Origin of the sequence: Paracoccus sp. SCSIO 75233, assembly GCF_027912675.1 — a bacterium.
In the GTDB taxonomy this organism is placed as follows: domain Bacteria; phylum Pseudomonadota; class Alphaproteobacteria; order Rhodobacterales; family Rhodobacteraceae; genus Paracoccus.
The window spans coordinates 1,697,574-1,753,119 of record NZ_CP115757.1 but is presented as its reverse complement, the minus strand read 5'-3'; the positions used below and the strand labels follow the sequence as shown (position 1 = coordinate 1,753,119).

Sequence of the window (55,546 nt, the reverse complement as noted above, 5' to 3'; positions counted from 1 at the left end):
GGTCAGTTGACCCGTGGAGAAGCTGCGATCCTCGCCAAGATGATCCGGCAGAACCTATGCGCCTGTGTTCGGAAAGAGCGCCACTATCGCCCGACCCGCGCCATGCTGGCGAAGCAGACAGGCTATAGCCAGCGAACCGTGTCCAAGGCGATCACCCGCCTCAAGGAGGTCGGCATCGTCGCTGTGGCGCGCTATGCCAAGGGCGGCAGGCTTGGCGACAAAGGCAAGGGGCTGGCCACGGAGTTCAGAGCGGGCTGCCTGCAATTCATCGTCGAGCAGATGGAAGCGCTGGGCTATCACCTGCCGAAATCCCTGCGCGACGATCTGGCCAGTCTCGGCCGCTGGGCCGCTGCACAGGTTGGCGAGTCCACTGTCATCAAGAGCGACACGCCGAAGCCGAAAAAGCCTACCGGGAAGAAAGTTCCCGGCACTTTAGTGTTAAAGGATATGTGGTCTCAGAAAGATGAGAGCACCGCGCCTGTTGCAACGGCAGATCAGCTTGAGTCCGAGGTGGATGCCGAACCTCCACCCGCTCCGCCCGGCACTACCGCCATTCTCTGCGCAGAGACCGGCAGCGGCCAGATGCGCAACGGTGCACCCAGCCGCCCGCCGGTCGGGACTCTGGCGCTCTTGGCCTATCGGGCCGCGCTGAACGGTGGAGGTGCGCTCGGACCGCCCTGTGCCCCGCCAACTGATACCGGTTCCGCAGGGCGGCGCTGCCGCGACCCCGAGGCATACGACCCGGAGGCATGGCGATGACCGGCGATCCGAAACCTGCTGTCTTCTGCAGCAGCGAGGCTGACGGCGTCGACGATCTGCCGCGTCCGGTCTGGGCTCCAGCGGAGCGGTTCGAGGATCTGCTCGACCGGGCAGACGGGCCGGAGCCAGAACAGCTTGCCGGGTTGGATCTGGCCCGAGGGCTTCTCGGCCTCGCTGACTGGGGAAGGTACGCTCCAGAGCCGGAGGTGCGGGCGGTGGCCGCGATGCTGCGAGCGTGGCTCGATGACGGGGCTGGCGCCGATTTGGGCAACTGGCTCGGCGTCGTGGAGTCCGGCAGCGGCTCGGTTCGGCAGGATCTGGCCATTGCTCAACGCGGCATCCGGCTTCGCTCGCTTCTTCGCCTCGAAGCCTATCGGGGCCTGAGCGCCAACGCCGCCGCCGCGATGATCGCCACCCGCTGGAACCGCTGGCAGGCCGCGAACGGTGGGCGGCTGCACGAGGAGCCCGCAAATCCCGAGGCGGCAGCTTTCTGGGCGCTGGCGCGGGCCGGGATTGCGCCGGCATCGGCCTCGACCATCCGCCGCGATCTGATGCGCGACGAAATTTCAAAAGGGTGGGGTCCTAATGAAATCCGATCCGCCCCATCATCAAAAGCAGACGAATGAGGAAATCGCGATGATCGACGAGAAATCGAAATACGACCCCGGCCGCCTGCTGGAACTGAACGCTTTGGCCGAAGCGGAGCGCGCCCGTATCCGGTCGCTCTCCGACCGACGCGACGAACTGCGCGAGCGTGGCCACCACTGGCAGCGCCAGTTGCTAAATCTGAGGATGGACTATGCGCCAAGCCATGACGTCGGAAAGGCGATCGAAGCGGCTGAAGCAAAGATCGCCGAGCTGGCGGCTGCAAGGCAGGCGATTGATCGCGAATCCGCCGAAGTCAGCGAAATCCGGACGGCCCGCGCGAGCAATTTCCAGGCGGCTCTGGAACGGGCGAAGGAATTGGGTCTCGAAATTCCGCTCGAACTTGACCGCGGCGGCTCCGGTCTGACCTCCGTGCCGTATCTCTACGAGGAGGCCAGCCAATGAACGTGAAATCACCATTTTCCAAACTGCTGAACGCGACGCGCGTCGCCAGTGCCCAGATGAAGCAGGGCGTCGGCGATCTTCGCGACAAGCGCCTCGCCATCCTCGACGAGATCGACCGCATCGAATCCCTGCCTGCACTGCGCAGCGATGTGATTGCCGCCATTGACCGCGGACTCGACCGGATGATCGCCGAGGGACAGGACGCGGTTTACACGCCTGGGCTCGTGCGCAATTCTGGTGGCGCTGTCTTCGAGCCTCCACGCACCGAGGCTGTGATGGGCTTGCTTGTCGGCGCCAATCGCGCGGCGTTCCGCGAGCAGCTGATCGCGCTGATCGACCAAAGCTACACCCAGCCTGAAATGCCGCTGGAAGACCGCGCGCGGGAGTTGAAGCGCCTTCGCACCGATCTGCACGATGTTGAAATGGCCGAAGAGGCGCTGATTCGTGAGGCAGAGCGCGTCGGCAACCCGATCCTGCGCCGGCGCGATACCGATGGCGACATCCTGCTGCGCGCAGACAGCGAATTCGCCTGATGACAGAGATACGCGCCCTCCTCTCTCTGCGGGGTGGTCGGGGCGCGTCGGCGGCCGGCGTGGTGGTAGTGCCGGCCGCCACAATTTCCAGCAAGAGAACCTGAAGCGATGAAAACGATTGAGAAGCCAGACCAGAGCAAGACTGCCCGGCCCGTATCGGGCGCGCCGTCGCTGCCCTACATCGCCAGCCGAGTGCTGAACCGGCCGCTGCTGCTGCATCCGGATAAGGCCCAGATCGTGCTGGAAGTCATTCAGGGCCGCATCGGACTCTACCAGATTGTCACCACCCCTTCGGCCTCGGCATCGCCCGAGGCCAATGGCTTTGTCGGCAGCTATCGCCGCAAGGGCGGCAAGCGCGGCCTAACCCGGGTGAAGGACGGCACGGCCATCCTGCCCATCGTAGGTGCGCTGGTAAACCGCGGGGCGTGGATCGGGGCAAGTTCCGGTCTTGTCTCCTATGAAGGGCTGGCCGCGCAGATGCGCGAAGCTGCGTCCGATCCGGAAGTTTCGGCAATCCTGCTGGATATCGACAGCCCCGGCGGCGAAGCGACCGGCATGTTCGGGCTGGCACGACTGGTCCGCGAAGTGAACCAGTCGAAACCGGTGCTGGCCATGGTCAACGACGTGGCTGCCTCCGCCGCCTATGGCATCGCCTCCGGTGCGCGGGAAATCATCGTCTCGCCCACATCCATGGTCGGCTCGGTCGGCGTGGTGCTGACCCATCTCGACCGCTCGGGTGAGTTGGAGAAGAAGGGCGTCAAGGCGACCTTGATCCATGCAGGCGCGCACAAGGTCGACGGCAACTCGCTCGGCCCTCTGTCCGAGGGCGTGCGCGCTGACCTGCAGGCAGAGGTGATGAAGTTCTACGACCAGTTCGTCGGGCTCGTTGCCGAAGGCCGCACCAGCCGAATGACGGAGGCTCAGGTCCGCGCGACCGAAGCGCGGGTCTATTTCGGCGCAGATGCCATCGATATCGGCCTCGCTGACCGCGTCGCCTCGCTGGACGAGGTGCTGGCCGAATTTTCCACCACCAAGGCCCTCGGGGCCACAAACCGGAAGGGAATTGCAATGAGCAATCCGACGACGACTGCCCCGCAGGCTGAAAGCACGGGGTTCACTCAGGCCGATCTGGACGCTGCGAGGGCCGAAGGCCACAAGGCCGGCTTTGCGGAGGAAACGGCGCGGATCAGCGGAATCCTCAAACTGCCTGAGGCGCAGGGCCGCTGGAATCAAGCAAAGACCCTGGCTTTTGACACTTCGATCAGTCCGGATCAGGCGAAAGCCATTCTGGCGGCATCGCCGGTCCAGCATGAGCCTTCCGCCTTGTCGCTTTCGATCGAGGAGCGCGCGGAACTGGAGAATGAATTCGGTTCCGATCTGGATGACCGGACCCCGATGTGCAAAGGCGAGAGGATCGCCAATGGCTGGAAAAAGGCTGTGGCAGAGGCGAACGCGAAAGTGATCGGCGGCAGCGCGCTCAGGCCGGATCGAGATCACCGCCATGAAGAATCTGTCGCGTCCGAGTTGCTCCCGCTGGTCCGAAAGCCCTCAGCCTTCGCGCAATTTGATTAGATTAGATCTTTTTGGGCGTCGTTTGCCTTGGCAAAGGCTGTGGGAATGCAGCCCGCACATGGATGGCCGGGCTTGCGCCGGAGGGTTGCACCCCTGCAGCCAGCGCCGTTTCCTCCGCGCAACATTCACGCAACACTGGAAAAGCCGGGCTCTTGCGGGACGCTCGCTTTATCCTCGTCACCTGCTCGGCCACAATACCTTGAATGTGTCCTTAAAAGGATAGGCAATCCCGAAGCCGTTCATGGTTGCGAGCCTTTTATCCTGATCATTGGGCTCGGACTCGATCACGATTAGGAGGGACGGATTGCCTGCTGCACGCTGCCTATAGTCAAGCAACTGCCCCATCGCGGTCCGGATCGCAAATCGCTCCGCTCCAACTTCACAAGGTTTTACTTCCACAAGAACGCTTCCCCGGGCTGCGTCGATGTATCGAAGGTCTACGCTTTCGAGGTTGGCACCGATCTCCTTACCGGCGATGGTTGCCAGAAAGGCTTCGAATTTCTTTTGTAACTCGTTGTGTCGTGGGCTGATCTGGACTTCATTCTCCGTCACATATCGGATGTACGGATCGCTTGCTGTGTCTGGGCTGTTTTTCATATGCGAACCAAGACCGTTGCTCTTTCCACGCTGATCATGTTGCGCGTTATGATTCAAAAGCTGCTGAACTTGTTGAATGAACTTCGGCACTTCTCCCGCGGCATCTTCGGGAGGCGACCACCATGGTGTCTGCCCCAACCAACCCGGACCACGCGGCATGGTCAATGTTCTGTCTTCAATAGTGAGTAGATGAGCATCCTTCGCCTGCGCGCGAACCCGGTAGCTTCCAATCTCATCAATGCGATGCTGCTTTGATGGTGGGCGGTGAAAAAATTGCCGCTCGCGAAAGATTGTCGCGTTGCGGTACCACCCGACAACGCGACGGCCACCCTCAGTTGGGTGAGTTGCCGTCCAGATGAGGTCAATCGCGCTCAGGGAATCGCCAACGCCTCCCCAGTTCTCAAGGCGGATCTTCCGATCCACCTCCCCACGGATTGACTCGACGTGGCCATAAACCTGACCGTCGTCGCAGCCCAAGAAATTGCAGACTTCTCCCCCCATACCATTATCGCGCGGATATCTGCCGCCCCCTACAATCTTGTCGGGTTGATGAGAAATTCCTTGATATCGGCTCATCCAGCCGATGTTGCAGAAAATCATACGCGCCATAGTCTTCTCCTCGACAAAACTCGGTGGATTGCCAATTGCTGCCATCACCGACATCAATTCGCTATTCCAGACAGAAAGGCAATTACAGAAGCTGCTTATGCCAATCTGTCGAGAAGCATGGTGAGAACTGGCTCAGGCGTTTGTCTTGCGCACCACGGCGCCCACGCAATTCAGCCGCACCGCGATGCTGGTTGTGCCGTTCCTGGCGGCTTCTTCTTTTCGAACACCACAGCCGCAGATGCGGCAGTGATCGAAGCGCGAATGCGGGAAGCAATGCGACGTGAAGCCAGAGAACTGTTCCACTGCGTGTTTGCTGATACGAGCATCCGGATGGCGTAATCGTGTGATCCGGACCTGCTGACGCAATCCGTGAATGGTCACAGCTTGAGGAAGTGCTCGAGCGAGGTTGCACGTCTATATTCGACGTCACTGTAAAGCCGCGCGTTTGTCGAGATGCGCCGCGACAGCCTTGAATTTGCCTCGGTCAGATCCTTGGCCAGAAATGCCTGATATGCACAGCTCGCCAAGGCGCGCCTTATGGTCTCTGCGTCACGGACAAAGTTCCCATGCACGCACCCGACGACTGCTGTGCTAGTCGAGATCGGAACAACGACCGCATCAATTCGATCATCGCGTCGCCACGTTGGTCTGCATCCTTTTCTGGAGAAAAACGCGAGCGTTGTGTCCGGGAGAATAAGCGGCCCATCATCATATTGACGAACAGTGTACTTGAGCAGAGCATGGCTGTCTGCTCGCTCCGAAAATGCGAAGTCGCGCTCCAAAGCCTGATTATGGGTTTGTTTCATTTTTTTGGGGAGTATCTCCTGAAGGAAGCTGAGAAAGGGTAACGCGTTGTCCGCGAGGTCATTTGCCCCACCCGCAATCAACGCTGGAAGAGCACCCGGAGCATCGAGGAAAAGTGAGATTTGTTCTGCAGGCAAGCCTATCTCTGATGCAAGCGTCTCCACATTCTCTGGGTTCCTGAGATATGCGGTCATAATCTGCTCTCGGATTTCCGGGGACTGAAGGTAGCCGGCGATCGCTTTGGCAAAACGCTCCGGAATTTGTGACATTATTTCGCGCATGAATAAGCTGCGCATTTCCAGATGTGAAACGATTGCGGCCCAAATATCGCTATCAACCTTGGTCCCATCCTCGGCCGCCCTTGCGTCCTGAATGTGGCTCTGAACTCGGTTTTCGAAATCTGTGATGTTGAGATCTGCTGCGGATCCCTCGGGGCCATAGAAATAGGAATCCTGTCCGAACTTCCGCGTCACCGTCCGCTTCGCAGCGCAGTCCTTTCGGTAGACCCAAACGTGATGTTCGCCATGCTCCCTCGAAGCAAATCCTCTTTGAAGCATTTGCCAGATATGGTGGTGTCGTCTTCCGGCCATGAAAGGTGCGCTCCCAGCTTCTTTCGCATCGATGGTTGAACGCTGACATTTGGCATTTGCAGAAGCAATGCCCTTCGGGCTCTGCGACCCAAAGGCCATTGATTGAGAAATAATGGTAGTCGACGCTCACGATTGCGCCGAGCACGAGCTTGTACAGATATTCGCGGGCAGAGCGTCCTACATGCGAAGAAAGTGACCCGCGCTGTCGATTGCATAATCGTTAGGCTGTCGAAATACATTCGGGTCGATCAGCACTGAAATGGCCTATTCTGCCCCGTCTCCAAAGGGCACTTCAACAAGTCGCGAGATGGTGGGGAAGCCCACAGAGCCGCACAGCGCCGCTCTGAGAGATGGATTGTCGCTCTCGTAGCGGTGATGGCGCTCTGTCGCGAGGCTGCTGACACTCAACAAGATCATCTTGCGAATTCATCGAAGAGCAGCAGGAGAATTCAAGTTGGGCATCGCCTCGAATGTCTGCTCTGAGCCCAATCCACCGGATGCTGCATGCTGCATGAATGGTTGCGAACCGTGCATTGCTGCCATTGGCCAAGGTGAGCCCGGCCCAAAGCTGCCGTTAGAAGATCCCACTTGAAGGTCCGCTGTGTACGCGAAGACCTGTTTCCTCAAATATGAGCGTTGATACGCTCGATCGCCGCTTGGAATGTGTCGAGTGTCTTCTGAACGGACTTGTTCCCTTCGTCCAGCAGCTCGGGGTGCGTCAGCAGATGGTAGGCCGGGTCGTAGTGACTGAATGTCGGGATTGTGTCAGGCAGCACTCGGAAATAAGCCTCCGCTTTTTTGACGGCGCGTACCGTGTTCTCGTCCGCTTCCGCCAACTTCTTCGCTGACAACTTGTCCTTGCCCTTCAAATCATAAGTCGCATTGACCAGATCGACAAAGAACGCGGTGTCGAAGAAGTCTTCGGTATCCGCTTCTTCCTGATCGGCTATTTCCGTGGCGAGGATAATCCGCTCCTGTTCTAGCAACTCGGCCTTATAGAGGTCGTCAAGCTTGCGGCGTTGCCCGCGGTCAAAGTCCGTCATTACTGCGATGTTTAAATTGTTGCCATAGAAAAGCTTGACGAAAGGCAGCACCTTGTCGATGCCCCCGGAAGGGCAGATCGCCCATTTCGGGTCCAGATAAGGACGCCCAAGCGATTGCAGCTTCTTCGACATGGCTTGCAAATAGAGGATGTCGCTCGGTCCCTCGACAAGAAGGGTGTCAGGCGAGATTATTAGGCCTTGGGTAACTTCGAAACCCATCGCACCGAATACAGGGAAGTTTGTCTGCGGATCAGTGGTCAGCACGTCGGGTCGGATCTTCGTTCCTTCCGAATAGGGGCGGTCCCGCTGGTCGCGCTTGACAACATCCTCCACCGTCCGAACGCTCTCCAGATTGTCGGCAGGCACCATGAATGGCGAGTGCGTCGAGAAGATGATTTGATGCTTCGGCTCCAGTTGCTCGCGGAAGTATCGCAAGAGGTCTTTTTGTGCGGTGCCGTGGAGGGTCAGCCCCGGTTCGTCCAAAAGAATGATCACATTGCCTTGGTGCTTTTTGATCTGCGCGAATTTCACCAAGAACGAAAAGAACCAAATGAAGCCTGCTGATCTCTCCGAGAAGGGAACCGTGACGCGATGTAGATTGTTTTTGACACGCGCCCGAGCAACAGGACCACTATTGAACGGTGCAAGGTCTTCTTTCTTGCCCTCGTCCAAACGAACGTCGATTTCGAGTTGATCGTTCTGGGTCCAATATTCGAAAATCTGATCCGTGATCCGATTTGCAGCGGCCTCACATTTGGCGTTCATCTCCTCAAACTTGGTCGCACCCGTCAGCTCGTCCAAGTTCGTCCCGGCATATTCGAGGAAATCGAGAAAGACCTGATCCCCGTCTTTGATGCCGCCATGCTGTTTGTCGTGGGCCAACTGGTTGATCGAAATCTCTCCGACCATGCGGTCGTAGTGTGAAAAATATAGGAACTTTGGCAGGTTGCCTTTTATCAGATCAATCGCTTTTTCTGCGGCACTTTCTCCCCGGTACTTCTTTATTGCATCAAGCAATTCCTGTTGCGCCTCGGAGCGTTCTTCAAGTTTTCCTAGTTTAGACGCCGCCAGCCACGTGCTGCGATCTTTTGCTATGGGCTCTGCATCTTCATTCGATAGCCCGTAGCGAGTGATCAGCTTTGCAAGCAGGACTGCCTCATCGACCGGAACTGACCAAGTCTTTCCATTTTCTTCATATGACTTGCTGATAGTTACTCGGGTGCCCGTAACGACATCTTCTCCAAATTCTTCGACCAGCAATGCAACGTCTGCGTCTTCAAGCTCCCAATCCGTTTCAACAACTCGGGCCTCTTCGCCTTCGTGTTTTTCCTTGTAGTCGGCCAGGAAGCGGCGAGGGTAGTTCTCGGTCTTATTGTATGAGGTGTAGTTTTCATCTGTAGAGTTGATGCCTTCAAGCGCCTTTAAGAATGCAGTTTTACCCGCCTCGTTCTTCCCCACTAGGCAGGTGGATTGGCCTATCGTTACGGGACTGGAATCAAGGATGCTGCGATAATTGGTGACGTGGGCAGAAATAAGTTTCATGGAGCGACTCAACTATTGCGTAACCTTCACGGTATGATGTCTTACCGAGCGTGTCCAACTCAAGGTATTGTGGCAGCAATGCCCACTAGCCGACATTTGTGCGGACCAAAGCGAACGTCCGCTTCCCGCCCGACCTTCGGGGCGTCGCCATCGCGATGCGCCGACTGCGGCCATTGGAGCGCATGCAGCGAAAGCCGGCTTCGTCCGCATAGCTGCCGTTTGCGGCGATGACCTTTGTGAAAGATGGCGCTGCCGCTGACTGATTAGAAGTGATGATTTTGTTGAGTATCAGCAGCGAGGCTGCAGCCCTGCGGCCCTCTCCGCGCCTCTGGGTAGCTACAGGCACCCTTACCCCTTGGGTCCCTTCCGGGGGATGGGTCGCATGCGGGGCCGCCGCCGCGCAAAATATCGGTCTTTTTTAGGCTTTCAAAACTTCACTGCACTGCACTCCCACGGCCCACCCGCCGGATCGCCCTTGCGAGGATAAATGACTGATATCGTTACGAAATGGCCTGCGGCGCAGGTGGAGATGCGGGCCGTGGATGCGCTGATTCCGTATGCGCGGCATTTGTGATATTGGCAGACGCATCGCGGTAAGGCGTGGGCGGCCGCGATCCGGTCGGCATTGGCAACGGAGTGAGAATATGGCGGCAAAGCAAATGAGCAAAGAAACGGCGCGAAACGTCGAATTCTGGCTGTTGTCTGGACTGCCGCCGAGCATGGTAGCTGCGCGTTGCGGCGCGACGCCTGGGCAAGTGCGGCGAGTCAAGCAGCGCATGGAGAAGGAGCGCGAACAAGCGCGCGAGGCTTACTTTGCTTCTTTGGAGCAGAAGCGTAAGGCGTACTTGGCAAAACTCGAGCGGCAGCAAGCCGAGGACAGTCAGGACCGCTAACGCGATAAAGGGCTGGCTGGCCTATGGCGCGGCCCTGAACGAGGGGCGTAACGAATTCCCCAGCGACGAACAGTTTGGGCAGTGGGCTGCCGAGGCGGGTCTGTCCCAAGTTGGGACACACGAAATAAAGCGCGACGAACCCGCCGCCGCGATGTGGGCAGCGGCCCACCCCGAACAGTTCGCCGAAGCCCGAGTCAGCTGGCGATCCTCAAGGGTGCTGCTGCTTAGGGCGACAGATGCGCAGCCTCACGAAGCGCCGCGTTCACGCGGGATTGCCAGCCGGGGCCGTCCTTCTTGAAGGCCTCCACAACATCCTGATCCAGCCGGATCGAAACCGCGACCTTCGGGTTGTCGAGCGGAGGCCTGCCGCGCCGGATTTTCTCGGCCATTTCCGGGAAGACCTCAGAGAACGGTTTCGCTTTCTTGAAATCCTCTTTCGTCCATTCCGGGTTGTCCGCATCATCCCAATCGGCGCGGGAATAGCCATTCTTGGCGGCGTGCTTGGGGTCAAACTTGGTCATAGAAGGCCCTTTCCTGCTTGCTCGCCGGGCGCATCGAAATCACCGAAATCGCTTCGGTGCCGAGCGTGGCGAAAATCACTGCAATCGTGCCATCTGCGAAGCGGCCCATCGCCTTGAAGCGCCCCTGCTTGGCCGGGACAACCAGAGCGTCAAGCAGGATCTCGACATCGAGGTCAGCGAAGTCCATGCCGTGCTTGGCAAGGTTGGCTTGGCGCTTCGGTTCGTCCCACACGATCAGCATAAGATGTATATACGGTAATCAGTGGGGGCGGCACAATAACGTATATACGATAATTTTGCCGAATGGCGTCGATTCCCGTCGACAGGGAAAGCCGACTAATCGTCGGAGAAGGGGGCGGGCTGTGAGCGTTCAAATTCGTCGACCTTAGCTTTCAAGCCATCGATAATTCCTTTGGTCAACCTGCCTGCCGTGTCTTCGCGCAATTCCGCAGGCAAGTTGTCGAGTCTCGCTAGGAGTTCTTCCTTGTCGTCCGTCGTCTTGTCAGTGAGGCCCTCAACAATCAGGAAGTCGAGCGTCATAGATAACAGGTTGCGATAGCTTGGTTCTTCCGCCGGATACTTCTCGTTAAGTGTGGCCACGATTTCGGCATTCATTGATCGGCCACTTCCCTCAGCAGCAGCCTTGATCCGATCCCGCATCCCATCGGGAAGGCGGAGCATAAATTTATCGCTTTCGCGGCCGGTTGACATGATTTCCTCTTTTTCTGGCACGGTGACACCAATTCGCACTTGACTGCAATCGCGTCACGGTGACATATGGTGTCACGGTGACTGGAGATTGTTATGACTGACCGAAAACCAATGCAGATTCGTCTTCCTGCCGACCTGAAAGAGTGGATTGCGGGGCAGGCCTCGGAAAACGGTTCGTCGCAGAACTCGGAAGTGATCCGAGCCGTGCGCGAACGTATGTACGCAATGGAAAGGGCCGATGCCTGAAATGAGCGAAGCCGCCGGGAGGGCAATCCCAGCGGCTCCAATGAAAAATCCGACGAAGGAAATTCGAGATGAATATGACGCAAAATCAACCCGCGATCAAGGATGCTGTTTCTGCCAAAGCGCCGGCGGATGGCGCCGAGACGAAGGTGTCGATTGAAGACTACATCCTCGACCGAGGGGGAGAGGTGCAAATGATCATCGCGCTCCTGAACAGCATGGATGCCTGCTTGGGCACGGGCCGCGATCACATCGTACATGAGCAGATACAGCACGCGAATGAGGTGGCCGAATCCCTGCGAAAGGCGCTCGACATCTCGCAGTTTCCAGATGGTCCGTTCGGGGTCCCGAATCTTGAGACTCCGGTCGAAGCCCTGTTTCGCGAATGGGAGGCGGCACGCGAGGTTGAGGAACACTCGATCACGGGCGATCTGAACGACGAGCAGATCGAGGCTCTTGCGCAACCGCGACAAGCGATTGAGGACCGGATCGCCAATACCCCAAGCCAGAACCCGCGGGACATCATCCTGAAGATCTTGGCCAGCACCTTCTGCGGCGAGGCTGATCTGGAAGCCCGCACCCCGAGCCTCGCGATGCTCTGGGATGAAGCCCGGGCGCAGATCGGCTGATCAGACACAGAGTGGCGGTGTGGGTGATGCCAGGGCCGCCACTCAAGACAAGGATCGATAGAGGACTGAACCAATGACCAGCTCTCCACCAAATATTGCCAGAGAGACCGCCGACAGCTTTGCGTTATTGACGCTGCAGGAAGCGGCCGAGGCGATGCACAGCACGGTGAAAATTTCGACGCTCTACCGCGCACGCGCCGAAGGCAAGCTATGGGCTAAGAAGATCGGAAGCCGGTACTTCACCACCATGCAAGCCATCAAGGAGTTTCTACAGTGCCCAGACCCCGAAAGCCCGCCCGCCTCTACTACCGCAAAGACGAACAGCAATGGGTCATCCGGGACGGCGGCGCGCAACACCGGACAGGATATGGCCTTGGCGAGCGCGAAGAGGCTGAAACAGCGCTGCAAGAATACCTCGCCAACCGAAAACCGGCCGAGCGCAGAGGTCCGGCCCTTCCCGGGGAGCTAATGGTTGGTGAGGTACTGGCGCGATATGCAGACGACAAGGGCCCTTTGATGGCTTCAGGTGCAACGCTCGCCTATTCCATTCAGGCCCTTGCGCCCTTCTGGGGCGGCCTGACCTGCGATGCAGTCAAGGGCACCACCTGCCGCGCATATGAGCGTGAACGCGCCAAGCCGCGCACAATCACCACAGTCAGCAAGAACGGCAAAGAGACCACGCGCGAGGTCAGCGCGGGACCGCCCACCGTGCGGCGTGAACTGGGTGTTTTGCAAGCGGCGCTGAACTACGCCCATGCTGAGGGCCTGCTGATCCATCCGATCAAGGTCACGTTGCCCAAATCCGGCGAAGTCCGCGACAGGTGGCTGACCCGCGATGAGGTGGCCCAATTGCTCCGCCACGCAGAACCGCACATTCGCCGCTTCATCATTCTTGCGATTTATACCGGCCGCCGGGCTGCAACGATTCTCGATCTGATCTGGACCCGCGTTGATCTGGATGCGAACCTGATCCGGTTCCGCGCTGATGGTCAGGCTGAAACGAACAAGCGCCGCGGTCGCGTCCGGATACCCCGCCAGTTAAAAGCTCATCTGCGCCGCTGGTCAGCGACGCCCGGCACGCATGTGGTTATGTATCGAGGTGAGACGGTAGCCAGCGTCAGGAAGGGCGTTGCACGCGCCGCTGAAAGGGCAGGTATCGAGGGCGTGAACCGGCACGTTCTGAAACACACGGCAATCACATGGGGCGTCAAGGACGGCATGGAACTGGAAGACGCCGCCGAATACTTCGACACGTCCGAAGAAATTATCCGCAAACACTACTGGCACCACAGCCCGCATCATCAGGAACGTGCCGTGAAAATCATCGAAAGGAGATAATAACTGTGCAGATAACTGTGCGAGAAGATACCGCAAAACCCGCTAAGTCATGGTGCTGCCGGAGAGATTTGAACTCTCGACCTCTCCCTTACCAAGGGAGTGCTCTACCCCTGAGCTACGGCAGCGCCTATTGGTCCGTCGGACCGTGTGGCGCGATTTAGACGAGGGCGGGCGAGGGCGCAAGGGGAAAGCGGCAAGTTTTTCGCAAAAGCGCGGTCGCCCATACAGGTGTCGCCGGGGGGGCGGGGAGCGGCGTCCCCGCCTGACGGATCAGTCGCGGAGTTCGGCTGCGTCGACGCCCCAGATCGCGGTTTTCGGCACCCAGCCATTCGAGCCCTGGCCCGAGACGCGGCACCAGTTGGCGTTGCATTCGCCCAGCTTCACGATCGAGCCGCCCTCGGCCATCGCCATGACGCCGGAGTTCAGATCCGGGCGGGCGCGAAGCTCTGTCATGTCCTGCTGAATGATCGCGGTGCGCACGCCTGACAGCAGCCGGTAGTGGACCCAACCGCCAGCGCCGTCCTGATCCTCGATCCGGCGCCACTGGCCGAATTCGCCGACCACGCGCAGGGGCATTCCGGCGTGATTGAACACCCAGTCGATGCGGTGCGACAGCGAGGGGCCGCGCCGGACATTGCCGCGATCTCCCTTCAGCGAGACATAGCGCGGGATCGGAAGCCGGGTGACGGGTCCGCGCTGCACCTCCGCTGCGGGGGGCTGGGCAGCGGCGGAGGTCGGATCGGCGGCGGCCAGCCGGGCAGGGCGGGCTGCGGGTCGGGCCGTCCCTGCCGCATCGGGTGCGGTTGCCGCGGGTGCGGGCGTCGCGGCGGCGACGGCTGCGGCGGTCGCGTCGGGTTCCGTTTCGGCGTTGCTCAGCGCGTGGGCGGGGTCAAACACCAGAAAGGCGAGACCCGCCGCCGCGACGCAAAGTGCTGCCTTCGCCGGCCAGCCGATGGCGCGCCAGCCCGCAGCGATGCCGCCTTGTTTCGATCCGTTGGAATATTGTGATGTCGCCAAACCATAACGCTGCGCGACGCGTGCCGCACGGCGAAAAGACGGAGAGATATGTGCCATCTATCCTTGCCTGCCCTCGTTATATGACGGCTTGCGCCGTCCGCCTGTTCCGCGACTTGCGTCGCCCGCCTGTGTTGCGGCTTGTGCCGCGCTGCCTCTTGTGTCGCGTCGTTTGATGCGCGACGTTTCAGGGTCTTGTGATTGCGCCCCGATGGGGTGAAGTTTGCCTGAATCCGCATGATCTGAAAAGGGATGAATGCATGGCTGCCCGGAAAACCCGTCCATATGTGGCCGTTACGCGACGCCTTCCCGCGCCGGTTGAGGCGAGGATGGGCGAGCTTTTCGATGTCCGGCTGAACCCGGACGATCACCGGATGGATCGCGATGAGTTGATCCGGCTGATGCAGCAGAGCGACGTGATCGTGCCGAGCCTGTCGGAAAAGATCGATGCGGAGATGCTCGATCAGGCGGGAGGGCGGCTGAAGCTGATCGCCAATTACGGCGCAGGCGTCGATCACATCGCGGTTGCCGCCGCCCGCAAGCGCGGGATCATGGTGTCGAACACGCCGGGCGTGCTGACGGAGGATACGGCGGATATGGCGCTCGCGCTGATTATCGCCGTGACCCGCAGGCTGGCCGAAGGGGTGGCGGTCATGCAGGCGGGCGACTGGGAGGGCTGGTCGCCGACGGCGTTTCTGGGCGGCAGGCTGGGCGGCCGGAAGCTGGGCATCGTCGGCATGGGCCGGATCGGGCGCGCCATCGCGCGCCGCGCGCGGGCTTTCGGCATGGAGGTGCATTACCACAACCGCACCCGTCTGCGCCGGGAGACGGAGGTGGAGCTGGGTGCGAAATACTGGGACAGCCTGAACCAGATGCTCGCGCGGATGGATATTGTCAGCGTCAATGTCGCCCATACGCCGGCGACGTTTCATCTGCTCTCGGCCCAGCGGCTGAAGCTGATGAAACCCTCTGCCGTAGTCATCAACACCTCACGCGGCGAGGTGATCGACGAAAACGCACTGACCCGGATGCTGCGCGCAGGTGAGATCGCGGGGGCGGGGCTGGATGTCTATGAGCAGGGGCACGAAGCCAATCCGCGGCTGCGGAACCTGCCAAACGTCATGCTGCTGCCGCATATGGGCAGCGCCACGGTCGAGGGCCGGATCGAGATGGGCGAAAAGGTGATCCTGAACGTCCAGACCTTCGCCGACGGCCACAGGCCGCCGGATCTGGTGCTGCCGGGAATGATGTAAGGCGCTGCTGCTGAGGACGACGCGGCGGCGCGCGCCGGATCAGACCAGTTCGACCGAGTATTTCTCGATCACCGTATTCGCCAGCAGGCCTTCGCACATACGGGTGACCTCGGCTTTCGCGGCCTCGGCGTCGGTTTCGGTCAGGTCCAGCTCGATGATCTTGCCCTGACGGACGCCGTCCACGCCGCCATGACCCAGCCCGGCAAGCGCGTGGCGGATGGCTTCGCCCTGCGGGTCCAGAACGCCGTCTTTCAGCATGATGGTGACACGGGCCTTCATCGGCGTTCCTTTCAGTTGATCAGCGTCGGTTTTGCCAGCGGCGCGGCAGGCATCAGGCCGAGACGGCGCGCGACCTCCGTATATGCATCGGTCAGATTGCCGAGATCGCGGCGGAACACGTCCTTGTCGAGCTTCTGCCCGGTCTTGACGTCCCAGAGCCGGCAGGAATCGGGGCTGATTTCGTCGGCCACGATCAGCCGCATGAAATCGCCGTCCCAGACCCGGCCGATCTCGATCTTGAAATCCACCAGCTTGATGCCGACGCCGAAGAATACGCCGGACAGGAAGTCGTTCACCCGCAGTGCCAGCGATACGATGTCGTCGAGATCCTGCTGCGAAGCCCAGCCGAAGGCGATCACATATTCTTCCGACACCATCGGGTCGCCAAGATCGTCATTCTTGAAGCTGTATTCCACGATGGGGCGGGGCAGTTGCGTGCCTTCCTCCAGCCCCAGCCGTTTCGACAGCGAGCCTGCGGCGAAGTTGCGAACGATCACCTCAAGCGGGACGATCTCCACCTGACGGATCAATTGCTCGCGCATATTGATGCGGCGGATGAAATGGTTCGGCACGCCGATATTGGTCAACCCCTGCATGAAGAACTCGGACAGGCGGTTGTTCAGCACGCCCTTGCCTTCGATGGTGGCCTTCTTCTGCGCGTTGAAAGCCGTGGCGTCATCCTTGAAATACTGCACCAGCGTTCCCGGCTCGGTGCCTTCATAAAGGATCTTGGCCTTGCCTTCATAAATTTTCTTGCGCCGTGGTGCCATGAGATGCGCAGTCCTTTCGGGGCGGTTGGGTTTGTCGTGCCTGTGGCTGAGCCTATAGGCATAAAGCGCGGTCGCGGCAATACAGGGTTGCGATAAGGGCCGCGCGTAGGCATATGAATGGCGAGCTAACAGGAGGGCCGAGATGACCACCTTTGACGACCGCGAACGTTCCTACGAAGCCAAGTTCGCCCGTGATGCAGACCTGCAATTCAAGGCCGAGGCGCGCCGCAACCGCCTGCTGGGCGAATGGGCGGCGGAAGTGCTGGGCAAAACCGGCGAGGATGCCAAGGCCTATGCGCTGAGCGTCGTGACCTCGGATTTCGAGGAGCCGGGCGATGAGGACGTGTTCCGCAAGGTGTCCGCCGATCTCGCCGGCAAGGCTGACGAAGCGCAGATCCGGGCCAAGATGGCCGAGTTGGTCGGCGTCGCGCGCCACCAGATCATCAACGAATCCTGATCCCACGCATCGCGTCCGGCGTTTTCCGGTCGCGTGGATTGGGTCAGGGGATTCTCTGCGCCGCGACAGGCGTGATTGTTTGAATATGTGCTGATCGAAGGGCCGGGGTCAATCCCGGCCTTTGTTTTTGCTGCGTTTTAGCGGATTTTCCGGGCTGAAAAATCCCGGTGAAATTGCCCGATCAGCAGAGTTGACAGGACTCTGGACCGCTTCTAACCTACCGGTAGGTAATTAAGGGGAGGAATGGAATGTCTATGTTTCGCATGGCTGCCTGCACGGCGGTAATTGCACTGTCAGCCGTGGCTGCAAACGCACAGGATTCGGAATATGCGTGGCAGCCTGACAAGCCGATCAATATCATCGTGCCCTGGGCGGCAGGCGGGTCCACCGATCAGGTGACGCGCGTTGTCGCCCCGATTCTGGAGGAGGCGCTCGGGGTGGAGGTCGTGGTGGTCAACCAGCCCGGCGCATCCGGCTCCATCGGGACGCAGGCCGCGCTCGATGCGCCGCGCGACGGCTATACCTGGACGGCGAATGCCATCGCCAACAACGCGACCTATGCAATCACCGGGCTGCTGCAGGACACCTCGATCGAGGATTATCGCATCTACCTGCATGTCGCGAATGTGCCGGTCGTCAGCGTGAATGCCGACAGCGAATATCAGAGCTTCGAGGAACTGCTGGGCGGGATGCGCGATGGCGAGGTGACGGTCGGCACGGCAGGCGTCAACAGCTCTGGCGGCATGGCGCTGGCGTCGATCAAGGACGGGCTGTCGGAAGAGCTGCCGGGCGCGCGGATGATCACCTATGACGGCGGCAACCCGGCGGTGATCGCGGCGGCCAGCGGCGAGGTTCAGGCGACCACCCAGCTTGCCGTGGAACAGGCCGAGATGATCCGCGCCGGCCGTCTGCGTCCGCTGACGGTGCTGTCGGACACGCCGCTGGAAATCGGCGACGGCGACCCGATCCCGCCGATCACCGAATTCGCGCCCGATTTTCATGTCGCGCAGGATTTCTTCGGGGTGTTCATCCCGGTCGGTGCGCCGCAGGAGGTCTATGACACCGTCGATCAGGTCTGGCAGGATCACGTCATGGAAAGCGAGGCGCTGAAAGCCTACGCCAATGAAAACGGCGCGGTCTTTGCGCCCAGCTATGGCGAGGATGCGCTTGCAGCCGCATTGCCGGTGGTGGAAGCAGAAGCCTGCGCCCGCGTTACCCGTGGCGAAGCTGTCGTCGATCCGTCCGAAATCGGCATCGACTGCGCCGCCGAATAAGCGCGGCTCAACACTGGCGCGGCGGGTCCGTCCTGCCGCGGCCTTCGGGACAACCTGAACTCATGAGGTGAATGCCATGAAAATGGCTGTGGCGGATCGCATCACGGCGTGCGTCTTTTTCGCGCTCGGCATCGCGATGCTGGTGGGCGGTTTCACGATGGACCGGCTGGAGATCCGGCAGATTCACCCGTTATCCATTCCGGGGCTGATGCCCATGCTGCTGGGCGCGGCGCTTGCCGTCTGCGCGGTGCTGTTGTGGTTGCAGGCCGATCTGCAATCGGAGGAGGGCGCGGTCCTGCTTGGCCGTGACGGTTCGGCCAAGCGGCTTGGTCTGACCGTGGCGCTGACCTGTTTCTATGCGCTTGTGCTGGTCGGCTGGCTGCCGTTCTACTGGGCCACGGCGGTTTTCATCGCTGCGTTCACCACGATCTTCTCGTGGGACCAGCACACCGCCGGATCCGCACGGGCGAGGGTCATGGCGCAGGCGGCGGTATTCGGGCTGATCGCCGCTTTTGCCGTGGTCATGCTGTTTGAAAAAGCCTTCCTTGTGAGGTTGCCATGAGCCAGCTTGGTGAACTCGGCACGGCGCTGTGGAGCCTGATGACCCCGACCATGCTGTTTCATGTCGCATGGTCGATGCTGCTGGGCATTGTGGTGGGCGCGCTGCCCGGCCTGACGGCAACGATGGGTGTGGCGCTGATGACAACGCTGACCTACTCGATGGACACGACCGCCGCTGTGCTGGTGCTGATCTGCATGTATATGGGGGCGATCTATGGCGGCTCGCGCAGTGCGATCCTGCTGAACATCCCCGGCACCCCGGCCAGTGCGGCGACCTCGCTTGACGGGTATCCGCTGGCACGAAGCGGGCGGGCCGGGCGGGCCATGGGGCTGGCCACGGCAGGCTCCATGTTGGGCACCTTGGTCGGGATCATCATTCTGGTGCTGATCGCGCCGCCGCTGGCCGAGCTGGCGCTGAAATTCGGCAGTTACGAGATGTTCTGGCTGGCCCTGTTCGGGGTGCTGATCTCGGGCCAGCTCACCGTCGATTCCCCGCCGATCAAGGGCTATATCGCCGGTATTCTGGGGCTGATGGTGGCGATGATCGGATCGGAGGGGCTGCATGCCTATGTCCGCTTCTCGCCCACCCAGCAGATGAATGGCGGCATCCAGTTGATCCCGGCCATGGTCGGCGTGTTCGGGCTGGCGGAGATCATGACCGCGATGTGGCACAAGCAGGGCGTCGTGTCCGCCATTCGCGACAAATCCGACCGCGTGCTGCCCTCCATCCGGGAGTTGTGGCGCTACCGGATCACGGTGCTGCGCTCCGGCGTCATCGGCACGCTGGTCGGCGTGATACCCGGCGTCGGTGAGGATATCGGCGCATGGGCCAGCTACGCCGCCGCAAAGCGCGTCAGCAAGGAGCCGGAGAAATACGGCCACGGCAGCACCGAGGGGCTGACCGCGGCAGAGACCGGCAACAGTGCCGTCGTGCCCGGCTCGCTCATCCCGGCGCTGACGCTGGCGGTTCCGGGATCGGCCAGTGCTGCCGTGCTGATCGCGGCGCTGTTCATCCACGGTATTCGCCCCGGCCCGATGATCATGATCGAGCAACCGCAATTCATCAGCCTGATGGGCGGGATGCTGATCCTCGCGACGGTGGCGATGACCATTTACGGGCTCAGCATGACACGGCTGTTCGTGCAGGTCCTGCGGGTGCCTTACGCCTATCTGATGCCGCTGGTCTTCACCCTTTGCGTGATCGGTCCCTATGCGCTGTCGCAGCGGATGTTCGATGTCTATGTCATGGTCGCGTTCGGGCTGATCGGTTTCGTGCTGCGGCAGATGAAATACCCGATGGCGCCGCTGGTGCTGGGGATCATTCTCGGCACCATGCTCGACACCAATCTGCGGCGCAGCCTGACGCTGAGCAATGGCGATCTGACGCCGTTCTTCACTCGCCCGATCTCGGCGGTGCTGGTGGCGATCATCGTCATCGCGATCCTGTCCAATTTCGGTTTCGTCCGCCGTACATTCGGCAGGCTGAAACGCCGTATCACGGGACATGGCGATGCTTGATCTGAGCCTGTGCAATGAGCTTCTGGCGGGTGAGGGCCTGTCGCTGCGGGAACAATGCCAGGTGGCGAAATCGCTTGGCTATATAGGGCTGGAACTCGCGCCCTCAACGCTTGGAGAGGCGCCGCATCTGCTGGGCGATGCCGCGCGTGCGGAGATCCGCGCGACGGTCGTGGAAAGCGGGCTGCGCGTCACCGGGCTGCACTGGCTGCTGAGCGGCTATCCCGATCTGTCGATCACAGACCCGGCGCGGCAGGCGGAGACGGCGGATATTCTGCTGGCGCTGATCGGGCTTTGCGCCGATCTCGGCGGGCGGGTGATGGTGCATGGCTCGCCAAATCAGCGGAAGCGGCCGGAGGGGATGGGGAACGCCGCGCTGCGCGATCATCTGGCGGAATTTTTCGCCCCTGTCGCGGCAGAGGCGGCGCGGAAGGGCATCACCTATTGCATCGAACCGCTGTCACCGGCTGAGACGGAGGTGATCAACACCGTGGCTGAAGGCGCGGCGCTGGCCGATGCCGTTGGCAAATCCGCATTCCGCACCATGATCGACATCAGCGCCGCCGGTCTGACCGAACCGCCGGTTGCCCGGCTGCTGCGCGAATGGGTGCCAACCGGGATGATCGGCCATATCCACGCCAACGACACCAATCGCGGCGCGCCCGGAACCGGCGACGACCCGTTCCCGGAGATCGTCGCGGCGTTGCGTGACAGCGGCTGGTCGCAGCCCGTCGGGGTGGAGCCGTTCAGGACCGTCATCGACGCCCGCGTGACGGCTGCCATTGCGGCGGCCACGCTGCGGGCATGTGAAAGGGCTGTGGCATGAGCGATCCGATAAGCCTCTCCGTTCTTGATGTGCAGATTTCCGAGCGTCCGGTGACGATGCGCCTGCCATTCCAGTTCGGCAGTACCGAGGTGCGGGAGACGGCAGAAGCATATTGCACGCTGCGCGCCGTGATCGGGGGCCGGGAGGTGTCGGGATATGCCGCGCAGCTCATGGTGCCCCGATGGTTCGACAAGCGCCCGGAGTTGAGCAATGCCGACACGATAGACGAATTGCGCCACACGGTCGCCTCGGCCGCGCGGCTGATCACCGGACAGAGTGGCTCGGTCGCTGAATTGTCCGTCGGGCTGCGGCAGGCCGTCATTGACGATCTTCCGGCGGATGTTCCCGCGCTCGCCGCCGGTTTCGGGCCGGCCCTGATCGAGATGGCGCTGATCGACGCGGTCTGCCGCAGCGTGGCGCAGCCGTTCTGGCTCGCCGCGCGGCAGGACCTCTTCGGGCTGGGACAAATCCTGCCCGCCGACCTGACGCCGGAGGCCTATGACGCCGCGCTGAATGCGATAGAGAAACCGCATTCTATCACATTGCGTCACACGGTGGGATTCGATGCTCCGCTGGTCGAAACGCCCCCCGACGCGCCGCAGGACGGGCTGCCCGTAACAGTTTCCGATGTGATTATCACAACCGGGATCACATCATGGAAGATCAAGCTGAAAGGCGATCCGGAGGCGGATGCGGCGCGGCTTCTGGCACTTCAGCCGGTGCTGAGCGGCCATATGGATGGCGGCGTGACGCTGGATGCGAATGAGCAATATACGCCGGACGCCTTCCGCGACCTGCTGAACCGCTTGCGCGCGCCCGGTCTGGCGGAACTGACTGGCAAGATCCGCTTCTTCGAGCAGCCCTTTGCCCGCGATGTCGCGCTGGCGACCCGCGCGGATTTCGGCGCGAGGCTGGTGATCGACGAAAGCGACGATGGCATGGACAGCTTCGCGGACGCCTTGCGGCTCGGCTGGGGCGGAACCTCGATCAAAAGCTGCAAGGGGGTGCTGCGGGCGCTTGTGAACATGGCGCGGGCGCGGCAGGCCGGGGCCTTGCTCAGCGGCGAGGATCTGACCTGTCAGCCGGGGCTGTGCTGGACGCAGGACACGGCGATGGCCTCAGCCTGTGGCGTCGCGGATGTGGAGCGGAACGGGCATCATTTCGCAGGCGGCATGCAGGGCGCGACAGAGGCGGAACGGGCGCGGATGCTGAAGCTGCATCCGGGCATTTTCCGCGGCGATGCCAAGCGGGTGACGCTGGCGGTAAAGGCGGGGGCGGTCAATATATCGTCGCTTGCCGCGCCGGGTTTTGGCGCATCGAACGCGATGGCGGAGATGCAGAACGACGAAGGGAATTGACAGCTTCATACTTATTACCTACTGGTAGGTAATGTTAACGAAGTCTGTCTGATCAGGGGAGGAATTTCGGGTGAGCACTCAAAGAATCGGCATCATCATGCATGGCGTGACGGGGCGCATGGGGATGAATCAGCATCTTATCCGCTCCGTCCTCGCGATCCGCGAACAGGGCGGGGTGGCACTGAAAAACGGCGACCGTCTGGTGCCCGATCCGATTATCGTCGGGCGTAATGCGGCAAAGATCGAGGCATTGGCCAAACGTCACGGCGTCGAGCGCTGGACAACCGATCTGGACGCGGCGCTGGCGAATAAGGACGACACGATCTTCTTCGACGCGGCGTCGACGCAGATGCGTCCCGGTCTGCTGCGCAGGGCCATCGACGCGGGCAAGCATGTCTATTCCGAAAAGCCGGTCTCCGAGGGCCTGACCGAGGCGGTCGAGATCGCGAAACACGCCAAGGCCAAGGGCGTCAAGAACGGCATCGTGCATGACAAGCTGGACCTGCCGGGACTGCTGAAACTGCGCCGTTTGCGGGATAGCGGGTTCTTTGGCCGGATGCTTTCGGTCAAGGGGGAGTTCGGCTATTGGGTGTTCGAGGGCGACTGGATGGAAGCCCAGCGGCCAAGCTGGAACTACCGGGCCGAGGATGGCGGGGGCATGATCTCCGACATGCTCTGCCATTGGCGCTATGTGCTGGATAACGTGATCGCGCCGGTGAAATCGGTCAGCTGTCTCGGCTTCACCCATATCCCCGAGCGCGTGGATGAGGCGGGTGCGCGCTACAAGGCGACCGCCGACGATGCCGCCTATGCGACCTTCCTGCTGGACGGGCCGGACGGGGATATTGTCGCCCATATCAACTCAAGCTGGTGTACCCGCGTTCGCCGCGACGATCTGGTGACGTTCCAGATCGACGGCACGCATGGTTCTGCCGTGGCGGGGCTGCATAAATGCGTCAGCCAGCATCGGGTGAACACGCCCAAGCCGGTGTGGAACCCGGACATGCCGCAGCCGCTCGACTTCTTCGAGGACTGGGAAGAGGTGCCGGACAACACCCATTTCGATAACGGCTTCAAGGTGCAGTGGGAACAATTCCTGCGCCATGTGGTCGAGGACGCGCCGTGGTCCTACACGCTGGCCGAAGGTGCGAAAGGCGTACAACTGGCCGAGGCGGGCTATCAAAGCTCCAAGGAGCGCCGCTGGGTCGATCTGGAGGATCTGGGACTATGAGCAAGCTGAACCTGAACCTGCCGGGCGGTGCTGTCACCTTGCAGGCCGGGCCGGAGCCGAAGGCGACCGGCAACTGGAACCGCACGGCCTTTGCGGCGGCACATGTGGTCGCCGATCCGCTGGCCGATGCCGATCCGTGGCTGGATACGCCGGTTGACTGGGACCGGACGCTGGCGTTTCGCGAATATCTCTGGGGCTTGGGTTTCGGCGTGGCCGAGGCGATGGATACGGCGCAGCGGGGCATGGGGCTGGACTGGCCGACCTCGCTGGAGCTGATCCGGCGTTCGATGGAGATCGCGAAGCCCGCCGGTCATCTGATCGCCTCCGGTGCCGGGACCGATCATATCGCGCCGGGGCCGGATGTGACCGTCGACGACGTGATCCGCGCCTATGAGGAGCAATGCGAGGCGGTCGAGGCGACCGGCAGTCAGGTGATCCTGATGGCCAGCCGCGCGCTCGCGAAGGCGGCGAAATCGCCGGATGATTATATCCGCGTCTATTCCCGCGTGCTGGGCGGTTTGCAGAAACCGGCGGTGCTGCATTGGCTGGGCGAGATGTTCGATCCCGCCCTTCAGGGCTATTGGGGCAATGCCGACCACATGGCGGCGATGGAAACCGCATTGCAGGTGATCGAGGCGAATGCGGCCAAGGTCGACGGCATCAAGATCAGCCTGCTCAGCGCCGAAAAGGAAATCGCCATGCGCCGCCGCCTGCCGGAAGGCGTGCGGATGTATACGGGCGACGACTTCAACTACCCCGATCTGATCGCGGGCGACGACGAGGGGTATTCCGATGCGCTGCTCGGTATCTTCGATCCGATTGCCGGGGCGGCGGCGCGGGCCTTGTCGCAACTGGCCGAGGGCCGGATGGACGACTATAACGCCACCTTCGCCCCGACCGTCCCGCTCTCGCGGCATATCTTCAAGGCGCCCACGCGGTTTTATAAGACCGGGGTGGTGTTCATGGCCTATCTGACCGGCCATCAGGATCACTTCACCATGATCGGCGGTCAGGAAAGCGCCCGCTCAACGCTGCATCTGGCGGACATCATCCGCATGGGGAACGCAGCCGGACTGTTCACCGATCCGGAGACGGTGGCGGCGCGGGCGCGTCCGGTCTTTGCCGCGCGTGGGGTCGAGATATGAGCGCGATCACCCCGGAACGGCTGTCGCTGAACACGGCGACCGTGCGGGAGCAATGGGATCTTGCCCAGTGTATCGAGGGCTGCAAGCGCCACGGTTTCGGCGGCATCGCGCCGTGGCGGGACAAGTTGCAGGAGATGGGCGTCAGCAAGGCCGCAGCGGCGATCCGCGAGGCGGGGCTCAGCGTCTCCGGGCTGTGCCGTGGCGGCTGGTTCACCGATCGCGGTGCGGTCGATCAGACCGTTATCGACGATAACCGCCGCGCCGTTGACGAGGCGGCGGAGATCGGGGCGGACTGCCTCGTCATGGTGGTTGGCGGGCTGGCCAAGGACAGCCGCGACCTGCCAGCCGCATGGCGGATGGTTGAGGAGGGGCTGGCGAAAACGCTCGAATATGGTCGCGAGGTCGGGATGAAGATCGCGATCGAGCCGCTGCATCCGATGTATGCCGCCGACCGGGCCTGCGTGAACACGATGCGGCAGGCGCTCGATATCTGCGACCGGCTCGGCCCGGGGATCGGCTGCGCGGTCGATGTCTATCACGTGTGGTGGGATTTCGAGCTCGAGGCGCAGCTTGAGCGCGCCGGGCGCGAGCGGATCATGGCGTTTCATATCTGCGACTGGCTGGTGCCGACCCGCGACATGCTGACCGACCGTGGCATGATGGGGGACGGGGTGATCGACATCCCCCGGCTGCGCGGACTGGCGGAGGCGAACGGATTCGACGGGCTGAACGAGGTTGAAATCTTCTCGGCCCTGGACTGGTGGACGCGCGACGCGGACGAGGTGATGGAAACCATCGTCGAGCGTGCGCGGACGGTTTGCTGAGCGGCGCCTGTCCGACCCGGCTGTCCCGCGCTGCCAAGCGGTGCGGGGTTCCCTCTCGGGCCTATGCGGGCTGCAACTGTTTGCGGCCCCATCCTGCCTCGTCTATAGGGTTCCGACTGCCAGCACGGAACCGTTCGCAATATGTCTGACCACAGCAAGCCCGCCCCCGCCCGCAGACCGCGCGATGCCGAACAGAGCCGCAGGCTGATCCTTCAGGCCGCGCTTGAGGAATTTTCCACCTATGGCCATTCCGGCGCGCGGGTCGAGCGGATCGCCAGTTCCGCCGGGGTCAGCAAGCCGCTGATCTACGATCATTTCGGCGACAAGGACGGGCTTTATGCCGCGGCGCTGAAACAGGCCTATGTCCAGATCCGCGAGGGCGAGCGGGAGTTGCAGCTTGACGATCTGTCGCCCGACGACGCGATCCGGACTCTGGTGCGCTTCACAATGGACCATTTCCGCGAGAAACCGTGGTTCATCCGGATGCTGAACACCGAAAACCTGTTGGGTGGTGAGACGATCCGGCAGATCAGCGATGTGAAATCCGTGCAATCGGTTCTGGTCGACCGGCTTCAGACGGTGCTGAAACGCGGCGCGAAGGACGGCGTGTTCAGGGCCGATGCCGACCCGCTGGAGTTCTATATCTTCGTTGCCTCGCTTTGCTGGTTTCCGGTGTCGAATATCCACACCCTGCGGGCAGTCTTCGGTCTGCCGATGGACGAGCCGTGGCTGCGCCGCCGAGCCGATGAGGCGGCGGAGATGGTACTGGGCTATTTGCGCCCGAAGGACTGAAACCGGGTTTCTTGCCTGACATTGCTGGTCCGGGTGGAGCGGTTGACAGCGTTACGAAACCGTCGGTTATCCGTCATTTTAAATTCATATATTCGTCGCTGAAGCGTCGCTGAACTGCATTAACCATGCGTTGAGCGGTCAAAAACGAATGAGGTGCCAAGCGTGAACCGCGTGGTACAGGAAGGCTTGCTGCCGGCGTCACAGCCGGTCCGTGCTGATATAGGGCCGGGTTTGTCTGTCGTGATCCCGATGCGGGATGAGGCGGCCTCGGTTACAGAGTTACTTGATGGTTGCGCAAGGACCGCCGCCGAAACCGGGCGGTTTGAGATCTGCGTGACCGATGACGGGTCGAAAGACGGCACGGGCGAGGTGCTGCGCGACTATGCGCGCAATCACCCGGAACTGGATATGACCATCGTGACCCTGCCTGCATCCGCCGGTCAGTCGGCTGCGGTGCATGAGGCGGTGAAGGTTGCGCGGGGTCGGGTGATCTGCACGCTCGACGGGGACGGGCAGAACCCGCCATCGGAAATCAGCCGCCTTGTCGCGCCGCTGCTTGACCCTGCCGCGCCGGACGATCTGGGTCTGGTCGCAGGACAACGGGTCGGGCGCAAGGACACGGCGTCGAAGCGGATCGCCTCGAAACTGGCGAACCGGATCCGTGGCTGGGTCTTGCGCGACGGCACCCGCGACACTGGCTGCGGGCTGAAGGCGTTTCGCCGCGATGCCTATCTCGCGCTGCCCTATTTCAATCACATGCACAGATTTCTGCCCGCCCTGTTCAAACGTGACGGGTGGGAGATCGCGCTTGTCGACGTGGCCCATGCGCCGCGTGTGGCGGGGCGGTCGAAATATAACAATTTTCAGCGCGCCATTGTCGGCGCTACGGATCTGGTCGGCGTCGCCTGGCTGATCCGGCGGCGCAAGAAGATCGACCGGGCCGCTATCGGCGTGACGCGCACAGGCAGGAGCGAGCCATGAAGGAAACGATGTTCGAGCTTCTCAAGATCGAAGGCTGGCGGGAGTTCTGGTGGGTGGTGCTTGGACTTACGGCGCAGATCGCCTTCGCCTCGCGCTTTCTGGTCCAGTGGATCGCGTCGGAGCGGGCAGGCCGGTCCTATATCCCGGTCGCCTTCTGGTATCTGTCGATCATCGGCGGCGCGCTCTTGTTCACCTATGCGGTTTACCGGCAGGACATCGTCTTTATCCTCGGTCAGGGCAGCGGGCTGATCGTCTATATCCGCAACCTTGTCCTGATCCATCGCGAGGCGCGCAGGCCCGATGCGATGGCGGAAACGCCGGTCCGCTAGCGCGATGATCGCGGATGACGCCATCGCGGGCCAGACCGGCTTTCGCGGTCGGATCATGCCGCTTTATGCGCTGGTTTTTCTGCTGTCGCTGCTGGCTTTGGCACCCGGGATCGCCACCCTGCCAGTGACCGACCGGGACGAGGCGCGGTTCGCGCAGGCCAGCCGGCAGATGGCGGCCTCGGGCGACTGGATCGACATCCGCTTTCAGGATGAGACCCGCTACAAGAAACCCGCTGGCAGCTATTGGCTTCAGGCGGCGGCGATCAGGCTGACCGGGCAGGGCGCGAATGCCCCGATGTGGGTGCATCGCCTGCCCTCGCTGATTGCAGCCGCACTGGCGGCGGTGGCGCTGATCTGGGCCGGAACGCCGATGGTCGGGGGCCGGGCGGCGGCGATCTCGGCCGGGATGCTGGCCACGATCCTGATCGTTCAGGTGGAAGCGCGGCTGGCCAAGACGGATGCGGCGCTGCTGCTGGCGAGTGTTCTGGCAATGGGTGCGATCTTCCGGGTCTGGCTGGGGCAGTCCTCCGCCAGGGTCGCGGCGATATTCTGGGTCGCGATCGCCTGCGGTCTGCTACTGAAAGGGCCGGTGATCCTGCTGCCGGTGGCCGGGCTGGTCCTGTGGCTCTGGCTGACGGATGGCAGACCAAGCTGGCTGGCGGGGCTGTACCCGCTGCGGGGTCTTGCGCTGATGGCGGTGATTGCCCTGCCGTGGTTCATCGCCATCACGATCATCAGTGACGGGCAGTTCCTGACCGCCTCGCTGCTTCAGGATTTCGGTTCCAAACTGTCCTCCGGTCAGGAAAGCCACGGCTCGCCGCCGGGCAGCTATGTGCTGGGCTTTCTGCTGAGCTTCTGGCCTTGGACGGCGCTGGCGCCGCTGGCGGGGATCTGGCTGTGGCGGAACCGGAGGGCGCGGGCAGGGCGGCTGATCCTCGGCTGGGTTATTCCGGCGTGGATCGTGCTGGAGCTGGTGCCGACGAAGCTGGTGCATTACCCGATGAACCTCTATCCGGCGCTGCTGCTGGCCGTGGCCGCCGTCGCGGTGCAACTCATCGACCGCGCTGCCGCTTTTCGCGGCTGGCCGGCGCTGCTCGGGGCGCTGATCTTCATTTTGACGCTGACGGGGCTGACGGGGCTGATGATCCTCGGCCCGATGCGGCTTGGCGACGGGGCGGCACCCCTTGCCGTGACCGGCGGGGTGCTGGCGCTGCTGCTGGGGGGCGCGGCGCTGTTCTGGCTGTGGCGCGGACGGGGGGAGCGGGGATGCGCCTCGCTGGGTCTTTGCGGTGCGGTCATGCTGGCGACGGCGGCTTGGGCCGGGCTTCCGGCGATGATCCGGCTGTGGATTTCGGAGCGGTTGGCGGCGGAAAGCGCGGCCAATCTTTGCGCGCGCGGGCCGGTCGCTCTGGCCGGGTTTCATGAACCGAGCGCAGTGTTCCGCCTTGGCACCGATACGATCCTGACCGACGCGGACTCAGCGCGCGCCTTGGTCGATAGCGGGCAGGTGGCGGGCGCATGGATTGCGGTGCCGCAGGACGCCCCGACGGCTGATGCGCCGGAGGTTGCGGGTCTCAACTATTCCAACGGTCGGGAGGTGCGGCTGCGGCTTTACCGACCGGCACAAGCGGCACATCCGACATGCGAGGAGACGGGATCATGACCACGCGACAATTGAGGGTGGGCGCGCTGGCGTCGCTTCTGTTGCTTGTGTTCTTCGCGATAGACCCGCTGGCGATCCGTGCGCTGCCCGCCTTGCCGGAAGTCGTCGTCGCCGCCGCCCACAAGCTGACCGCGCTCGGCAACAGTGCGTGGCTGGCGGTTCTGCTGCCGCTGATCGCGCTTGCCGCAGCGTTTACCGAGATCCGGTCGCAAAGCCCCTCCGCCCGGCGATGCGCGTCGGTCACGCTGCGGCTGGCGGTTGCGCTGTTCCTGTTCGTCCTGCTGAGCGGCATTGCCGTGCAGCTGCTGAAACACAGCTTCGGCAGGGCGCGGCCGGAATGGTTTGCGGAGCTTGGCCCTTACGCGATGCGGCCCTACGGGTTCGATTTCTCGTTCAACAGCTTCCCGTCCGGCCATGCGACGACCGTGGGCGCGGTCGCGATGTTCCTGTGCTGGATGTTCCCGAAGCGGGTCACGCTGATCGCGGCGATTGCTGTGATCATCGCCGGGACGCGGATCGTGACCGGCAGCCATTACCCGTCCGACGTGCTGGTCGGGCTGGCGCTCGGCGCCGGGACGACCTGGCTGCTGGGCCGGGCGCTGCTGCTGACCGGGCAGATCCCGCCGCGCCATGACCCGGTCTTCGACCGCATCGGCAGCCGGAATCTGACCCGCTCGGTCCGTTTTGCGCGCGGGCTGTCTTGGACGGCATGGACGCGCGATCCGCTTTATCTGTCGCTGCTGATCGGCACGCTGATCGCGATGAATGCGGCAATGGTGATCTTCTTCTCCGCGCCGCAGATCGACATCGCGGCCTCCGGTCTGTTTTTCGATGCGGAACGCGGCTTCTGGATGGCGGAGAACCAGACGCTGACCGTGATCCGCTATATCTTCCTGCGCGGCACGCAGCTTGTCGCGCTGGCGGCGCTGGTGCTGTATCTCATCTGGTGGCGGCTCGGGCGGCGGATGCAGATCCCGATCGCGCTGCCGGCCTATGCGGCCGCCTGTTTCGCCATCGGGCCGGGACTGCTGGTGAACGGCGTGTTCAAATCCCATTGGGGCCGCGCCCGTCCGGCGAATATCGAGGCGTTTGGCGGCGACATGGTATTTACCCTGCCATTCGAGCGCGCCGATCAGTGCCTGTCCAACTGCTCCTTCCCGTCGGGGGAGGGGTCCGCGATTGCCATGCTCGCCATCGTTGTGGGCAGCATTTTCTGGCCGTGGCTGCGCCGCCGGGGCTACCGGGTCTGGCCCGTCGGGCTTGCCATTGCGCTGCTCGGGATTGCGCTGCGGGTGGCAATGGGCCGGCATTTCCTGAGCGACTCTGTCTTCGCGGTGCTGCTGATGGTGCTGATCGCGCTGATCGCTTACCGCTGGTGCGGCATTACCGCGATCCGGGGGCAGTTGACGCGCGCGGCGATGCATCGCGATATGGCGTCGGTGAAATCCTATCTGACCTCACCTTACCGCGCCCCGGTGCCGAGCCTCGCCTCGGACCTCTATACGCTGCTACTGGCCGCGTGGCGGGTGCTGACCACGACCGGCGCGATGCTGCGGGCGATGACGCTGGGTGTCTGGCGGCAATTGCGCGGGCTGTGGCTCTCGCGCGTGAAGCCGATGCAGCTTGAGCCGGGTGAGTGACGCGGCGATCAGCGGGTCCGGTTTCCGCGACCTGTCCGCGCGGCGGCATCTGGCGCTGAGCCTTGCGGTCATTACCGGGATCACGCTTTGGCGGATCATCTGCCTGCGGCTCACCCCGCTTGACCTGTTCATGGACGAGGCGCAATATTGGCTCTGGGGTGAGGAGCTGGCCTTCGGATATTTCTCCAAACCGCCGCTGATCGGCTGGGTGATCCGTGCCTTCACGACGCTTGGCGGGGATACGGCGTTCTGGGTCCGCATTGCCGCGCCGATTGGGCATGGCTTGGCCGCGATTTTCGTCGGGCTTGCGGCGCGTGCCTGGTGGCAGCGGCCCGAAGCGGTCTGGGCCGGGGCTGCCTATGCGACCCTTCCCGGTGTCGGTGTGCTGAGCCTGTTCGTCTCCACCGACGACCTGCTGCTGCCGGCATTCGCCGTGGCGCTATGGGCTGTGATCCGGCTTCGCCAGCAGCCGCAGAACATGGCGTGGGGCATCGTTCTGGGCGTTGCGCTCGGGCTGGGCCTGCTGGCGAAATATGCGATGCTTTATTTCGTGATCGCGCTGATCCCGCTTGCACTGCTGGGAGGTGAGCGGGAAGTGAGGCGAGGGGTGGCTGTCGCGCTGATGCTGGCGCTTGTCATCGCCTCGCCCAATCTGATCTGGAATATGCGGGCCGGGTTCGTGACCGTTGGTCATACTGCGGAGAATGCCGGTTGGGCCGGGATCGAATGGAACTGGTCCGGCGTCGCGGAATTTCTGGCGGTCCAGATCGTTGCTTTCGGGCCGGTCTTCGCCGCCGGATATGTGCCTGCGATCCGTGCCGCGCTCAGACGTGGGGAGCGGTTCATCGTTGCGCTGTCGGCGGCGATCCTTGCCGTGGTCACTTTGCAGGCCCTGATCCGTGATGCGAATGGCAACTGGGCCGCGCCCGCCTTCGTCGCGGCGGCGGTTGTGACCGTGCCGTGGTGCCTGGCCCGTTGGCCGCGCGTGACGCGGGCGGGGATGCTGGTGAACCTGATCTTTTGCCTTGTGCTTCCCGCGACGACGCTGTGGCCCGATCAGATGCGGCTTGGCGGTCAGCCGGTCTATGCGAGGATCGAGGCGGTCACGGCATTCAATGCCCAACTGACCGAAGCCGCGCGGACGGCAGGGGCGGGCGCGATCGTGTCGGATGACCGCATGACGCTCGCCACGCTGAGCTGGCGGCTACGCGACGATGACATCGGGGTTTATGCGCTGCCGCCCGACGGTCCGCCGCGCAATCACTATGAGATGATCCGTCCCGCGCCGGATGAAATGGGTGCGGTCGTTCTGGTGACGAAATCGCTGCCGGAGGAATGTGCGTCGCAGGCCACGCCCCTGCCGATCCGCGACGCGGCAACGCAAGAGGATATGCGGTCGGTTCCGGACTATCTCCTCCCCGGAAGTTGTTGGTGATCGTTGCGCAATCGTCATAATCGCCGGGACCGGGTGTGTTAAGCTGGCCGTAACCAGCATCTCATCACCGGAGTTCCCGATGCGCGTCAGGAACGAAGCCGACGATCTTACCGCTCAGGCTGTCAGTGGCAGTCATGTGGTCCTGCTCGGCTGGTCGTGGCCGCGCGAGAAATGCGACGGGCTGGCCGGGTTTGCGATCCACAAGACCGATCTCGACAGCGGTGCGCATGATTTTCTGCCCGGCATGAAAACCTTCGCGGCGACCGATCCCGGATTGCCGCCGGGCGCGCTGCATTCGACGCGGGACCACCCGATACAAAGCTTCATGTGGTCCGATTACGGCGCCACGCCCGGCGGGAATTATCGTTATCGGATCATACCGTTGAAGGGCGAAGCTGATGCACTGACGGAAGCGGGGGAGGTCGGGTTCGACATTTCCACCGAAGCCCCGGAGGGCGGGTTGAACGATGTCCATTTCAACCGCGGCATTGCCGGCAGCCAGCAATATGCGCGGCTGTTCGGCAACCGGAAACCCTCGGCCCGAGACCGCAACGATCCGGCCTGGGGCTGGCTTTCGCGGGGGCTGTTCGAGGCGATGTGCGATTTCGTCAACGCCGCCGGGCCGGGCGACAGGCTGCGGGTCTGCGCCTATGAGTTCCATTTCCTGCCGTTCCTCCGCGTCCTGCGGCAGGCCGTGGATCGCGGCGTCGATCTGCGCGTGATCTATGACGCCAAGGACAAGCCCGACAGCGATGGCGTCGTCTTTCCGCGCGATGCCAATCGGGCAGCGGCGGCGGAGGCGGGGATCGCGGAATTCTGTATCGAACGCCAGTCGATGAAATCCGCGATCAGCCATAATAAATTCATCATCCGCTACCGGGGCGACACGCCCGTCTCGGTCTGGACAGGGGGTACGAATTTCTCCGAAGGCGGCATTTACGGGCAGTCGAATGTCGGTGAGGTGGCCGAGCATGACGATCTGGCGGCGAAATATGCCGCTTTCTGGGATATGCTCGCCGATGACCCCATGGCTGCCGAGATCCGCGACCGGATCGACGCGCTGACACCCACCCCGGACGGCCAGCCGCCCGAGGGGACAAGTTGTATCTTCAGCCCGCGCGGATCGCTGGATGTGCTGGAATGGTACGCTGAACGCGCCATGCAGGCGCAGGATGCGCTGTTCATGACCTTCGCCTTCGGCATGCATGATCTGTTCAAGGAGGTCTACCGGAACGGCAACGCCCCGCTGCGCTTTGCTCTGATGGAGCGGGCGACGCGGACCTTCCGCACGAAAGAGGAGCGGGAGGCGGAGGAGCGGCGCATCCGCCTTCTGCGTTTCCAGGAGGAGAACCTTTTCGGCATCGGCTCCCATCTGCGTAAGGACCGGCTGGGGACGTGGCTGGCGGAGCGGCTGACCGGGCTGAACAGCCATGTGCGCTATGTCCATAATAAATTCATGCTGATCGACCCGCTTTCCGATGACCCGCTGATCGTCGCGGGTTCGGCAAATTTCTCCGCCGCCTCGACGACCAAAAACGATGAGAATATGCTGCTGATCCGGGGCAATACCCGTGTCGCGGATATTTACCTTGGTGAATATATGCGGCTGTATAACCACCACGCTTTCCGGGATTTCCTGAACCGGCGCGGAAATGCCGCGACGCTGAGGCTCAATCATCTGCGCGAGGATGACTGGTGGACGAAGCATTTCGATGATGTCGATATGTCCCGGCGGCGCTGCTATTTTTCCGGGCGCCCTTATGAAAAGTGACCGGAGCTCCGGTTCTGGCGCGGGCGCGGCATCCGGCCATGTTATGCCGGGCAGGGGCGCGGTGTAAACTCCGCCCTTGTCCCGCGCGTGAACTGACGATATATGCCCCCGGTGGCGCGCTGCGCCCCGACTCAACAATCAAGAAACGCCGTGTTCACCCTTTCACGCTTCGCGGGGTGTTTCCGGCTCAGGAGAAGCGATATGAAACTGCATGAAATTCGCGACAATGAAGGCGCGAACCGTAAGAAAAAACGCGTCGCCCGTGGTCCCGGCTCCGGCAAGGGCAAGATGGCCGGCCGTGGCATCAAGGGTCAGACCTCGCGTTCCGGTGTGGCGCTGAACGGTTACGAAGGCGGCCAGATGCCGCTGTATCGCCGCCTGCCGAAGCGCGGCTTTACCGCGCCGAACGCCAAGAAATTCGCCGTCATCAATCTCGGCCAGCTTCAGAGCTTCGTCGATGCTGGCAAGCTGGACGCAAGTGCCGCGGTCAACGAGGACACGCTGGTCGCCTCCGGCGTCATCCGCCGCAAGCTGGACGGTGTCCGCCTGCTGGGCAAGGGTGAGCTTAAGGCAAAGCTGGACCTGACCGTCGCCGGTGCCTCGAAATCGGCGATCGAAGCGGTCGAAAAGGCCGGCGGCAAGATCACCGTAACCACCCCCGCCCGCGAAGAAGCTGCGGCGGAGTGATTATGCTTGTGAGGGGAGGCTGCTCCCCTTACATAGACCACTGAGTTTCCTTTCGCGCCGCGGGATCTCGCTTGGGTCCGGCGGCGCAGCTACGATCACGACCCGCGAATTTGGGGGCAGAATATGGCGTCAGCCGCAGAACAGATGGCCGCAAACCTCTCTTGGGGGGCGCTCGGCAAGGCCACGGAACTTCGCCAGCGGATCTGGTTCACCCTTGGACTGCTGATAATCTATCGCCTTGGCACCTATATCCCGGTTCCGGGTATCGACGGTGCCGCGCTGCGCGATTTCATGGAGCAGGCAGGCTCCGGCATCGGCGGGATGCTGTCGATGTTCACCGGCGGCGCGCTTGGCCGGATGGGTGTCTTCGCGCTTGGCATCATGCCCTATATCTCGGCCTCGATCATCGTGCAGCTTCTGGCCTCGATGGTGCCCGCGCTCGAACAGCTCAAGAAAGAGGGCGAGCAGGGGCGCAAGAAGATCAACCAGTATACCCGCTATGCGACGGTGGCGCTGGCGCTGTTCCAGGCTTTCGGTCTGGCGAAGTCGCTGGAGGCGGGCGGTCTTGCCCATGATCCGGGCTTCTTCTTCCAGGCGTCGGTTGTGATCACACTGGTCGGCGGCACCATGTTCCTGATGTGGCTGGGCGAACAGATCACGGCGCGCGGCATCGGTAACGGTATCTCGCTGATCATCTTCGTCGGCATCGTCGCGGAAATCCCCGGTGCCCTGGCGCAGTTCTTCAGTCAGGGCCGGTCCGGCGCGATCTCCACCCCGGTGGTCATCGGTATCATCGCGATGGTTATCGCTGTGATCACATTCGTGGTGTTCATGGAACGCGCGCTGCGCAAGATCGCGATCCAGTATCCGCGCCGTCAGGTCGGCATGAAGGTCTATGATGGCCAGTCCAGCCACCTGCCGATCAAGGTCAACCCGGCGGGCGTCATCCCGGCGATCTTCGCCAGTTCGCTGTTGCTGCTGCCGATAACGATCTCCACCTTCTCCGGCAATCAGACCGGGCCGATCATGTCCCGCATCCTTGCCTATTTCGGTCCCGGCCAGCCGCTTTATCTGGTTTTCTTCGCCGCGATGATCATCTTCTTCGCCTATTTCTACACCCAGAACGTGGCGTTTAAATCCGATGACGTCGCCGATAACCTGAAAAATCAGGGCGGCTTCATCCCCGGTATCCGTCCCGGCAAACGGACCGAGGAATATCTTGATTATGTCGTGAACCGCATCCTTGCCATCGGTTCTGTGTATCTGGCCGCCGTCTGCCTGCTGCCGGAGGTGATCCGCAGCCAGCTTTCGGTGCCGTTCTATTTCGGCGGCACTTCGGTGCTGATTGTGGTATCGGTGACGATGGATACGATTAACCAGGTCCAAAGCCACCTGCTTGCGCATCAGTATGAAGGTCTGATTGAAAAGTCCCAGCTGCGCGGCAAGCGCAAACCGGGTGACAAGCCGAAGAAACGCAAGGCACCGGCGCGCCGCTGACGCGCCGGATCAGGAGGGAGAGGGACCAAGTCATGACCGTGAACATTATTTTGCTCGGGCCGCCGGGGGCCGGTAAGGGAACGCAGGCGCGCCGTCTGGTCGAGGAACGCGGGCTGGTCCAGCTGTCCACCGGCGACATGCTGCGCGAGGCGCGCTCCTCCGGGACCGAAATGGGCAAGGTCGTGGCCGAGGTGATGGATAAGGGCCAACTCGTCACCGATGAAATCGTGGTCGGCCTGATCCGCGAGAAGCTGGAAAACAGCGACGCCGCAGGCTTTATCTTCGACGGTTTCCCGCGCACGCTGGCTCAGGCCGACGCGCTTGGCGATCTGCTGGACGGGCTGGGTCAGAAGGTCGACGGCGTGATCGAGATGCAGGTCGATGACGAGGCGCTGGTGAAACGGATCACCGGCCGCTACACCTGCGGCAATTGCGGCGAGGTCTATCATGACGAGACCAGGCCGACGCAGAAGGATGGCGTCTGCGATGTCTGCGGCTCGACCGATCTGCGCCGCCGCGCCGACGATAACGAGGACAGCCTGAAAACCCGGCTCTTGGAATATTACAAGAAAACCTCGCCGCTGATCGGTTATTACTACGCCAAGAAAAAGCTCCACCCGGTCAACGGGCTTGCCGCCGTCGAAGACGTGGCGGGGGAGATGTCGGCGGTTCTGGCGAAGCTCTGAACGCCTTTTAGCCTGGCGAAAATATCCCGGGGGAGGCCGCAGGCCGGGGGCAGCGCCCCCATTCCGGCGGATGGAGGTTGACAAAACCTCAATACAGTCATACCTGACAGCTTCCCATAAGGGAATCACCATCACGGTGAACTCGATGAGGCCCGAAAGCCGTCTTTCGGGCCTTCGGTTGTGAAAAAAGGTTCCGGTGCTACGGAACCGCAACGATGAAAAGGAAAACGCGTGGCTCGTATTGCTGGCGTCAACATTCCGACGGGGAAACGTGTCCCTATCGCACTGACCTATATCCACGGCATTGGTCCGCATTTCGCGAACCAGATCATTGAAGCTGTCGGCATCGACCCGACCCGCCGCGTCAATGAACTTTCCGATGCTGAAGTTCTGCAGATCCGCGAATATATCGACGGCAACCTGACCGTCGAAGGCGATCTGCGTCGTGAGAACCAGATGAACATCAAGCGTCTGATGGATCTGGGCTCCTATCGTGGCCTGCGCCACCGTCGTGGCCTGCCGGTCCGCGGTCAGCGCACCCATACCAATGCCCGCACCCGCAAGGGCCCGGCGAAACCGATCGCCGGCAAGAAGAAGTAAGGAGGCAGGCAGATGGCACGTGATAAAGTGCGCGCAAAGCGCAAGGAGCGGAAGAACATCGCGGCAGGCGTCGCGCATGTGAACAGCTCGTTCAACAATACCAAGATCCTGATCTCCGACGTTCAGGGCAACGCGATTTCGTGGTCCTCCGCTGGCACGATGGGTTTCAAGGGTTCGCGGAAATCGACCCCTTACGCCGCCCAGATGGCCGCTGAGGATGCTGGCAAGAAGGCGCAGGAACATGGCGTCCGCACGCTTGAGGTCGAGGTTCAGGGTCCGGGTTCCGGTCGTGAATCGGCGCTGCGTGCGCTGGCTGCGGTTGGTTTCAACATCACCGCGATCCGCGACGTGACCCCGATTGCGCATAACGGCGTTCGCCCGCCGAAGCGCCGCCGCGTCTGATCGCCAAAGTCATTCTCGCACGCGCAGCGTTTATGCTGCGCGTGCGGGTTTTTCGCATTTCACCTCGGGCGTTCCGACCCTCGGTCATGGGGATGGAACTGGAATGGAGGCAAACGCATGATCCATAAAAACTGGGCCGAGCTGATCAAGCCGACGCAGCTTGACATCAAGACCGGCGCTGACGCGACCCGCACCGCGACGGTCGTTGCTGAACCGCTGGAGCGTGGCTTCGGCCTGACGCTGGGCAATGCGCTGCGCCGCGTGCTGCTGTCCTCGCTGCAAGGCGCGGCGATCACCAGCGTGCAGATCGACAATGTGCTGCACGAGTTCTCCTCCGTTGCCGGTGTGCGCGAGGATGTGACCGATATCGTCCTGAACCTGAAGGGCGTGACGCTGAAGATGGATGTCGACGGCACCAAGCGCCTGACCCTGTCCGCAAAAGGGCCGGGCGAGGTCAAGGCCGGCGATATTCAGGAAACCGCTGGTATCACCATCCTGAACCGCGACCATGTCATCTGCCATCTCGATGACGGGGCGGAGTTCAACATGGAACTGACCGTCAGCAATGGCAAAGGTTATGTCGCTGCCGACAAGAACCGTCCCGAGGACGCGCCGATTGGGCTGATCCCGGTCGATGCGATTTTCTCGCCGGTCAAGCGGGTCAGCTACGAAGTCACCCCGACCCGTGAAGGTCAGGTGCTGGATTACGACAAGCTGACCATGAAGATCGAAACCGATGGTTCGCTGACGCCCGAGGATGCCGTGGCCTATGCGGCGCGCATTCTTCAGGACCAGCTTTCCGTCTTCGTCAACTTCGATGAGCCGGAAGCGGCCCGCGCGCAAAGCGACGATGACGGTCTGGAATTCGATCCGCGTCTGCTGAAGAAGGTCGACGAACTGGAACTGTCTGTCCGCTCGGCCAACTGCCTGAAGAACGACAATATCGTCTATATTGGCGATCTGATCCAGAAAACCGAAGCAGAAATGCTGCGCACCCCGAATTTCGGCCGCAAATCCCTGAATGAGATCAAGGAAGTGCTGTCGGGCATGGGGCTGCATCTCGGCATGGATGTGGTCGACTGGCCGCCGGAGAATATCGAGGATCTGGCGAAGCGGTTCGACGATCAGTTCTGATGTGGTGGTGCGTGTGAACACGCACCCTACCACGTTGCGCGAGATTGTAGGGTGCGCTTTAGCGCACCGGTGCAAGGTAAACGGTTTTGCGGTGCGCTGAAGCGCACCCTACGCCGCCGCAAGAACCCGTAGGGTGCGCTTCAGCGCACCCCGCAAACCGCCAAGCCGTAGGGTGCGCTTCAGCGCACCTTACAACTCAAAAAAACCGTATGTTGCGTGCCCGCACGCGCCGTACAAAACCCGGGCATTCCGCCCCAAGGAGAGCGACCCGCACGCATGGGCCGCCGGACAAAGCAAAAGACGTTAAAGGAGAAACAACATGCGTCACGCACGCGGCTATCGCCGCCTTAACCGTACCCACGAGCACCGCAAGGCGCTCTTCGCCAACATGGCCGGCTCGCTGATCGAGCATGAGCAGATCAAGACCACGCTGCCCAAGGCCAAGGAACTGCGCCCGATCGTTGAAAAGCTGATCACGCTTGCCAAGCGCGGCGATCTGCATGCCCGCCGTCAGGCTGCCGCTCAGCTGAAGCAGGATGCGCATGTCGCCAAGCTGTTCGATGAACTGGGCGCCCGCTACAAGGACCGTCAGGGCGGCTATGTCCGGGTTCTGAAAGCCGGTTTCCGTTATGGCGACATGGCCCCGATGGCGATCATCGAACTGGTTGACCGCGATCCGAACGCCAAGGGTGCCGCCGACCGCGCCCGGCTTGAAGCCGAGGATGCTGCCGAGGACTGATTCCGGCAGATTGTATGCATTTCTAAGCCCCGCTGCCGATGCGCAGCGGGGTTTTTTCGTGGAATTCCACGGTTTCTGTGGAAAATACCCCCTCACGAAGCCGCCGATTTATCGTTACGGGTTGGGATTTTAATCCAATCCCTGCCCAATCGCCCTATATCTGGTGGATTGTAAGCAGTATTACTCTTCACTTGTCTGCCGATTCGCGCCACAGTCGAAGTGACATAATTTGAGACAAGTTGAATAAATAGATAGTCATGTCCTCAAGATCAGAGATAACCGCCCTGGTGAAAAAGCTCACCCCGCTTTCGTCGACAGGGTATTATGTTGCGCTTCATATCCGCTTTGCCGCGCCGATCATGAAGTTTCAGACCTATAACCCCGAATGGCTGGATCATTATTCGGCCAGGGCTTACGCATTGCGCGATCCGATGATCGCCTGGGGGTTTTCGACCAGTGGCGCGGTGCGCTGGTCTGCTTTGCCGGTTCCCGATCCGTTTGACATTCTGGGTGAAGCGGCGCGGTTTGGTATGAAGTATGGCGTTGCCGTGTCCTGCGGCCCGATTAACTCGCGGACGATTGCCGGGCTGACCCGCGATGACCGCGAATACACGGATTCCGAGATCGATGAGATCTCGAACCTGATCCGACAGCTCCATGATGTGACGGAGCCGCCGGAGAGCCTGACGAAGGCTCAGATCGAGGCCCTTCAGTGCATCGCGGAGGGTGATCGTCATGCGGCAGCGGCAGCCAAGCTCGGCATAACAGAAAGTGCCTTCAAGGCTCGCCTCATTTCCGCCCGCGAGCGGCTTATGGCCAGAACGACAGCCGAAGCACTTCAGCGGGCGAAGGAGTACCGACTGTTGTAGGACGTCGCCAATGCATTTGCACCCGGGGGGCCACCCTTTATGAACCCGGGAGATACGACAATGCAGACGACTACGATTTCTTTCAGCAATATGCACAGCCACGGTGAGCTTTTCGCAAATGTACTCCGCGCCCGCCGTCAAAGCTTCATCGTCCAGAACAACTGGGATCTGCCTCAGGCAGAGGGGATGGAGTTCGACCAGTACGATACCCCGGCCTCGCGCTGGGTTGCCGTGCATGAGCGTGGCGAGGTGCTGGCCGGTATCCGGCTGACACCGACAACGGCGCGCTGCGGCATCTACAGCTACATGATCCGCGATGCACAGCGCGGCATTCTGGGCGGCTCGATCCCGCAGAACCTGCTTCATGACGAAGCGCCGGTCGACGATCTGGTCTGGGAATCCAGCCGGGTCTTCGTCAGCCATGCCGTGCCGACCAATATCCGCCGCCGGGTTCACGCCCAGCTGATCGATGGGCTCAATCAGGCGGCGCGGGAACTTGGCGCCTCACGGCATATCGGTCTGATCAACGCAAGCTGGCCCCGGTGGTACCGTCGCTGTGGCATGGAGGGGGAAGCGATGGGGCCTGTGCTCAACTTTGACGATGGCGATTTCCAGGTCGTCGCGACGAATTTGACCCAGAAGCTCCACTGACCCTTTTGCCGCCTGGACAGTCGGCCTATTCTGCAAGCGTCATGGCCGATTTGTTCGATACAGCAGAAGGGCGGGGTTTCCCCCAAAAAGACGCCGCAATCCGGTCCGCACCACTGGCGGACCGGATCAGGCCGCGAACCCTGTCCGAGGTCATCGGGCAGGGTAAAATTCTGGATCGCGACGGCCCGCTCGGCGCGATGCTTGCGGCGGGCAGCCTGTCGTCGCTGATCCTGTGGGGACCGCCGGGGGTCGGCAAGACAACGATTGCGCGATTGCTGGCGGATGAGACCGATCTGGCCTTCGTGCAGATCAGCGCGATTTTCTCCGGCGTGCCGGAGCTGCGCAAGGTGTTCGAGGCAGCGAAGCTGCGCCGTCAGACGGGCGGCGGGACGCTGCTTTTCGTCGACGAAATCCACCGTTTCAACAAGGCGCAGCAGGACAGTTTCCTGCCGCATATGGAGGACGGCACGATCCTGCTGGTCGGGGCCACGACCGAAAACCCGAGCTTTGAACTCAATGCCGCTGTCCTGTCCCGCGCGCAGGTGATCGTGCTGGAGCGGCTGTCGCTGGCCGATCTGGAATTGCTGGCGCAGCGGGCGGAGAAGGAATTCGGGCGCCCGCTGCCGCTGACCGGCCCGGCGCGCGAGGCGCTTCTGGAGATGGCGGATGGCGACGGGCGGGCGGCGCTGAACCTGATCGAGCAGGTGATGGCGTGGAAGATCAGCGATCCGCTCGGCCCCGACGCGCTGTCGGCGCGGCTGATGAAGCGGGCGGCGAAATACGATAAGTCGGGGGATGAGCATTACAACCTGATCTCGGCCCTGCATAAATCGGTGCGCGGCAGCGACCCGGATGCGGCGCTCTATTGGCTGGGCCGGATGCTGGAGGGGGGCGAGGACCCGCGTTATCTCGCCCGCCGCATCACCCGTATGGCGGTCGAGGATATCGGCCTTGCCGATCCGGCGGCGCAGCGGCATTGCCTGGATGCCTGGGCGCTTTATGAGCGGCTTGGCAGCCCCGAGGGTGAGCTGGCGCTGGCGCAGGCGGTGATCTATCTGGCGCTCGCGCCGAAATCCAACGCGGGCTATGTGGCCTATAAGGCCGCGCGGGCCGAGGCGAAGAAGACCGGCAGCCTGATGCCGCCTGCCCATATCCTGAACGCGCCGACCAAGCTGATGAAAGAGCAGGGCTATGGCGCGGGCTACGCCTATGACCACGACGCCGAGGAAGGTTTCAGCGGGCAGAATTATTTCCCCGAGGGGATGAAGCGCCCGGTGTTGTATGCCCCCGTGGAACGCGGCTTCGAGCGGGAGTTGAAGAAGCGGCTGGAGTGGTTCACGCAGCAGAGGCTCAAGCGCGGCGGGTGAGGGGGCTGGATCGGTGTTGTCATGGGGTGGTGATGTTCATGGTGCGCTGAAGCGCACCCTACAGGTCAGATCGTTCCAACCCTGTCGGTGATGTTTGCGGTGCGCTGAAGCGCACCCTACAGGTCAGATCGTTCCAACCCCGTCGGTGATGTTCATGGTGCGCTGAAGCGCACCCTACGGGTCAGATCGTTCCATCCCCGTCGGTGATGTTCATGGTGCGCTGAAGCGCACCCTACAGGTCAAATCGTTCCAACCCCGTAGGGTGCGCTTCAGCGCACCATCCACAACCCGCATTTCCAAAACCGTCGCGTACCCGTCAACGCACCGTCCACCACCCCCCTTTTCAAAATCGCCGGGTGCCCCACAACGCGCCACACCGCCCCCCACACCTGAACCGTAGGGTGCGCTTCAGCGCACCGCCCCCGCACCGCCCCGCCCCACGGCAGGTTGACTTTGCCCCCACGCCATCACATTCAGCCCACATGATGAACCCGTTTCTGCAAGTGGCGCTCGGTGGCGCAATCGGTGCTTCGGCGCGCTATGGTGTCTATCGGCTGATCCCGGTCCACGGGCCCGGGTTTCCGGTCGCGACCGGCGTGGTGAATATCCTCGGCAGCTTTGTGATGGGCGTGCTGGCCGTGCTCATGGCTGAGCGGTTGGGCAATCACTATGCGCCGCTTCTGCTGACCGGGGTGCTGGGCGGCTTCACCACCTTCTCGGCCTTCTCGCTCGACGCGCTGACCTTGTGGGAGCGGGGACAGGCGGGCGGGGCAGCGATCTATATCGTGGCCTCCGTCGTTCTGTCGCTGGCTGCTGTCATTGCCGGGCTGGCCGTTGGCCGGGGGATCTGGGCATGAGCGGGGTGCAGACCATCCGCATCTCCGCGGACGAGGCGGATCAGAGGCTTGATCGCTGGCTGAAGAAGCGTTTCCCGCAGCTGACCCAGGGGGCGGTTGAAAAGATGTGCCGCAAGGGGGAATTGCGGGTCGATGGCGGGCGGGTCAAGGCCAGTACCCGCATCGAAGCCGGGCAGGAGGTCCGCGTGCCGCCCTTGCACGACGCGCCTGCGCCCAGGGCGGATACGCCGCGTATTTCGGATCATGATGCGAAGATGATCGAGGCGGCGGTGATCTGGAAGGACCAGCATATCATCGCGCTGAACAAGCCGCCGGGGTTGCCGTCACAGGGCGGCTCGGGGCAGGGCGACCGGCATGTGGACGGGCTCAGCGAGGCGCTGAAATTCGGCTACAAGGAAAAGCCCAAGCTGGTTCACCGGCTGGACAAGGACACCTCCGGCGTTCTGTTGCTGGCGCGGACAGACCGCGTAGCGCGCGCTCTGTCAGAGGCGTTCCGGCACCGTTCCACCCGCAAGATCTACTGGGCCGCCGTCGCCGGCGTGCCCAGCCCGCGCATGGGGACGATCCGCTTTGGCCTTGTAAAGGCCGGCGGGCATGGGCGCGGCGGCGAGGGTGAAAAGATGGTCGCCGTGCATCCGCGTGACATCCAGACGACCGAGGGGGCCAAGCGCGCCACCACTGATTACGCAGTTCTGGACAATCTTGCGCAGCGGGCAAGCTGGTGTGCGCTGGTCCCGATCACCGGGCGCACCCATCAGCTGCGCGCCCATATGGCCGAACTGGGCCACCCCATTGTGGGCGACGGCAAATATGGCGGCTCCGGGCAGGAAAATCTGGGCGATGGCTGGGGCGCGCAGCTGGGCGGAGAGATCAGCCGCAAACTGCATCTGCACGCCCGCAGCATTTCCTTCACCCATCCGATCACCAAAGCGCAGGTCCATCTGACCGCGCCCTTGCCCGACCACATGAAACGCACATGGAAAACGCTCGGCTGGCATGAAAACGATGTCCCCGCCGACCCGTTCGAGGAGATGGAATGAAACTTGTGGTGTTCGATGTCGACGGCACGCTGGTCGATTCTCAGGCGATGATTGTCGGTGCAATGGGCGCGGCATTCGAAGCGGTCGGGCTGGTCGCGCCGCAGCGTTCGGATATTCTGGCGGTTGTCGGGTTGTCCCTGCCGGTCGTGATCACGCGGCTGCTGCCGGATGATCGCAAGGGGCAGGTGGATGAGGTGATCGAGGCTTATCGCGATTCCTTCGCCTCCCGCCGGATCGAGCAGGAAGCGCCGCTTTACGATGGCGCACGAGCCTGCCTCGATGCCCTTGGGACGCGGGACGATCTGCTGCTGGCCGTGGCAACCGGCAAGTCGCGGCGTGGACTGGACGCGATGCTGGACCATCATGACCTTCATGGACGTTTCGTGACACTCCAGACGGCGGATAATCACCCCTCGAAACCGCATCCCGAAATGCTGCTGAGTGCATGTGCGGAGGCGGGGGTGGCGCCAAAGGATTCGGTCATGATCGGCGATACGGAGTTTGACATGCTGATGGCGGCTTCGGCGAGGACGGATGCCATCGGGGTCTGCTGGGGCTATCACGATGCCGCCACATTGCGCGCCGCCGGGGTGGATGTCGCCTCGGATTACCCGGAATTGCAGCGCCTGATCGAGGAATGGGCGCAATGAGCGAGTGGAAGGCCCGGCGATTCTGGAAAACCGCTGAAGTGGAACCAGTTGCAGCTGGCTGGCGTGTGACGCTTGACGGTCGTCCGGTGATGACGCCGGGCAAGCTCGATCTGGTGATCCCGAACGAGGCGCTGGCACGGGCCATCGCCGCGGAATGGGATGCGCAGGACGATGTGATTCGACCCGATCTGATGCCGCTGACCCGTGCCGCGAACTCTGCCGTCGAGAAGGTGGAGCCGCAGTTTTCCGCCGTTGCCGATATGTTGGGAGATTATGGCGGCACCGATTTGCTGTGTTATCGCGCGACGGAGCCTGCGGATCTGCAGGCCCGGCAGGCCGAAGCCTGGGACCCGCTTCTGGACTGGGCTTCGGCGGAATATGACGCATCGCTGGTGGTGACGCAGGGGGTGATGCCGGTCGGGCAAAACCCCGATGCGGTCCTTGCACTGCGGGCGCGGCTGGACGGGCTGAGCCATTATGAGCTGACCGCGCTGCACGACCTTGTGACGCTGTCCGGCTCGCTGATACTGGGTCTCGCGGTGCTTGAGGGGCGGCTGAGCGCGGATGAGGCGTTCGATCTGTCGCGTATAGATGAGCGTTATCAGGCGGAGATCTGGGGCGACGATGACGAGGCCGATCAGGTCGCGCTGGCCCGCCGCAAATCCATGCAAAATGCAGAAAATCTTCTGAATCTTCTTCGCCGTTAGCGGCAGGAAAAACGAATCGCATGCTTGACGCAGCGAACCCTATCGGCACAATATCGCCTATCGGGTCCCTCGGGGCTGGCAACAGAAGGGCGGTGCAGCCGCCGCAACGGGAAGGGTATTCCATGAAAACATTCGTGTTTTTCGGCGCCGCTGCGACCGCAGCAACGCTGGCAAGTGCCGGATTTGGGGCGGAGGGCGACACGCTCGCCGAGGTTAAGGCCCGTGATGAGTTGAATTGCGGGGTGAACCCGGGGCTGGTCGGCTTCGCGTCGCCCGACGCGAACGGCAACTGGACCGGCTTCGATATTTCCCTGTGCAAGGCTGTTGCCGCAGCGGTTCTGGGCGATTCGAGCAAGGTGCGCTATGTGCCGCTGACCGGACAGACCCGTTTCACCGGCCTGTCTTCGGGCGAGGTCGATCTGCTGGCGCGCAACTCCACCTGGACATTCTCGCGCGATACCGACCTGACGCTCGATTTCGCCGGGATCAATTATTACGACGGTCAGGGCTTCATGGTGCCGCGTGAGCTTGGCGTTTCCTCCGCCAAGGAGCTGGACGGGGCGACGATCTGCATCCAGACCGGCACCACCACCGAACTGAACCTGGCCGATTATTTCAGCGCCAATAATATGTCGTATCAGCCGGTCAATATCGAAAGCAATGCCGAGGGCGAGCAGCAATATATGGCTGGTGCCTGCGATGCCTACACCACCGACGCCTCCGGCCTTGCCGCGACGCGGGCGGCCTTCGCGAACCCGCAGGACCATGTGATCCTGCCCGAGATCATCTCGAAAGAGCCGCTGGGCCCGGTCGTTCGTCATGGCGACAATAACTGGGGCGACATCGTCCGCTGGACGCTTTATGCGCTGATCGCGGCTGAAGAATACGGCGTGACCTCCGCGAATATCGAAGAGCTGTCGAAAAGCTCCGAAAACCCGGAAGTGCAGCGTTTGCTGGGCATCACCGGCGATCTTGGTGCGATGATCGGTCTGGACAATGAATGGGCCAAGCGCGCCATCATGGCAGGCGGCAATTACGGCGAGATCTTCGCCGCAACCATCGGCGAACAAACCCCGATCGGGCTGGCGCGTGGCCTGAACGCGCAGTGGACCCAGGGCGGGCTGATGTACGCCATGCCGTTCCGCTGATCGGCACATATTCTGGCGCGCGGGGATCATCCCCGCGCGTTTTTTATAGAAGCCGGAAAAAAGCGGGACCTAACCCGTGCACCGGACGACAGGGAGTAATGCATGACTGACCGCGCTCCGGCCAGCCATGACCAGCCGACATTCCGGCTGAGCATGCTGATCTACGACAAGCGCTATCGCTCGCTCACCTTTCAGGTCATCGTCCTGATACTGGTCATGTCGCTTGTCTGGTGGCTGATCAACAACACGCTGACCAACCTCGCCAATCTGGGCAAGGACATTAATTTCCGGTTCCTCTTTACCCGCGCCGGATATGATATTCCGCAGCAGCTTATCCCATATAACAACGACGACACCCATCTGCGGGCCGCGATTATTGGGCTTCTGAATACGCTGCTTGTGTCGTTTTTGGGCTGCATCGCCGCCACGATCATCGGCGTTGCCGCCGGTGTTCTGAGGTTGTCTAAGAACTGGCTATTTGCGCGGCTTATGACGGTCTATGTGGAGATTTTCCGCAATATTCCCTTGCTGCTCTGGATCCTGATCATTTTCGCCGTTCTGACGGAAATCACCCCGACCCCGCGCGCCTATCGGGGGGAGGATGGGCTGGACATGGTCTTTGGCGTGATCGCGCCGACCAATCGTTACACGGCCATCCCCGCCATCGTAGCGGAGCATTCGCCGGGCGTGCTGCAAATCGGCCGCTTGGCGATCCCGTGGCTGTCGATCATCTTCATCGGGCTGCTGATCGCGGCGGTGCTGATACGTCGCTGGTTATTGGCGCGGGCGCAGCGGATACAGGAGGAAACCGGGCGCAGACCGACGACCTGGTGGATCACTCTCGCGCTGTTCGTCGTCCCGCCTGTCGCGCTGTGGTTCCTGTTCGGCCTGTATCTGGAGGTGCCGGAACTGACCGGGTTCAACTTCAGCGGCGGCATCAATCTGGACAACGCCTTCGTCGCGCTCTGGCTGGCGCTGTCGCTCTATACCGGCGCGTTCATTGCGGAGATCGTGCGGGCAGGCATTCTTGCCGTGAACAAGGGCCAGACAGAGGCTGCTTATGCCCTTGGCCTGCGGCCAAACCGGACCATGAATCTGGTGATCCTGCCGCAGGCGCTGCGCGTGATCGTGCCGCCACTGATCTCGCAATATCTGAACCTGACCAAGAACAGCTCACTCGCAATTGCCGTCGGTTATATGGATCTGCGCGGCACGCTGGGTGGGACCACGGCCAACCAGACCGGGCGGGAGTTGGAAAGTATCCTGCTGATGATGCTTATCTATCTGGCAATCAGCCTGACCATTTCCGGGGTAATGAATATTTACAACAACCGTGTCCGGCTGAAGGAGCGATGAGATGAGCGAGATTCACGCCGAATCCGTCGCCTATGTCCGCGACACCATGTTGCCCCCGGCCACGCCGCCGGATCGTCAGGTTGGTGCCCTGCGCTGGCTGCGCGAGAACCTGTTTTCAAGCTGGTTCAATGGGTTGCTGACCATTCTTGGCATCGCAATCATCTGGTTCCTGTTCGATCATTTCTGGCCTTGGCTGTCGCATTCGGTGTGGAACGCGAACAGCCTTGCCGAATGCCGCCAGATCATTGCCGAAAAATGGGGCGAGGGGGCGAGCGGGGCGTGTTTCGCCGTGATCCGCGAGCGCTGGCACCAATATCTGTTCGGCTTCTATCCGCGCGCGGAATATTGGCGTCCGGTCATGACGATGGGGTTGCTGTTCATTGCGATCACGCCGGTGCTGTTCTCCGTCAACCCCGATATCCGCCGCTGGGTGCTGGCGGTGCTCGGCCTGCTGACGATGATCCTTATGGCGCTGACGGAGGTGCCGGACTGGTCGGCGGTTCTGATGTTCGCTTTGTTTGCCGTGGCGCTGCTGCTGGCGGATTATGCGCCGCAGCGTCTGCTGGTCTTCACGGTCTGTTATCCGGTGGTTGCGATCTGGTTACTCTGGGGCGGCAGCCTCTGGTATCCGCTGCTGACTTTTGCCGGGATCGCCATAGGTTATCTCGCCGCCCGCGCCGTCCCGAAGGAGCGTAGCGGTCTGGCGCTTCTGGCCGGGATCGTGGCGGCGGCGATCTGGTGGTGGCTTCTGTCGACGCCCGTGGCGGATTTGCTGAGCGAGGCGCTGCCGCTCAGCCTGCCGCGCGTCATCTCGCATGATTTCGGCGGTTTCCTGCTGGCGATCGTGATCGGCGTGTCGGGCATTGCCATGTCGCTGCCGCTGGGGATCGTGCTGGCGCTTGCCCGCCGGTCGGACATGTTCCTGATCCGGGTCTTCGCCGTGATCTTTATCGAGTTCATCCGTGGCGTGCCGCTGATTACGCTTCTGTTCGTCGCCTCGCTGCTGCTGAACTATTTCCTGCCACCCGGCACCAGCTTCGACATTATCCTGCGCGTCATCATCATGGTCACCATCTTCGCCGCCGCCTATATGGCGGAGGTGATCCGGGGCGGGCTGGCGGCGCTGCCGCGCGGCCAGTATGAGGCGGCGGATTCGCTGGGCCTCGACTACTGGCAGGCGCAGCGGCTGATTATTCTGCCGCAGGCGCTGAAAATCTCCATCCCCGGTATCGTCGGCACCTTCATTGGCATGTTCAAGGACACGACACTGGTCGGGCTGATCGGGCTGTTCGATCCGCTAAAGGGGATTTCCGACTTCGTGCGCTCGAATTTCGAATGGAAGGGCATCTATTGGGAGCCGTTCATCTTCGTTGGGGCCATCTTCTTCGTCATCTGCTTCTCCATGTCGCGCTATTCGATGTATCTCGAACGCCGGCTGAGCCGCGAAAACCACTGAGGGAACACCATGTCTGACGTGACCCAAAGCCCCGCACAACGTCGCAGCCTGCCCGATATGGGGGCGGAGATCGCCATTGAAATCGACCAGATGAACAAATGGTATGGCGAGTTCCACGTCCTGCGCGACATCGACCTGACCGTCCGGCGGGGTGAGCGGATCGTCATCGCCGGGCCATCGGGTTCGGGGAAATCGACGCTGATCCGCTGCATCAACCGGCTGGAGGAGCATCAGTCGGGCCGGATCGTTGTCGACGGGATCGAACTGACCAGCGACATCAAGAATATCGACAAGGTGCGTTCCGAGGTCGGGATGGTCTTCCAGCATTTCAACCTGTTCCCGCATCTGACCGTGCTGGAGAACTGCACGCTCGCCCCAATCTGGGTGCGCAAGGTGCCCAAGCGGCAGGCGGAGGCGACGGCGATGGAGTATCTGGAAAAAGTCCGCATCCCTGAGCAGGCGCAGAAATATCCGGGCCAGCTTTCCGGCGGTCAGCAGCAACGCGTGGCGATTGCGCGTTCGCTGTGCATGGAACCCAAGATCATGCTGTTTGACGAACCCACTTCGGCGCTCGACCCGGAGATGATCAAGGAAGTTCTGGATACGATGATCGAGCTGGCCGAAACCGGGATGACCATGCTGTGCGTCACCCATGAGATGGGGTTTGCGCAGGCGGTCGCGGATCGGGTTATTTTCATGGATCAGGGCCAGATCGTCGAACAGAACACCCCAAAGGAATTCTTCAATAATCCGCAATCCGACCGCACGAAACTGTTCCTCAGCCAGATCCTCGGCCACTGATCGGCGGGGAACTCCGCGTGACGGGTGACGGTTGTATCCGAGGTTCAACCGAGGATTATGACCATGACTCAAGAGATCAAGACAGAATTTCGCGACCGTCTGGAATCTATCCGCACCGGCATGCTGGAGGTGGATGGCCGCTTCCTGCCGATGTCGCATAATATGATCGACGGTGACCCGGATCTTTGGTTCATCACGGCGAAGGATACGCCGATGGCCAAGGCGGCTGCCGGGCAGGGGGTGCAGGCCCGCTATATGATCTGCAGCGACGGCAAGGGGCTTTATGCCGATATCGAGGGCGAATTGTCCCTGTCCGACGACAAGGAAAAGCTCGACGCGGTCTGGGGCATGGTCGCGTCAAGCTGGTTCGAGGAGGGGAAGGAAGACCCCGACCTGCAACTGGTCCGCTACACGCCGAACAAGGCCGAGATATGGGTGACGGAGGGGGGCGCGCTCGGATTTCTCTACGAGGTGGCGAAGTCCAAGGTCACGGGCAAACAGCCCGATCTGGGCACCCATACCAGCATTACCCTGCCGTAAATGGCGCGGGGGGCGTCACCCCTGATCCCGAAACCCGAGGGGCTTTACTGTCCCTCGGGCGATTTCTTCATTGATCCGGTGCGGCCCGTGGATCGCGCGCTGATCACCCACGGCCATGCCGACCACGCCCGTGCGGGGCATGGTGCGGTTCTGGCGACCCGGCAGACGCTGGACATCATGGCGATCCGCTATGGTGCGGATTTCACCGCCTCCCGGCAGGAGGAGGTGGGGGAGATGCGGATCGGTGACGCCGTGGTCAGCTTTCACCCGGCGGGGCATGTGCTGGGATCGGCGCAGATTTCCTTGACCGCAACGGGCAGGCGGGTCACGGTCTCGGGCGATTACGCACGGGTGCCGAATGCCTCCTGCGCGGCGTGGGAGCCGGTGCCCTGCGACATCTTCGTGACCGAGGCGACATTCGGCCTGCCGGTCTTTCGCCATCCCGACCCGCAATCGGAAATGGCCAGGCTGATGGAATCCGTCCGCGCCTTCCCCGAGCGCGCCCATCTGATCGGGGCCTATTCGCTTGGCAAGGCGCAGCGGGTCATCATGCTGCTGCGCGAGGCCGGCTGGGACGCGCCGATCTTCATTCACGGGGCGTTGCAGAAGCTGTGCGACTATCATCTGGCCGAAGGCATTCCGCTTGGCGATCTGCGCCCGGCCACAACCGACAGCATGAAGAAGGCCGATTTCGCCGGTCAGATCATCGTCGCCCCGCCGTCCGCTTTCGAGGCGACATGGGCGCAGCGTTTCCCCGACCCGGTCATTGCCTTCGCGAGCGGCTGGATGTCGGTGCGCGCAAGGGCGCGGCAGCGGGGGGTGGAACTGCCTCTGGTGATCTCCGATCATGTCGATTGGCCGGATCTGACGCGAACGATCACAGAGCTTGACCCGGCCGAGACATGGGTGACGCATGGCCGCGAGGATGCCGTGATCCGCTGGTGCGAATTGCAGGGCCGCGCCGCGATCCCGCTGCATCTGGCGGGTTACGAGGACGAGGCGGAGTGATGCGCGAGTTTGCCCATCTCCTCGAACGGCTCGCCTTCACCCCGCAGCGCAATGGCAAGCTGCGGCTGCTGGCCCGCTATTTCGGCGCGACGCCTCACCCGGAGCGGGGGCTGGCGCTTGCGGCGCTGACCGGCGATCTGAAACTGCGCGCCGTGACCCCGTCGATGCTGCGCGGACTGGTGACGGAACGGGTGGACGAACAGCTTTTCGTGGCGAGTTACGATTTTGTCGGCGATCTGGCCGAGACGATTGCCCTGATCTGGCCCGCGCCGGAGACGCCGCCAAATGATACCGACCTGCCATTGCCGATGCTGGTCGGGGAACTTCAATCCACCGGCAAGGCCGGGCTGCCCGCGCTGATCGCCGCGCGGCTGGATGCGCTGAACCCGTCGGAGCGTTACGCCTATCTGAAACTCGCCACGGGCGGGCTGCGCGTCGGGGTCTCTGCCCGGCTGGCGCGGGCGGCGCTTGCGGAATATGGCGATCTGCCGCTGACCGAAATCGAGGAAATCTGGCACGGTCTGAAACCGCCCTATCTGGAGCTATTCGCGTGGGCCGAGGGCGGCGATAAGCCCCAATCCGCGGCGCTTGCCCCGTTCCGCCCGGTGATGCTGTCGACCGCGACCGATCTGGCCGCACTGCAAGCGCTCGACCCCAGTGATTTCGCCGCCGAATGGAAATGGGATGGCATTCGGGTTCAGGCGGTGTCCGATCAGGGCACGCGGCGGCTCTATTCCCGGACGGGCGAGGATATTGGCGGGGCGTTTCCCGATCTGCTCGACCGGCTGGACTTCGACGGGGTGATCGACGGCGAATTGCTGGTCCGGCGCGGCGATCAGGTGGGCAGCTTTGGTGATCTGCAACAAAGGCTGAACCGCAAGACCGTTTCAAAGAAGCTGCTGGCGAGCCATCCGGCGGGGCTGCGCGCCTATGATCTGCTGATCTGGGGCGGGCGCGATCTGCGGCAGATGCCGTTCACATCGCGCCGCGTTCGGCTGGAGGCCGCCATCGAGGGGCTGGATGACCGCCGCATCGACGCCTCGCCGCTTCTTTCCTTCGGCACATGGGATGACCTTGCCGCTTTGCGGGCCGCGCCACCTGATGCCGTGATCGAAGGTATCATGCTGAAACGCCGCGACAGTGCCTATCAGGCCGGGCGGATCAAGGGGCCGTGGTTCAAATGGAAGCGCGACCCGATGGTCATCGACGCGGTGCTGATGTATGCCCAACGGGGCCACGGCAAACGCTCGGGCTATTATTCGGATTTCACCTTCGGGGTCTGGGACGGGGGCGAGCTGGTGCCGGTCGGCAAGGCGTATTTCGGCTTTACGGATGAAGAATTGAAGGATCTCGACCGCTTCGTCAGGAACAACACCGTGGACCGCTTCGGTCCGGTCCGTGCCGTGGCGCAGAAGAAGGTGGTTGAGGTCGCGTTCGAAGGGCTGAACCGCTCCACCCGGCACAAATCCGGCGTGGCGATGCGCTTTCCCCGGATCAGCCGCATCCGCGACGACAAGCCGGCAGGCGAGGCCGACCGGATCGAGACCTTGCGCGACATGCTGCCGCCCGAACTGACATGAGCCTGCCCGCCCCGATTGACGCTTGGTTCGCCCGGCAGGGCTGGACCCCGCACCCGCATCAGCTTGAGCTGTTCGAGGCGACCGACGACACGCTGCTGATCGCGCCGACCGGCGGGGGCAAGACGCTGGCCGGGTTTATGCCGACGCTGGCCGCGTTGATGGATGATGCCCGTCCGGGGCTGCACACGCTTTATGTCTCGCCGCTGAAAGCGCTGACCCATGATATTGCACGGAACCTGTCGCGCCCGGTTGCCGATCTGGATCTGGACATCCGCATCGAGGACCGCACCGGCGACACAGCCGCCGCGCGCCGCGCGCGGCAGCGTGTCGACCCGCCGCAGATCCTGCTGACCACGCCGGAAAGCCTCGCCCTGATGCTGTCCTACCCGGAGGCGCCGCAGATCTTCGGCAGCCTCAAGCGGGTGGTGATCGACGAAATCCACGCGCTTGCCGAATCCAAACGCGGCGAGCAGTTGATGCTGGGCCTCGCCCGTTTGCGCAGCCTTGCCCCCGACCTGACCGTCAGCGCACTGTCGGCGACGGTCGAGAACCCGCAGGCGCTTGCGCAATATCTGGGCGGGGCGCGCATCGTGCTGGCCGATCCCGGTCCCGCGCCCGACATTGCCATGCTGGAGACGACACACCCGCCGCCCTGGTCCGGCGGGGGCGGGGGCTATGCCGCGCGCGACGTGATGGCAGCGATAGAAGACGCGCGGCTGACTCTGGTTTTCATCAATACCCGCGCGCAGGCCGAGCTGTTTTTCCAATCGCTCTGGGCGGTCAACGACAACAACCTCCCCATCGGGCTGCATCACGGCTCCTTGGCGCGGGAGGTTCGCACGCGGGTTGAGGCTGCGATGGCGGCGGGCGAATTGCGCGCGGTCGTGGCGACGGGCAGCCTCGATCTCGGCATCGACTGGGGCGATGTGGATCTGGTGATTCAGGTCGGCGCGCCGAAAAACGTGAAACGTCTGGTGCAGCGCATCGGGCGGGCCAATCACCGTTATAACGCCCCGTCGAAAGCCCGGATCGTGCCCGCGAACCGTTTCGAGATCATCGAGTGTGTTGCCGCCCTGCAAGCCGTGGCAGAGGGCGATCTGGATGGCGAGGGGCGCGGCCCGGTCGGGGAATGGGGCGGGCTGGACGTGATCTGCCAGCAGATATTGCTAACCGCCTGCGCCGGGCCATTCGCGGCGGATGCGCTGTTTGCGGAGTTCCG

The 55,546-nt window shown here is 62.2% G+C and carries 59 protein-coding genes and 1 tRNA gene (2 of these 60 only partly in view); 49 read left to right on the top strand and 11 right to left on the bottom strand.

Going from position 1 to position 55,546, the window contains the following annotated elements; all coding sequences use genetic code 11:
• The 5 genes from PAF12_RS08505 to PAF12_RS08485 all read left to right on the top strand — a co-directional run.
• Positions 1-759, top strand: partial view of a hypothetical protein gene (locus PAF12_RS08505; RefSeq protein WP_271106513.1) — the 3' portion only. 117 nt of this gene lie to the left of the window's left edge; only the last 759 of its 876 coding nucleotides appear in the window; its start codon lies off the left edge, out of view; its stop codon occupies positions 757-759.
• Positions 756-1,385, top strand: a complete 630-nt coding sequence (locus tag PAF12_RS08500; RefSeq protein WP_271106512.1) for a hypothetical protein — start codon at positions 756-758, stop codon at positions 1,383-1,385. Before PAF12_RS08505 ends, PAF12_RS08500 begins: the two co-directional genes overlap by 4 nt.
• 10 nt (positions 1,386-1,395) lie before the next feature.
• Positions 1,396-1,809, top strand: a complete 414-nt coding sequence (locus tag PAF12_RS08495; protein ID WP_271106511.1) for a hypothetical protein — start codon at positions 1,396-1,398, stop codon at positions 1,807-1,809.
• Positions 1,806-2,342, top strand: a complete 537-nt coding sequence (locus PAF12_RS08490) for a hypothetical protein (protein ID WP_271106510.1) — start codon at positions 1,806-1,808, stop codon at positions 2,340-2,342. Before PAF12_RS08495 ends, PAF12_RS08490 begins: the two co-directional genes overlap by 4 nt.
• 108 nt (positions 2,343-2,450) lie before the next feature.
• Entirely contained in the window at positions 2,451-3,914 is a 1,464-nt protein-coding gene (locus PAF12_RS08485) for a S49 family peptidase (RefSeq protein ID WP_271106509.1), read from the top strand.
• A 177-nt stretch (positions 3,915-4,091) separates the two neighbouring features.
• Here the strand turns inward: PAF12_RS08485 and PAF12_RS08480 are convergent, their stop codons facing one another.
• From PAF12_RS08480 to PAF12_RS08465, 4 genes are all read right to left on the bottom strand, one after another.
• A complete protein-coding gene (locus PAF12_RS08480) occupies positions 4,092-5,174 on the bottom strand; it encodes a hypothetical protein (protein WP_271106508.1) in 1,083 nt (360 codons plus the stop codon).
• Positions 5,175-5,252: 78 nt separating this feature from the next.
• On the bottom strand, positions 5,253-5,501 hold the full coding sequence (locus PAF12_RS08475) for a hypothetical protein (RefSeq protein ID WP_271106507.1): 249 nt from the start codon (positions 5,499-5,501) through the stop codon (positions 5,253-5,255).
• Positions 5,498-6,613, bottom strand: a complete 1,116-nt coding sequence (locus PAF12_RS08470; protein ID WP_271106506.1) for a hypothetical protein — start codon at positions 6,611-6,613, stop codon at positions 5,498-5,500. Before PAF12_RS08470 ends, PAF12_RS08475 begins: the two co-directional genes overlap by 4 nt.
• A 524-nt stretch (positions 6,614-7,137) precedes the next feature.
• Positions 7,138-9,099 (bottom strand): AAA family ATPase, encoded by a 1,962-nt coding sequence (locus PAF12_RS08465; protein ID WP_271106505.1) that lies wholly within the window; start codon positions 9,097-9,099, stop codon positions 7,138-7,140.
• 644 nt (positions 9,100-9,743) lie between these two features.
• Here PAF12_RS08465 and PAF12_RS08460 point away from each other — a divergent pair.
• A complete protein-coding gene (locus PAF12_RS08460) occupies positions 9,744-9,992 on the top strand; it encodes a hypothetical protein (RefSeq protein ID WP_271106504.1) in 249 nt (82 codons plus the stop codon).
• Between the two features lie 224 nt (positions 9,993-10,216).
• Here the strand turns inward: PAF12_RS08460 and PAF12_RS08455 are convergent, their stop codons facing one another.
• From PAF12_RS08455 to PAF12_RS08445, 3 genes are all read right to left on the bottom strand, one after another.
• Positions 10,217-10,513, bottom strand: coding sequence for a BrnA antitoxin family protein (locus tag PAF12_RS08455; RefSeq protein WP_271106503.1), 297 nt, complete (start codon positions 10,511-10,513; stop codon positions 10,217-10,219).
• Positions 10,500-10,754: a BrnT family toxin gene (locus PAF12_RS08450; protein WP_271106502.1), complete on the bottom strand. Its 255-nt coding sequence runs from the start codon at positions 10,752-10,754 to the stop codon at positions 10,500-10,502. Before PAF12_RS08450 ends, PAF12_RS08455 begins: the two co-directional genes overlap by 14 nt.
• A gap of 95 nt (positions 10,755-10,849) precedes the next feature.
• Entirely contained in the window at positions 10,850-11,245 is a 396-nt protein-coding gene (locus tag PAF12_RS08445; RefSeq protein WP_271106501.1) for an Arc family DNA-binding protein, read from the bottom strand.
• A 72-nt stretch (positions 11,246-11,317) separates the two neighbouring features.
• Between PAF12_RS08445 and PAF12_RS08440 the strand changes: the two genes are divergently transcribed.
• The 4 genes from PAF12_RS08440 to PAF12_RS08425 all read left to right on the top strand — a co-directional run bounded on the left by PAF12_RS08440 (position 11,318) and on the right by PAF12_RS08425 (position 13,434).
• A complete protein-coding gene (locus tag PAF12_RS08440; RefSeq protein WP_271106500.1) occupies positions 11,318-11,470 on the top strand; it encodes an Arc family DNA-binding protein in 153 nt (50 codons plus the stop codon).
• A gap of 68 nt (positions 11,471-11,538) precedes the next feature.
• On the top strand, positions 11,539-12,096 hold the full coding sequence (locus tag PAF12_RS08435) for a hypothetical protein (protein WP_271106499.1): 558 nt from the start codon (positions 11,539-11,541) through the stop codon (positions 12,094-12,096).
• A 73-nt stretch (positions 12,097-12,169) separates the two neighbouring features.
• Entirely contained in the window at positions 12,170-12,565 is a 396-nt protein-coding gene (locus tag PAF12_RS08430) for a helix-turn-helix domain-containing protein (RefSeq protein WP_271106498.1), read from the top strand.
• 47 nt (positions 12,566-12,612) lie between these two features.
• The gene (locus PAF12_RS08425) at positions 12,613-13,434 is read left to right on the top strand and encodes a site-specific integrase (protein WP_271106497.1); all 822 of its coding nucleotides are present in this window, start codon (positions 12,613-12,615) and stop codon (positions 13,432-13,434) included.
• Between the two features lie 50 nt (positions 13,435-13,484).
• Here PAF12_RS08425 and PAF12_RS08420 read toward each other — a convergent pair.
• Positions 13,485-13,559: transfer RNA gene (locus tag PAF12_RS08420), tRNA-Thr, on the bottom strand.
• A gap of 145 nt (positions 13,560-13,704) precedes the next feature.
• Positions 13,705-14,508, bottom strand: coding sequence for an SH3 domain-containing protein (locus tag PAF12_RS08415; protein WP_271106496.1), 804 nt, complete (start codon positions 14,506-14,508; stop codon positions 13,705-13,707).
• Between the two features lie 200 nt (positions 14,509-14,708).
• Here PAF12_RS08415 and PAF12_RS08410 point away from each other — a divergent pair, with 200 nt between their 5' ends.
• Positions 14,709-15,701: a D-glycerate dehydrogenase gene (locus tag PAF12_RS08410; protein ID WP_271106495.1), complete on the top strand. Its 993-nt coding sequence runs from the start codon at positions 14,709-14,711 to the stop codon at positions 15,699-15,701.
• Between the two features lie 39 nt (positions 15,702-15,740).
• Here the strand turns inward: PAF12_RS08410 and purS are convergent, their stop codons facing one another.
• Positions 15,741-15,980, bottom strand: a complete 240-nt coding sequence (gene purS / locus PAF12_RS08405) for a phosphoribosylformylglycinamidine synthase subunit PurS (protein ID WP_271106494.1) — start codon at positions 15,978-15,980, stop codon at positions 15,741-15,743.
• Between the two features lie 11 nt (positions 15,981-15,991).
• Positions 15,992-16,750: a phosphoribosylaminoimidazolesuccinocarboxamide synthase gene (purC, locus tag PAF12_RS08400; protein ID WP_271106493.1), complete on the bottom strand. Its 759-nt coding sequence runs from the start codon at positions 16,748-16,750 to the stop codon at positions 15,992-15,994.
• 142 nt (positions 16,751-16,892) lie between these two features.
• On the opposite strand from purC, the gene PAF12_RS08395 reads away from it, so the two are divergent.
• The 38 genes from PAF12_RS08395 to PAF12_RS08210 all read left to right on the top strand — a co-directional run.
• Positions 16,893-17,207: a DUF1476 domain-containing protein gene (locus PAF12_RS08395; protein WP_271106492.1), complete on the top strand. Its 315-nt coding sequence runs from the start codon at positions 16,893-16,895 to the stop codon at positions 17,205-17,207.
• Positions 17,208-17,455: 248 nt separating this feature from the next.
• Positions 17,456-18,481: a tripartite tricarboxylate transporter substrate binding protein gene (locus PAF12_RS08390; RefSeq protein ID WP_271106491.1), complete on the top strand. Its 1,026-nt coding sequence runs from the start codon at positions 17,456-17,458 to the stop codon at positions 18,479-18,481.
• A 76-nt stretch (positions 18,482-18,557) separates the two neighbouring features.
• Entirely contained in the window at positions 18,558-19,043 is a 486-nt protein-coding gene (locus PAF12_RS08385) for a tripartite tricarboxylate transporter TctB family protein (protein WP_271106490.1), read from the top strand.
• Positions 19,040-20,560, top strand: a complete 1,521-nt coding sequence (locus PAF12_RS08380) for a tripartite tricarboxylate transporter permease (RefSeq protein WP_271106489.1) — start codon at positions 19,040-19,042, stop codon at positions 20,558-20,560. The genes PAF12_RS08385 and PAF12_RS08380 overlap by 4 nt, the downstream gene beginning before the upstream one ends.
• Positions 20,553-21,383 carry a sugar phosphate isomerase/epimerase gene (locus PAF12_RS08375; protein WP_271106488.1) on the top strand — a complete coding sequence of 277 codons (831 nt, stop codon included), beginning with the start codon at positions 20,553-20,555 and terminating at the stop codon, positions 21,381-21,383. Before PAF12_RS08380 ends, PAF12_RS08375 begins: the two co-directional genes overlap by 8 nt.
• On the top strand, positions 21,380-22,741 hold the full coding sequence (locus PAF12_RS08370) for an enolase C-terminal domain-like protein (RefSeq protein ID WP_271106487.1): 1,362 nt from the start codon (positions 21,380-21,382) through the stop codon (positions 22,739-22,741). The genes PAF12_RS08375 and PAF12_RS08370 overlap by 4 nt, the downstream gene beginning before the upstream one ends.
• 70 nt (positions 22,742-22,811) lie before the next feature.
• Positions 22,812-23,972 (top strand): Gfo/Idh/MocA family protein, encoded by a 1,161-nt coding sequence (locus PAF12_RS08365; RefSeq protein ID WP_271106486.1) that lies wholly within the window; start codon positions 22,812-22,814, stop codon positions 23,970-23,972.
• Complete coding sequence (locus PAF12_RS08360; protein ID WP_271106485.1) at positions 23,969-25,117, top strand: dihydrodipicolinate synthase family protein; 1,149 nt, start codon at positions 23,969-23,971, stop codon at positions 25,115-25,117. Before PAF12_RS08365 ends, PAF12_RS08360 begins: the two co-directional genes overlap by 4 nt.
• Positions 25,114-25,941 carry a sugar phosphate isomerase/epimerase gene (locus PAF12_RS08355; RefSeq protein ID WP_271106484.1) on the top strand — a complete coding sequence of 276 codons (828 nt, stop codon included), beginning with the start codon at positions 25,114-25,116 and terminating at the stop codon, positions 25,939-25,941. The genes PAF12_RS08360 and PAF12_RS08355 overlap by 4 nt, the downstream gene beginning before the upstream one ends.
• Before the next feature lie 141 nt (positions 25,942-26,082).
• Complete coding sequence (locus PAF12_RS08350) at positions 26,083-26,733, top strand: TetR family transcriptional regulator (RefSeq protein ID WP_271106483.1); 651 nt, start codon at positions 26,083-26,085, stop codon at positions 26,731-26,733.
• Positions 26,734-26,895: 162 nt separating this feature from the next.
• Positions 26,896-27,714 (top strand): glycosyltransferase family 2 protein, encoded by an 819-nt coding sequence (locus PAF12_RS08345; RefSeq protein WP_368045133.1) that lies wholly within the window; start codon positions 26,896-26,898, stop codon positions 27,712-27,714.
• The gene (locus PAF12_RS08340) at positions 27,711-28,043 is read left to right on the top strand and encodes a lipid-A-disaccharide synthase N-terminal domain-containing protein (RefSeq protein WP_271106482.1); all 333 of its coding nucleotides are present in this window, start codon (positions 27,711-27,713) and stop codon (positions 28,041-28,043) included. The genes PAF12_RS08345 and PAF12_RS08340 overlap by 4 nt, the downstream gene beginning before the upstream one ends.
• A gap of 4 nt (positions 28,044-28,047) precedes the next feature.
• The gene (locus PAF12_RS08335; RefSeq protein ID WP_271106481.1) at positions 28,048-29,706 is read left to right on the top strand and encodes a glycosyltransferase family 39 protein; all 1,659 of its coding nucleotides are present in this window, start codon (positions 28,048-28,050) and stop codon (positions 29,704-29,706) included.
• The gene (locus PAF12_RS08330; RefSeq protein WP_271106480.1) at positions 29,703-31,346 is read left to right on the top strand and encodes a phosphatase PAP2 family protein; all 1,644 of its coding nucleotides are present in this window, start codon (positions 29,703-29,705) and stop codon (positions 31,344-31,346) included. Before PAF12_RS08335 ends, PAF12_RS08330 begins: the two co-directional genes overlap by 4 nt.
• The gene (locus tag PAF12_RS08325) at positions 31,339-32,781 is read left to right on the top strand and encodes a glycosyltransferase family 39 protein (RefSeq protein ID WP_271109674.1); all 1,443 of its coding nucleotides are present in this window, start codon (positions 31,339-31,341) and stop codon (positions 32,779-32,781) included. The genes PAF12_RS08330 and PAF12_RS08325 overlap by 8 nt, the downstream gene beginning before the upstream one ends.
• A 79-nt stretch (positions 32,782-32,860) precedes the next feature.
• On the top strand, positions 32,861-34,552 hold the full coding sequence (locus PAF12_RS08320; RefSeq protein WP_271106479.1) for a phospholipase D-like domain-containing protein: 1,692 nt from the start codon (positions 32,861-32,863) through the stop codon (positions 34,550-34,552).
• Positions 34,553-34,753: 201 nt separating this feature from the next.
• The gene (gene rplO, locus PAF12_RS08315) at positions 34,754-35,239 is read left to right on the top strand and encodes a 50S ribosomal protein L15 (RefSeq protein WP_271106478.1); all 486 of its coding nucleotides are present in this window, start codon (positions 34,754-34,756) and stop codon (positions 35,237-35,239) included.
• A gap of 123 nt (positions 35,240-35,362) precedes the next feature.
• Positions 35,363-36,736 (top strand): preprotein translocase subunit SecY, encoded by a 1,374-nt coding sequence (gene secY / locus PAF12_RS08310; protein WP_271106477.1) that lies wholly within the window; start codon positions 35,363-35,365, stop codon positions 36,734-36,736.
• 32 nt (positions 36,737-36,768) lie between these two features.
• Positions 36,769-37,422, top strand: coding sequence for an adenylate kinase (locus PAF12_RS08305; protein WP_271106476.1), 654 nt, complete (start codon positions 36,769-36,771; stop codon positions 37,420-37,422).
• Between the two features lie 231 nt (positions 37,423-37,653).
• On the top strand, positions 37,654-38,022 hold the full coding sequence (gene rpsM / locus PAF12_RS08300) for a 30S ribosomal protein S13 (protein ID WP_271106475.1): 369 nt from the start codon (positions 37,654-37,656) through the stop codon (positions 38,020-38,022).
• Between the two features lie 12 nt (positions 38,023-38,034).
• Positions 38,035-38,424, top strand: a complete 390-nt coding sequence (rpsK, locus tag PAF12_RS08295; RefSeq protein ID WP_271106474.1) for a 30S ribosomal protein S11 — start codon at positions 38,035-38,037, stop codon at positions 38,422-38,424.
• 117 nt (positions 38,425-38,541) lie between these two features.
• Positions 38,542-39,558 carry a DNA-directed RNA polymerase subunit alpha gene (locus PAF12_RS08290; RefSeq protein ID WP_271106473.1) on the top strand — a complete coding sequence of 339 codons (1,017 nt, stop codon included), beginning with the start codon at positions 38,542-38,544 and terminating at the stop codon, positions 39,556-39,558.
• 319 nt (positions 39,559-39,877) lie between these two features.
• Positions 39,878-40,297, top strand: coding sequence for a 50S ribosomal protein L17 (gene rplQ / locus PAF12_RS08285; RefSeq protein ID WP_271106472.1), 420 nt, complete (start codon positions 39,878-39,880; stop codon positions 40,295-40,297).
• Between the two features lie 257 nt (positions 40,298-40,554).
• On the top strand, positions 40,555-41,166 hold the full coding sequence (locus PAF12_RS08280) for an autoinducer binding domain-containing protein (RefSeq protein WP_271106471.1): 612 nt from the start codon (positions 40,555-40,557) through the stop codon (positions 41,164-41,166).
• Positions 41,167-41,226: 60 nt separating this feature from the next.
• Positions 41,227-41,817, top strand: coding sequence for an acyl-homoserine-lactone synthase (locus PAF12_RS08275; RefSeq protein ID WP_271106470.1), 591 nt, complete (start codon positions 41,227-41,229; stop codon positions 41,815-41,817).
• 41 nt (positions 41,818-41,858) lie between these two features.
• Complete coding sequence (locus PAF12_RS08270) at positions 41,859-43,184, top strand: replication-associated recombination protein A (RefSeq protein ID WP_271106469.1); 1,326 nt, start codon at positions 41,859-41,861, stop codon at positions 43,182-43,184.
• Positions 43,185-43,666: 482 nt separating this feature from the next.
• Positions 43,667-44,041, top strand: a complete 375-nt coding sequence (gene crcB, locus PAF12_RS08265) for a fluoride efflux transporter CrcB (RefSeq protein ID WP_271106468.1) — start codon at positions 43,667-43,669, stop codon at positions 44,039-44,041.
• Positions 44,038-45,081 carry an RluA family pseudouridine synthase gene (locus PAF12_RS08260; protein WP_271106467.1) on the top strand — a complete coding sequence of 348 codons (1,044 nt, stop codon included), beginning with the start codon at positions 44,038-44,040 and terminating at the stop codon, positions 45,079-45,081. The genes crcB and PAF12_RS08260 overlap by 4 nt, the downstream gene beginning before the upstream one ends.
• Positions 45,078-45,731, top strand: a complete 654-nt coding sequence (locus PAF12_RS08255) for an HAD-IA family hydrolase (protein WP_271106466.1) — start codon at positions 45,078-45,080, stop codon at positions 45,729-45,731. The genes PAF12_RS08260 and PAF12_RS08255 overlap by 4 nt, the downstream gene beginning before the upstream one ends.
• Complete coding sequence (locus tag PAF12_RS08250) at positions 45,728-46,438, top strand: ATP12 family chaperone protein (RefSeq protein WP_271106465.1); 711 nt, start codon at positions 45,728-45,730, stop codon at positions 46,436-46,438. The genes PAF12_RS08255 and PAF12_RS08250 overlap by 4 nt, the downstream gene beginning before the upstream one ends.
• Positions 46,439-46,560: 122 nt before the next feature.
• Positions 46,561-47,586, top strand: coding sequence for an amino acid ABC transporter substrate-binding protein (locus tag PAF12_RS08245; RefSeq protein WP_271106464.1), 1,026 nt, complete (start codon positions 46,561-46,563; stop codon positions 47,584-47,586).
• A 102-nt stretch (positions 47,587-47,688) separates the two neighbouring features.
• A complete protein-coding gene (locus tag PAF12_RS08240) occupies positions 47,689-48,942 on the top strand; it encodes an amino acid ABC transporter permease (protein WP_271106463.1) in 1,254 nt (417 codons plus the stop codon).
• A 1-nt stretch (position 48,943) separates the two neighbouring features.
• Positions 48,944-50,398, top strand: coding sequence for an amino acid ABC transporter permease (locus PAF12_RS08235; RefSeq protein WP_271106462.1), 1,455 nt, complete (start codon positions 48,944-48,946; stop codon positions 50,396-50,398).
• Positions 50,399-50,407: 9 nt separating this feature from the next.
• Positions 50,408-51,199: an amino acid ABC transporter ATP-binding protein gene (locus PAF12_RS08230; protein ID WP_271106461.1), complete on the top strand. Its 792-nt coding sequence runs from the start codon at positions 50,408-50,410 to the stop codon at positions 51,197-51,199.
• A gap of 63 nt (positions 51,200-51,262) precedes the next feature.
• The gene (locus PAF12_RS08225; RefSeq protein ID WP_271106460.1) at positions 51,263-51,739 is read left to right on the top strand and encodes a pyridoxamine 5'-phosphate oxidase family protein; all 477 of its coding nucleotides are present in this window, start codon (positions 51,263-51,265) and stop codon (positions 51,737-51,739) included.
• Positions 51,740-52,747, top strand: coding sequence for a ligase-associated DNA damage response exonuclease (locus tag PAF12_RS08220; protein ID WP_271106459.1), 1,008 nt, complete (start codon positions 51,740-51,742; stop codon positions 52,745-52,747). It abuts the gene before it with no gap.
• Positions 52,747-54,327, top strand: a complete 1,581-nt coding sequence (locus PAF12_RS08215; protein WP_271106458.1) for a cisplatin damage response ATP-dependent DNA ligase — start codon at positions 52,747-52,749, stop codon at positions 54,325-54,327. Before PAF12_RS08220 ends, PAF12_RS08215 begins: the two co-directional genes overlap by 1 nt.
• Positions 54,324-55,546: the 5' portion of a ligase-associated DNA damage response DEXH box helicase gene (locus PAF12_RS08210; RefSeq protein WP_271106457.1), read on the top strand. 1,174 nt of this gene lie beyond the right edge of the window; the window shows 1,223 of its 2,397 coding nt (coding positions 1-1,223); the start codon lies at positions 54,324-54,326; the stop codon falls past the right edge of the window. The genes PAF12_RS08215 and PAF12_RS08210 overlap by 4 nt, the downstream gene beginning before the upstream one ends.

Bases quoted from the DNA above. Each gene is read 5' to 3' on its own strand.
- PAF12_RS08360 (WP_271106485.1), top strand. From the start codon at position 23,969: ATGAGCAAGCTGAACCTGAACCTGCCGGGCGGTGCTGTCACCTTGCAG.
- PAF12_RS08430 (WP_271106498.1), top strand. From the start codon at position 12,170: ATGACCAGCTCTCCACCAAATATTGCCAGAGAGACCGCCGACAGCTTT.
- PAF12_RS08440 (WP_271106500.1), top strand. From the start codon at position 11,318: ATGACTGACCGAAAACCAATGCAGATTCGTCTTCCTGCCGACCTGAAA.
- PAF12_RS08450 (WP_271106502.1), bottom strand. From the start codon at position 10,754: ATGCTGATCGTGTGGGACGAACCGAAGCGCCAAGCCAACCTTGCCAAG.
- PAF12_RS08455 (WP_271106503.1), bottom strand. From the start codon at position 10,513: ATGACCAAGTTTGACCCCAAGCACGCCGCCAAGAATGGCTATTCCCGC.
- PAF12_RS08485 (WP_271106509.1), top strand. From the start codon at position 2,451: ATGAAAACGATTGAGAAGCCAGACCAGAGCAAGACTGCCCGGCCCGTA.
- PAF12_RS08380 (WP_271106489.1), top strand. From the start codon at position 19,040: ATGAGCCAGCTTGGTGAACTCGGCACGGCGCTGTGGAGCCTGATGACC.
- PAF12_RS08245 (WP_271106464.1), top strand. From the start codon at position 46,561: ATGAAAACATTCGTGTTTTTCGGCGCCGCTGCGACCGCAGCAACGCTG.
- PAF12_RS08215 (WP_271106458.1), top strand. From the start codon at position 52,747: ATGCGCGAGTTTGCCCATCTCCTCGAACGGCTCGCCTTCACCCCGCAG.
- rpsK (WP_271106474.1), top strand. From the start codon at position 38,035: ATGGCACGTGATAAAGTGCGCGCAAAGCGCAAGGAGCGGAAGAACATC.
- PAF12_RS08275 (WP_271106470.1), top strand. From the start codon at position 41,227: ATGCAGACGACTACGATTTCTTTCAGCAATATGCACAGCCACGGTGAG.
- PAF12_RS08425 (WP_271106497.1), top strand. From the start codon at position 12,613: ATGGCTTCAGGTGCAACGCTCGCCTATTCCATTCAGGCCCTTGCGCCC.
- PAF12_RS08385 (WP_271106490.1), top strand. From the start codon at position 18,558: ATGAAAATGGCTGTGGCGGATCGCATCACGGCGTGCGTCTTTTTCGCG.
- PAF12_RS08390 (WP_271106491.1), top strand. From the start codon at position 17,456: ATGTCTATGTTTCGCATGGCTGCCTGCACGGCGGTAATTGCACTGTCA.
- PAF12_RS08370 (WP_271106487.1), top strand. From the start codon at position 21,380: ATGAGCGATCCGATAAGCCTCTCCGTTCTTGATGTGCAGATTTCCGAG.
- PAF12_RS08490 (WP_271106510.1), top strand. From the start codon at position 1,806: ATGAACGTGAAATCACCATTTTCCAAACTGCTGAACGCGACGCGCGTC.
- PAF12_RS08495 (WP_271106511.1), top strand. From the start codon at position 1,396: ATGATCGACGAGAAATCGAAATACGACCCCGGCCGCCTGCTGGAACTG.
- PAF12_RS08230 (WP_271106461.1), top strand. From the start codon at position 50,408: ATGTCTGACGTGACCCAAAGCCCCGCACAACGTCGCAGCCTGCCCGAT.
- PAF12_RS08435 (WP_271106499.1), top strand. From the start codon at position 11,539: ATGAATATGACGCAAAATCAACCCGCGATCAAGGATGCTGTTTCTGCC.
- PAF12_RS08415 (WP_271106496.1), bottom strand. From the start codon at position 14,508: ATGGCACATATCTCTCCGTCTTTTCGCCGTGCGGCACGCGTCGCGCAG.
- PAF12_RS08465 (WP_271106505.1), bottom strand. From the start codon at position 9,099: ATGAAACTTATTTCTGCCCACGTCACCAATTATCGCAGCATCCTTGAT.
- PAF12_RS08460 (WP_271106504.1), top strand. From the start codon at position 9,744: ATGGCGGCAAAGCAAATGAGCAAAGAAACGGCGCGAAACGTCGAATTC.
- secY (WP_271106477.1), top strand. From the start codon at position 35,363: ATGGCGTCAGCCGCAGAACAGATGGCCGCAAACCTCTCTTGGGGGGCG.
- PAF12_RS08225 (WP_271106460.1), top strand. From the start codon at position 51,263: ATGACTCAAGAGATCAAGACAGAATTTCGCGACCGTCTGGAATCTATC.
- PAF12_RS08350 (WP_271106483.1), top strand. From the start codon at position 26,083: ATGTCTGACCACAGCAAGCCCGCCCCCGCCCGCAGACCGCGCGATGCC.
- PAF12_RS08335 (WP_271106481.1), top strand. From the start codon at position 28,048: ATGATCGCGGATGACGCCATCGCGGGCCAGACCGGCTTTCGCGGTCGG.
- PAF12_RS08330 (WP_271106480.1), top strand. From the start codon at position 29,703: ATGACCACGCGACAATTGAGGGTGGGCGCGCTGGCGTCGCTTCTGTTG.
- PAF12_RS08290 (WP_271106473.1), top strand. From the start codon at position 38,542: ATGATCCATAAAAACTGGGCCGAGCTGATCAAGCCGACGCAGCTTGAC.
- PAF12_RS08235 (WP_271106462.1), top strand. From the start codon at position 48,944: ATGAGCGAGATTCACGCCGAATCCGTCGCCTATGTCCGCGACACCATG.
- PAF12_RS08375 (WP_271106488.1), top strand. From the start codon at position 20,553: ATGCTTGATCTGAGCCTGTGCAATGAGCTTCTGGCGGGTGAGGGCCTG.
- PAF12_RS08355 (WP_271106484.1), top strand. From the start codon at position 25,114: ATGAGCGCGATCACCCCGGAACGGCTGTCGCTGAACACGGCGACCGTG.
- PAF12_RS08220 (WP_271106459.1), top strand. From the start codon at position 51,740: ATGGCGCGGGGGGCGTCACCCCTGATCCCGAAACCCGAGGGGCTTTAC.
- PAF12_RS08395 (WP_271106492.1), top strand. From the start codon at position 16,893: ATGACCACCTTTGACGACCGCGAACGTTCCTACGAAGCCAAGTTCGCC.
- PAF12_RS08410 (WP_271106495.1), top strand. From the start codon at position 14,709: ATGGCTGCCCGGAAAACCCGTCCATATGTGGCCGTTACGCGACGCCTT.
- rplO (WP_271106478.1), top strand. From the start codon at position 34,754: ATGAAACTGCATGAAATTCGCGACAATGAAGGCGCGAACCGTAAGAAA.
- PAF12_RS08270 (WP_271106469.1), top strand. From the start codon at position 41,859: ATGGCCGATTTGTTCGATACAGCAGAAGGGCGGGGTTTCCCCCAAAAA.
- purC (WP_271106493.1), bottom strand. From the start codon at position 16,750: ATGGCACCACGGCGCAAGAAAATTTATGAAGGCAAGGCCAAGATCCTT.
- PAF12_RS08340 (WP_271106482.1), top strand. From the start codon at position 27,711: ATGAAGGAAACGATGTTCGAGCTTCTCAAGATCGAAGGCTGGCGGGAG.
- crcB (WP_271106468.1), top strand. From the start codon at position 43,667: ATGATGAACCCGTTTCTGCAAGTGGCGCTCGGTGGCGCAATCGGTGCT.
- PAF12_RS08255 (WP_271106466.1), top strand. From the start codon at position 45,078: ATGAAACTTGTGGTGTTCGATGTCGACGGCACGCTGGTCGATTCTCAG.
- PAF12_RS08280 (WP_271106471.1), top strand. From the start codon at position 40,555: ATGTCCTCAAGATCAGAGATAACCGCCCTGGTGAAAAAGCTCACCCCG.
- PAF12_RS08480 (WP_271106508.1), bottom strand. From the start codon at position 5,174: ATGTCGGTGATGGCAGCAATTGGCAATCCACCGAGTTTTGTCGAGGAG.
- PAF12_RS08500 (WP_271106512.1), top strand. From the start codon at position 756: ATGACCGGCGATCCGAAACCTGCTGTCTTCTGCAGCAGCGAGGCTGAC.
- PAF12_RS08250 (WP_271106465.1), top strand. From the start codon at position 45,728: ATGAGCGAGTGGAAGGCCCGGCGATTCTGGAAAACCGCTGAAGTGGAA.
- PAF12_RS08470 (WP_271106506.1), bottom strand. From the start codon at position 6,613: ATGGCCTTTGGGTCGCAGAGCCCGAAGGGCATTGCTTCTGCAAATGCC.
- PAF12_RS08320 (WP_271106479.1), top strand. From the start codon at position 32,861: ATGCGCGTCAGGAACGAAGCCGACGATCTTACCGCTCAGGCTGTCAGT.
- PAF12_RS08260 (WP_271106467.1), top strand. From the start codon at position 44,038: ATGAGCGGGGTGCAGACCATCCGCATCTCCGCGGACGAGGCGGATCAG.
- PAF12_RS08240 (WP_271106463.1), top strand. From the start codon at position 47,689: ATGACTGACCGCGCTCCGGCCAGCCATGACCAGCCGACATTCCGGCTG.
- rplQ (WP_271106472.1), top strand. From the start codon at position 39,878: ATGCGTCACGCACGCGGCTATCGCCGCCTTAACCGTACCCACGAGCAC.
- PAF12_RS08305 (WP_271106476.1), top strand. From the start codon at position 36,769: ATGACCGTGAACATTATTTTGCTCGGGCCGCCGGGGGCCGGTAAGGGA.
- purS (WP_271106494.1), bottom strand. From the start codon at position 15,980: ATGAAGGCCCGTGTCACCATCATGCTGAAAGACGGCGTTCTGGACCCG.